The following is a 57,021-nucleotide window of genomic DNA, read 5'->3' on the forward strand; positions in this document are numbered from 1 at the left end:
ATGGAGCCTGCTCGAGGCCGCCCTGCTCACGCCCTATCGCGATGAGAGCACGCTCAGCGCGCGTGGCCTGGCACTGCGCTATCACCAGGGCAAGGTCGAAGTGCAATCGCCTGCCGACTGGTTGCGCAGTCAACCGAACGATCTCCATCAGCGCGCCCACGATGTCGCCGGTGCGGTATTCGAACTGCGCCAATACGCCGCACTGCTCGATGCGCATCACGTGCCGCTGGTGTTTGCTGATGGCGAGCCCGGCTCGGGCTACTTGCTCGAAACCTTCGGCAACGCTGATGCCGGTTACGACGCGCCGGCGCTGTATGCGCACGAAGCACCTGGCCTGGGCGTGGTGGCGGTGACGCTTGCGCAGCGTGGCGACGGCGGCCGTGCCCGCGTGCTCGCGCATGGCTATCCGCTGCATCCCAAGGCCCTGGGTCCGCTGGTGACCGAGCTGGCGCAACGCCATGGTGTGCCTGCCGATTTACATGCGCTGGGCTGCATCCTGCTCGATGCCGATGGCCAGCTTGGTGCGCCCGCCCAGGCCTTGCACTGAATGCTTGCTCGTTGGAGTTGAGCAAGGACCCTGCACAGCCGGCTTCAGTTGGCGCATGATGCGCTGACAAGGCGCGGGGGGTGCGCCAGCGGGCCGAACCGAAGATGCGCGAAACCGATCACGAGTTCGTCCCAGCAGGAGGCGAGGCGCATTGGCCCGCCCACGTGCTGGACGGCGCGCCCGCCTTGATCACCTATGTGGATCGCGACCGGCGTTTTCGCTTCGTCAACGCCACCCATCGCACCTGGCTGGGCATCGACCCCGCACGCATGATGGGTCGCACGGTCGACGAAGTCATCGGCATGTGGAATCTGGAACGCGCCGGCGCCTGCCTTGAGCAAGCCCTGGCCGGCGAGCCCGCCGTCTACGAAGGCGAACTGTTTGCCGGCGCCGCGCGCTGCTATGTGCACGGCAATTTCCAGCCGGACGTGGATGACGACGGCCAGGTGCGCGGCGTGTTCACCGTGTTTACCGACATCACCGCGCGCCATGCGCTGGAATTGCAGCTGCGCGAAAGCGAGCAGCGTTTCTTCGGCGCGTTCCAGCATGCGCCGATCGGCATGGCGCTGGTCACCACCGAAGGCCAGATGCTCCGCGTCAACGCAGCACTGTGCGACATGCTGGGCTATAGCGAACAGGAACTGCTGACGCGCGCCCTGCCCGATCTCACCCACGTCGACGACCTGCCCGCCTCGCGCGAGCTGTCGCGCTCACTACGGGAGGGCCGGCGCGAGACGTATCAATTGGAGAAGCGCTACATCCACCGCGATGGTCATGTGGTGTACGTGCTGCTCAGCGTTTCGCTGGTGCGTGCAATCAATGGCGAGCCGTATCACGCCGTCGCGCAAATCCTCGACATCAGCCAGCGCAAGTCTTATGAGGAAGCCCTGTTCCGCGAACGCGAGCTGGCCGAAGTGACCTTGCGCTCGATCGGGGACGCGGTGATCACCACGGATCTGCGGCATTGCGTGACCTCGCTCAACCCGATCGCCGAGGCGATGACCGGATGGAGCCAGGCCGAAGCGGTCGGCAAGCCGATGAGCGAGGTGTTCCGCCTGATCGACAGCCGCACGCGCGAACCGTTGCACAGCCCGCTGCTCGATGCCATCACGCGCGATGCCATCGTGGAACTGAAAGGCAATGCGGTGCTGCTGCATCGCAACGGTTTCGAAACGCCGATCGAAGATTCCGCCGCATCGATCCACGACCATGCCGGCAGCGTCATCGGCGGCGTGCTGGTGTTCCACGACGTGAGCGAGACGCGCGCGCTGGCGCTGAAGATGGCGCACCTGGCGCAGCACGACACGCTCACCGGCCTGCCCAACCGCAGCCTGCTGCAGTCGCGCCTGGAGCAGGTGCTGGCCGCCGCGGTGCGCCGTCACGACGAAGCCGCGCTGCTGCACATCGACATCGATCACTTCAAGCTGATCAACGACGCGTTGGGCCACAGCGCCGGCGACGATCTGCTGCGTGAGTTTGCGGCACACCTTCGCCATCACCTGCGCAACGAAGACACCGTCAGCCGCATCGGCGGCGACGAATTCGTGGTGCTGCTTTCGCACGTTGACGGGCGTTCGGGTGCCAGCCAGCTGTGCGAGAAACTGATGCGGCTGTGGCAGGCCTCGCCGGYCAGCAAGATGGGCGAGTTCAACATCACCTATAGCGTGGGCATCAGCGTTTATCCCGACGATGCCCTCGATGCCGAAGCGATGCTGCGCAACGCCGACATCGCCATGTACGAAGTGAAGATGAAGGGTCGCAACGACTACCGCTTCTTCACCTCGCAGATGAGCGAACTGCCGGCGGCGCGCCTGCGCATCGAGCAGGATCTGCGCAAGGCGCTCAAACGTGGCGACCTGCATCTGCACTACCAGCCCAAGGTCGATGCGCGCACCGGCGTCATCGTCGGCGCCGAAGCGCTTTTGCGCTGGCAGGTGGAAGGCCGCGACGTCTACATGCCGGACCAGTTCATTCCGGTGGCCGAAGAAAGCGGCCTGATCGTACCCATCGGCGAGTGGGTCATCCGCCAGGCTTGTCGACAGGCCGGTGCGTGGTATCGCGCCGGCAGGCCCATCGTGGTGGCGGTGAACGTGGCTGCGCCGCAGTTCCAGCACCCGGGTTTCCATGCCACGCTCAAGAGTGCGCTGGAAGAAGCGCAGCTGCCGCCATCGCTGATCGAGCTGGAACTCACCGAGCGCATGGTGATGTCCGCGGGCGACCAGAGCCGGGCGCTGATGCAAGGCATCAAGGACCTGGGCGTCAGCCTCGCGCTGGACGATTTCGGCACCGGCTATTGCAGCCTGTCCTACCTGAAGTATTTCCCGATCGACGCGCTGAAGATCGACCGCACCTTCGTGCGCGATATCGCCACCGATGCGGACAACGCTGCCATCACCGACGCCATCATCACCATGGCTCGCGGCCTGGACATGAGCGTGGTGGCCGAAGGCGTGGAGACTGCGGCGCAAGCGGAACACCTTCGCCGCGCCGGCTGCTCACTGCTGCAGGGCTTCCTGTTCGGCACCGCGATACCGCCCGAACAGTTCAGTCAGCAGCTGCTGCCCGCCTGAGCCATACCGCGCCCCTTGTAGGAGCGCACCCTGTGCGCGACCAACGCCTCAGAATTCCGCTTCGTACATGAAGTAATGACACCGCTCCATGCCGAGCCCAGCATACGTGCGCTGCGCCCGCTCATTCTCCGTCTCCACATACAAACGCAAGCCAACGGCTCCAGCCTGACCCGCGCGCTGCTTCGCATCGTCGTACAGGCTGCGAAACACGCCTTCCCGACGCGCCGACTCCACCACGTAGACGCTCTGGATCCACCAGAAGTCTCCCGCACGCCAGTCGCTCCATTCGTAGGTCACCAGCAGGCATCCCACCGGCTCGCCCGCACGTTCGGCCACCAGATAGAAGCCGCGTCGCGGTTCGTCGAACACCGCCGTCACGCCACGCTCGATCACCTCGGGCGCCAGTGACTTCTGCTCGGTTTCCCACGCCATGGCGGTGTTCCATTGCGCAATATGCGCAATATCGTCGCGGTGGGCGATGCGTATCTCGATGCTCATGCGGGATCTCTCAAGGCTTGGCAGGCCCGCGCGTTCGTGACGCGCCGAGCTTGCGGGTCAAGGTGTTGCGGCCAACGCCCAGCGCGGCGGCCGCATGCTGGCGATGGCCTTCGTGCGCTTCGAGCGCGACTTGCAGCAGGGTCTGGTCGAGCGCTGCCCGGGCACGTGTGTGGATGTCGAGCTCGCCATCGGCCAGGGCCTGCGTCACCCATTCGCGCAAGGCGTCGGTCCAGCCGCCAGCCGGACTGTTCGCGGCACCCGCGCCCAGGTCCGCGGGAAGAATCTCGTTGCCCGGCGCAATCACCGCCAGTCGACGGCACAGGTTTTCCAGCTCGCGCACATTGCCCGAGAAGTCGCGCTGCCCCACGACCTTGAGTGCCGCCTTGGAAAACCGCTTGGGCGCGAGATGCAGTTCCTGCGCGGCACTGGCAAGGAAGTGCCGTGCCAGCAGCGGGATATCCGAGCGTCGCTGGCGCAGCGGCGGCAGTTCGATGCGCACCACATCGAGGCGATGCTTGAGATCGGCACGGAACTGGCCGGCGGCGACGCGCGCATCCAGGTCCTGGTGGGTGGCGGCGATGATGCGCACATTGCCGCGGATCAGTTCACGACCGCCCACGCGATAGAACTCGCCGCCCGCCAGCACGCGCAGCAGGCGCGTCTGCAAGGCCAGCGGCATATCGCCGATCTCATCGAGAAACAGCGTGCCGCCTTCGGCCTGTTCGAAGCGTCCGGCATGGCGGCGCGTGGCCCCGGTGAAGGCACCCGCCTCGTGGCCGAACAATTCGCTTTCCAGCAGTTCGCTGGGAATCGCCGCCGTGTTGAGCGCCACGAAGGGTTTGCCGCGGCGCGCGCTTTCGTCATGCAGGGCACGCGCCACCAGCTCCTTGCCGGTACCGGTTTCGCCGGTGATCAGCACGTTGAGATCGCTTGCCGCCACGCGACCGATCAGGCGAAACACTTCGCGCATGGCCGGGCTATCGCCCAGCAAGGCGTGGGTTGGCGCAGGGGCCGCTTCAGGCGTCGTCGTCGCAGTCGGCAGATCGGCCAGCGCGCGCTGCACGGCGGCCACCGCCTGATCGAGATCGAACGGCTTGGCGAGATAGTCCACCGCGCCGGCGCGATAAGCCGCCGCCGTGGTCGCCACATCGGTAAAAGCGCTCATCACGATCACCGGGCCCAGGCCTTGTGCCTTCAGCGCGGCGATGAGGGCAAGTCCACCCTCGCCCGGCATGCGTACGTCAGTGAGCAACAAGGCGGGCGACGAGGAGCGCAGTGCGTCGCGTACCGCCTCGGCGTCGCCGAACTCGCGCACGTCGAGGCCGGCGTCGCGCAGCGCTTCGGCGAGCACGAAGCGCACGCCGCGATCATCGTCGGCAATCCAGATCTCGTGGGCTGATTCAGTCATGCGCGTGCCCCATGGGCAGATAAAGGGAGAACGTGGTTTCGCCTGCGCGATCCACATGGCGCAGCTCGCCACCGTGCTCGCGCGCAATCTCCCGCGCCAGCGCCAGTCCCAGTCCACTGCCATCGGCGCGACCGGATACCAGCGGTTCGAACAAGGTATCGCGCAGATGTTCGGGTACGCCCGGGCCGTCATCGACCACGTCCACGCGCAGCGCCATGCGCGCCATGCGTTCGCCCAGCCGTACCGATGGTTCGGCACGGGTGCGGAACACCAGGGTTTTCGCGCCTGCTTCGACGGCGTTGCGCGCCAGGTTGAGCAGCAGCTGCAGCAGACGGTCGGCGTCGCCGTAGATGTCAGGCAGGCTCGGGTCGTAGTCGTGGCGTACGGTCGGTGGCGCGGGTTCGGCCATCAGCAGGTCGCCGAGTCGCTCCAGTTGCACGTGGATGTTGACGTCACCCAATTGCGCTGCGGCGCCGTCATGGTGCAACAGGCGATTGGCCAGGGCGGCCAGCCGATCGGCTTCGGCAATCACCAGGCCGGCAAGGCTGCGCAGCTGGTCGTCCTCGACGCGCCGCTGCAGCAACTGCGCCGCACCGCGCAAACCGGCCAGGGGATTCTTCACCTCATGGGCGAACCCGCGCAACGTAGCCGAAAGCGGCGTGCCCGAGGGAGCCGGCGGCGCCAGCGCATGCACTTCGAGCAACAGCTCGCCACTGGCAAGCCGCTGCATCGACACATCGACCCGCGCCATCTCGCCGCGCGCCGACGGTATGTCGATGCCACGCAATTGGTGCGGCGATGGCTCCTGCAGGGCGCGCTCGGCCAGCGCCATCCACTCCGGTCGATGCAACAACACCACCAGCGACTGCCCCACGGCACTGCGCGGACCGATATCGAGCAATTCCGCCAAGGCCGGATTCACCCACAACAGGCGCAGCCGCTCGTCCGCCAGCGCCATCCCGGTCGCCAACGGCTCCGCCCACCCTCGCGCTGCTGTATCGTTCATTGCACCATCATGGACAATGCGCCGGCTTGGTGCAACGCCGCATGGGGCGGGGGCCGATCTATGGGGTTGTCGAAGCCGGTCGCCCAGGCGCGCTTCTGTCAGCGCCCGATGCTCGTCGCGGTCGGCTCCACTCCTCGCCAACCTATTTGAACAGGGCCATGAGTGCCTTCGCGCCGGCCGTCGAAGAGGCAGGGTTCTGACCGGTGACGAGGCGACCGTCGGTGACGGCGAACACTTCCCAGTTGGCCTTCTTCTCGAAAGTGGCGCCGAGCTTCAACAGCTCGTCTTCGACCAGGAAGGGAACGACGTGGGTGAGCTGGACTTCTTCTTCTTCGCCGTTGGTGAAGCCAGTGACGTGCTTGCCCTTCACCAGTGGCTCGCCCTTGTGTTTGACGTGCCTCAACACGCCGGGAGCGTGGCATACAAAGGCAATGGGTTTGCCGCTGTCGTAAAACGATTCGATCAACTTGATCGAGACCGGATCTTCGGCGAGATCCCACATGGGACCGTGGCCACCCGGATAGAACACGGTGTCGAAGTCCTTCGAAGACACGGAGTCGAGGCGTGCGGTGTTGGACAAGACCTTCTGTGCCACCTTGTCTTCCTTGAAACGGGTCTGCGCAGGAGTCTGATTGCTCGGGTCATCGCTCTTGGGATCGATGGGTGGCTGCCCGCCCTTGGGTGATACGACCGTCACCGATACGCCGGCATCGGTAAAAACGTAATACGGCGCCGCAAATTCTTCGAGCCAGAAGCCGGTCTTCCTTCCCGTGTTTCCGAGTATGTCGTGTGAGGTGAGTACCATCAGTATCTTCATGCCGTAACCCCTCGTTAGATGCGACCAGGACCTGTCATCTCGCCCGATGGAATGCCTCCCGCTTCAGGCGACCACGCTCGATGGATCGATGGTTCGGTTCTCTGTCCGCGAAGATTGCCCCGGCTTTGCAAAGGGGTCTATCAAGCTTTGGTATCAGTTTTCCGCCACCGGACTTCTCAACCCTTGCATCGCAAGATCTGACATGCGTGCCACGTGCGCACGCCCAAGCGTCCTGATGGATGGATCGACGTGATGGCAAGAACGTCGCCAGCAGGTGCATGAGACTCAGCGCTGAAAACACGATGCTGTCGCCGTGTACCCTATCGACGCTTTCGCACCTTTCCCCATCCCCGCCTGAAGCACTGTTACCTATGAGCAAACCTTCCGCCCCCCTCGATTCCGAGCACGGCGCAGCCGTCTACTCAGATCGCGTATTGAAGATTTATGACCGCTGGGTCCTGGGCTTCTCGAACAACTATGCGTGGAAGTGTCCAACGGACGCCGTGCTGTTGCCTTTTTTCCAGCAACACCTGAGCTCCAACCATCTCGATGTGGGCGTCGGTTCGGGCTACTACCTGGCGCATAGCGCGGACAAGCCCGGGCAGAAAGTCACCTTGCTGGATCTCAATGACAACAGCTTGAAGGCTGCAGCGTCGCGCATCGCGAACTTGCAGCCAACGCTGGTGCGCGATGACGTATTGCAGCCCAGCGGTGCGCTCGGCGACAGGACGTTCGATTCGATTTCCCTGTTCTATCTCCTGCATTGCCTGCCGGGCACGATGACCGACAAGGCGCGCAAGGTGTTTTCCACGCTTGGTACTCACCTGACCCCGGGCGGCGAGCTGTATGGCGCGACCATCCTCGGCGATGAGGCCAACCACAACTGGCTGGGGCGCCGCCTCATGGGGCTTTACAACCGCAAGGGCATCTTTGGAAACCGCCACGACACGCTGGCAAGTTTGCAGTCGGCACTCAGCGAATATTTCGCCAAGGTCACTGTATGGCAGGTTGGAAAGGTGGCGCTGTTCAGGGCTGAGATGCCGCTGACTTAAAAGGGGAGCACGCCAATCCGTGCTCCGGCAGGGCCCCATGGGCTAGCGCGAGACCGCTTCCACGGCGGCGCGTACCCAACGGCGGCGCAAGTCGGTGACTCGCGACAACCAGCTCTTGCGCATCACATGCAGCTCTTCGATCGATGGCGCGTGTCGATACGCGCCTCGTCGAAAAGGTCGGAAGAAATATCCGAATCGCGTGACGGCGCCGAGGATCATCGTCCGGCGCCGCGTTTGAGCCGGCGCGCCGCTTCCATCGCTGCGGCAAGCTGCTGCCGCTGCGACAGCACCGGTGAGAGCTGCCTGTAGGGTTCACCAAACACGTGATCGAACAGATCACCGACGGACTGGATGAGCTTAGCTAGCCGAGTGGGTCGGGAGGTAAAGCGAAAATGGCCAGCCATGATAGTCACCTTGAGTTTTGACGCTGCGCCCCGGTGGACGCGAATCCCTGTCGATGGGTCGACAGGTGTTGTGGCGGGGCGCTGCCCCACCACAACCCGTACTGGTTAGTGCTTGGTGGGCACGTTCACGGTATCAATCGCGTGGATGATGCCATTGCTCGAGGTGATGTCTGCCTTGGTGATGGTGGCTGCGCCAATGCGGAGCTTGTCGCCATCCTTGGTGACCGTCGCGGTCTGACCCTGCATCATCTTCGGTGTGGTGAGCTTCTCGACGTCCGCGGCCGAAGCGCGGCCCGGCAGCACGTGATACTTCAGCACCGAGATCAATTCGGCCTTGTTTTCCGGCTTGAGCCAATTGGACAGCACATCCTTGGGCAGCTTCTCGAATGCCTCATCCGTCGGCGCAAAGACCGTGTACGGGCCGGTGCCCTTCAACACGTTGGTGAGTTCTGCCGCTTCAAGCGCCTTGCCAAGGGTATGGAAGCTGCCGTTGGCAGCCGCTGTTTCGACGAGGTTCTTGCTGCTAACGCGAGACACGTTGGAATCGTTGGTGGACATGAGTATTTGCCTTTAGTGAAGATCCGAAATGCGGATCCAGAGCGGACGTAGCCGCAACTCCGATACAGATCGGAGAAATACTCAGATGGCGTTAGGGAGAGGACCGCGAGGCTGAGACGCCTGCCAAGGAGGAGACTTTCTATCCTGGCGCCCATGCAGCATGCACGTGTGGTTGTTACGTAAGGGTGATGTGGCAACTGTTCGTCGTCATGCCACGTGGGCGGTTCACTTGACGTTGGTCAACGGGATCGTTGCAGCCACTCGAGCGCACGTCGCAGCCATGCGTTCGCCTGGTTCGGATTCCACACCAGGGTCGCCACGCTTTGCGGCGGCATGGTGTAGTCGAAACGGGTCTGGCCTTCCGCCACGGAGACGTTGCGTGGGTCCACGCTGCTGTTCACCATCACCAGTACGATCGAGCCATCGCTGGGATTGAGGAAGGCCACGTTGTCCAGACCCTTCTCGGTAGCGGTGGAGTTGATCCGCAGCGCACCGGGCAGCACGAATCGACTGAAGTGCGCCAACGCGTAGTATTCATCGTTGCGGCTCACCTCACCCGTGGCCGAGTCGATCGTCACCACGCCCTTGCAGGCGTCGCAGCCGCCAAAGTGCGGGCCATGTTTCTCATCGAGAACCAGGTTCCAATAGATGACGCCGCGCGCCCACTGCCGGATGCCTGCAATCAACAGGTCGCGCGAGAACCACAGCAATTCGCCCTTGACGCTGGAGGCCCAGTCGCCACCGGAACACTCGGTGATATAGGCGTCCTTGTCGGGGAAGGCACGATGCACGCGGCCCTGCGCATAAGGGCTGCCTTCGTAGCAATGCCAGGCAACGCCGTCGATGTAGCGTGCCGCCTCGGCGTCGCCCAGGACGGCCAGGGGCTGCTCGGGCGCATTCCAGTTGTGGTCCCATTCCAGGATGCGCGTGTTGGATTTGCGGCTTGCCAGCTTGGGACCCAGGTACTGCGCGACGATGCGTGCCCGCGTGGCCGCCGGCATCTGCATGCCCGGATAAGTGATCGGTATGAAGCCGGGCTCGTTCTGCACGGTCAGGGCGAAAATGGGGATGCCGTAACCGCTATAGGTATCGAGGTACTTGAGCAGATAGTCCGCGTATGTCTCCTCGTACTGCTCCAGCAACTCGCCACCAATCAGGTTCTCGCTGGTCTTCATCCAGGCCGGTGCGCTCCATGGCGTGGCCACGATCTGCAAGTCCGGATGGATGGAAAGCACTTCGAGCACGCTCGGAATCACGTCGCGCAAATTGCTCGTGATATTGAAATGCTCCAATGTCGGATCGGTCTGCCCGAACGGCACATCGTCCAGCGTGTAAGGCTTGAGCGAGAAATCCGACGCGCCGATGGTCAGGCGCATCATGTTGAAGTTGAGGTTGGGCGGCGGACCGTACAGCTCGTGCAACAGCGCACTGCGCTGCGTATCGCTGAGATCGTTCTGCAGCAGCCACGCCGACGAGTCGGTCATCGCGGCGCCGAAGCCGACCATGCTTTGGTAGGTGGTCTGCACGTCGATCACCACATCGGCAGGCGCCGAGCCGCGGGCGCGCATCGCAAGGTCGGGTTGTCGGGCCAGCTTCAGGCGACGGTCGGCCGTGCTCAACCATAGCTCGACCGCGGGCAGCAGCGACGGCGTCGCAGGTGCAATGTGGGCGCCGACCACCGGACGCTCCAAGCGCGGCGCATAAAGGGCGGTCAGGGTCAGCAGGGCAATCAAGCCGACCGGGACAAGCGTGGCCCACCTGGATTCGGATCGATGCTCATCCATGGCGCACACAAAACCCTACGCTCGCGCTGCAGTTCAGTTGGATCACGAAACTCCCGGGTCTGCGCATCAACACAAGATCCTGGCCGATCACGGCGACAGGATCGGATTCATTGCGCCAAAACCCCGGCATGAACCCGATGCCATGCGCGCAGCATAGCGAACCTGCGCCGTCTTGACTGTGGCCGAGCGCATTGAATGGCCGCATCGGCCTGCGCGGATGGATCAGCTGGCAAAGCCAGCAAGCTCGTGCGAAGCATCTTCGCGGGATGCCCGTCGCGTCTTTTATCCATAGCCTCTCAACGCATCGCCACGCTCTGTTGGCACGCGTTCATCGCCGCGCTCCGCTACGACGCTCAGGGCCGTGCGCGGCCTTTTTTTTCTTGAATCGCGGGTAAGTGTCACGGACGGTTTCACGCAGCCTTTGACTGGGACATGCGCGCGCCGGCGGCACGATGCGCCGCCAACAGCAAAGGAGTTCATCATGATCAAGCGCATGCTTCCCTTAGTGATTGGACTGGCTGTTTCCAGTATGGCGTCCGCGCAGACCATGCCCGCCGCGGCGCAGTCCACTACCAGTGCCACCACCCAGACGACCCAGACCACCACCGTCACGACCTGGAGCAACCAGCCTCCGACCGGTGCGTTGACCGAAGAGGCGATCAAGTCCTCCATCGCCAACGCTGGCTACAAGGAGGTCAAGGGCCTGGAGTTCAAGGACGGCGTGTGGCGCAGCGAGGCCCGCGGCGGCGACAAGAAGTGGGTCAAGCTCTCCGTCGGTCCCGTCAATGGCAAGGTCTACCCGGCCGATGCGCCGTCCAAGCTCAACGAAAACGAAGTCAATGCACAGCTGGCGACGGCAGGCTTCCAGAACGTCAAGCACGTGAAGTTCGCCGAAGGGCTGTGGAGCGCCGACGCCAAGAGCAAGCGGGGCACCGACGTGAATCTCCTGGTCGATCCCACCGATGGCAGCGTGGTGGCCCGCTCGCGCGATTGATGCGTCGTCACCCGTGCGGTAAACAATGGAACCCGGCGCCGCCATCGCGACGCCGGGTTCTGACATGCTCAGTGGGGGATTACGCCGATCGTCCGCAACCAGACCTGCACGAGTTTCGGCCACTCGTTGATCGGGAACTCCGGATGCTGCATGCCGAACGCATGCCCACCGTGCGCATAGATATGCATTTCAACAGGCACGTCGGCGTCCTTGAGCGCGGCGAAGTAAACGAGCGATTGCTCCACGCCATCCACCTGATCGTCTTCCGCCTGCGCCAGGAAGGTCGGCGGCGTGTCGTGAGAGACCGGCACACGGGGATTCAAGGTGTTGTGCTCGGTGGCTAGATGGCCTGGGTAAATCGCCACCGCAAAATCGGGGCGGCTGCTTTCCTTGTCGGCATCATCAACCGGCTTATACAGCTGGCGCTTGAAGTTGGTGCTCGCCTCGGCGACCAGATACCCACCTGCAGAAAAACCGAGCACGCCGATCTTGTGCGGATCGATCTGCCATTGGGCGGCATGCGAGCGCACCAGCCTCAAGGTTCGCTGGGTGTCCTGCAGCGATGGCACGGACAATTGAAAGTTGTGCGGGCGGCTGTCGGTCTGCCAGACGTAGGGAATGCTGGGCACGCGATACTTCAGCAACACGCAGGTGATGCCTTGCGAGGTGAGCCAGTCGCAGACGTCGGTACCTTCGAGTTGGATGGCCAGAATCTGGAAGCCACCGCCCGGAATCACCACGACCGCTACGCCGGTGTTGACGCCTTTGGGGGCGTACACCGTCATTGTCGGACGGGTCACGTTGGTCACCGCACCTTTCGTTTCCTTCTCGGGCCCTGGCACCGGTTGCAGGTCAGGCGCAGCGCCCGGCCAGATCGGTATTTGCGTATGTCCCGCTGACGGCTGCCATACCGACGGTTCGGCATTGGCGCTTGCGCTCGCAGCCAGCAAACACGCGGCGATCATCCACCACTTCATTGCGCTCCTCCCTGTTGGCGCTCGGCCAGTGTTGTGCGGTCGAGAGAAATCCATGGGGATTTCCCACCTTCGCGATCCTGACTGACGCATCGGCCCGGCTGCTGCTGCGCTGATGGAATTTTTCGGGCAAGCAGTTGGCCAGCGCCTGCGCGCAACGCGGCGCATGTGCTCCGTCAGCAGGATTGGGCCGCAACGACCGCATCGCCACGACGATCCATCGCCACGGAAACGGACCACAGCAACAAGCCGCCCAGCGCCAGTCCGCTGCCGACCCAGCCAGGCGAGGTCCAGCCATAGCCGTGTGCGATGGCCAGCCCGCCCAGGAAGGGGCCGAGCGCATTGGCGGCATTGAAGGCGGAATGATTGAGCGATGCGGCGAGGCCTTGGGCGTCGCCGGCCACGTCCATCAACCGGGTCTGCAGCACCGTGCCAAGCGCACCGCCGATGCCGATCAGGAAAACCGTGGCACCGAGCGCCCACACATGGCCCGCGGCGAACGGGAAACAGGCGAGGATCAGCGCACTCCACAGCAGCAGGCCGCCGGCGGTGCGCATCAACGCGCGATCGGCAAAGGCCGGCACGATCATATTGCCCAGCGTCATGCCGATGCCGAATACGCCCATCACCCAGGGCACGCTTTCGAGCGGCATATGGGTCACGTGCAGCAGGATGTCGGCCAGATAGGTGTACACGGCAAACATGCCGCCAAAACCGATCGCACCGATGCCCAGCGTCAGCCACACCTGCGAGCGCCTGAGCGCGCCCAGTTCACGCAACGGGCTGGCGTTGGCGTCGGCCGGCGTGTTCGGTGCGAAGGCCAACACGGCGCTCATGGTCGCCACGCCCAACAGGGCTACCAGCGCAAAACTCCAGCGCCATCCCACGGCCTCGCCAAGCCAGCTGGCCAGCGGCACGCCCACCACGGTGGCGCAGGTGAGGCCCAGAAACATCTGCCCCACGGCGCGCGTGCGTCGATTGGCAGGCACCAGCGAGCTGGCCACCAGCGCGCCCACGCCAAAGTAAGCGCCGTGCGGCAGGCCGCTGAGAAAACGGAACAGCAGCATCCAGTGATAACTGGGCGAGAGTCCGGTCAAACCGTTGAACACGGTGAACATTGCCATCAGCATCACCAGCAGACGGCGACGCGGCATGCGCGCACCCAGCACGGTGATCACCGGCGCACCGACCACCACGCCCAAGGCATAGGCGCTGATCGCGTGGCCCGCTGTCGGCGCATCGATGCCCAGCCCCTGCGCGAACAACGGCAGCATGCTCATCGTGGCGAATTCGGTGGTGCCGATGGCAAAGCCACCGACCGCAAGCGCAAGGATGACCAGTCCAACGTGGGGAACGCGAACAGGCGGCGCGCCCGGAGCCAGGGCGGGGGAAGAGGCGGACATGGGGACAACTCGGGCCGTGGGGCAGCGCAGTGGTGCGCTGCAGCACGAAAGAGTAGCGGCTATGCCTCCGGGTTGCCAGCCTGGAAGGTTGGGAGTTTCGACATGCCGCTGCTGAACGCCGCTGGTCGCCGTTCTATGCTTCGGCCACGGCCAAACGGGGGAGAGGCATGGGGATGCTGCGGTTGTGCTGCATGGGGATCGGCATGTTGCTCGCAGGCCAGGCCTGGGCTGACGACTGCCATTTGAGCGACTACGGCAGCCTGCCAGTAGCCATGGTCGGCAGTCGTGCCACCACCATGGTGAAGATCAATGGCACCGATACGCGCTTCATGCTCGACACCGGGGCATTCTTCAACTTCATGTCGACTGCCAACGCCGCATCGCTGGGGCTCAAGCTGGAACCCGCACCTTTTGGCTATCGCATGGGTGGCGTAGGAGGCCAGACGAGTATCCAGCAGGCCCACGTCAAGGAGTTCGGCATCCTTGGCACCACGCTCAAGAACGTGGACTTCATCGTGGGCGGGACCGACATAGGCGATGGATTGCTCGGCGCCAACCTGCTCGATTTCGCCGATCTGGAGATCGATCTCGCCCACGGCAAGGTGACGCTGTTCAAGGCGGAGCACTGCGAGAAGAGCTCGCTCGCGTACTGGGTGAAGGACGGCAACTACAACGTCGTGGATCTGGAGCCAGCTGACCGGGAGTACGACCGGCGCACTTTTGTCACGGTCATCATCAATGGCAGAAAGGTGCGGGCGGTGCTCGATTCAGGCGCCGCAGCCACCGTGCTGAGTCGCGATGCGGCCAAGCGCGCGGGCATCGATGTGAAAGCCCTGGGCCTCCAGGCCGGCACCAGCACCTTCGGCATCGGCGCCAAACCGGTCAGGACATGGACCGCGAACATCGATACGTTTTCGGTGGGGTCCGAAACGATCCAGCACAGCCAGATGATGGTGCTCGACGGGAATTTTGGCGACCAGACGGAGATGCTGCTGGGCGTGGATTTCCTGCTCGCCCATCACATGTTCATTGCCAACAGCAAGAAGAAGGCCTATTTCACCTATAACGGTGGGCGCGTCTTCAGCTTCGCAACCGCGGCGGACGACGAAACCAAACCCGCTGGCACGATGACCCAAGACAATGGCACGGCATCCCAGAGCGCCAGCGACCATGCCCTGCTGGGCCAGGCGCACCTGTCCCGCGGCGAAGCGAAGGCTGCCGTGGCCGAGCTGGATCAAGCAATCCGCATGGCGCCCGATCAATCGGCTTACTACACCGCCCGTGCGCGAGCCCATATGGCGGACAAGCAGCCTGGGGCAGCGCTCGCTGACCTGGACAAGGCGCTGAGCCTGGATCCAAAAAATCTCGATGCCTTGCAGATGCGCGCCGAACATCGCTACGCCAACAACGACCTGGCTGGAGCTGCCACTGATGCAGCGGCGGCTGGCGCGCTGGCGCCGGCTGGATCTGCCCGGGCACGTTCCATTGCCGCCTTGTACATCAGGCTCGACCAGCCCGCCGCGGCCTTGCCCTTGCTCGACGATTGGATCCGTCTGCATGACAACGACGCCATGCTGGGCTCCGTACTCAACGAGCGCTGTTGGGCGCGCGCGCTCAGCAATCAGGTGCTGGACGATGCCTTGAAGGATTGCCGCAAAGCCATCAAGCGCGACGGCGCCGATCCGGCTTATCTCGACAGTCTGGGCCTGGTCCAACTGCGCCTGGGACATTATCCCGAGTCCATCAAGGCTTATGAGCAAGCCGTTGCATTGGGCCCGGGTTCCGCGTGGTCGCGCTACGGACTTGGCCTGGCGAAAGTCCGCAGTGGTCAACCGGATGCAGGCAACGCCGACCTGGTTGCCGCGCGCGCGCTTGATCCGCAAATCGAACGACATGCCAGCAAGTTCGGTTTGACCGTACCGCAACCGTAGGAACGCGCACGTGACCAACGCCCTTCCCACCTGGATCCGCATCGCCCGCACGCGTGCGTCGGTGTTGATCCAACCGCTGGTGGAAGCGGTGGTGACCATGTTTGCCGTATTGGCCACGTTACTGTGCACACTGGGTATCGCACCCGGCAGCGGGCCGGCCGTGCTCGCGGTGGTGTTGAGCCTGTCGTTGTCGCGCAGTCATCTGGATCGCGACCTGCGCGGTCGGCTGGAAGCAGCAGTGGTCCTGCCGCTGGTGGGCCTGGTGGCGATCGGCGTGGGCATGCTGCTGCGGCAGACGCCATGGGTGGGTGCGCTGACCTTTGTCGCCGGCATGTTCCTGTCGATCTGGTTGCGCAACTTCGGCCCGATGGCACGCCGCGCGGGGCACTTGATCGCCCTGCCGTTTGTCACCTTGCTGACCGTGCCCCATGTGCACGCTGCCCATAGCGGCGCGCTCCCTGTCCTGCTGGTGCCGATCGTGGTGGCCTTGTTGGCGCTCTTCTGGGTCACGCTGTTCCATCTGCTGGGGCGTCGGTTGGGCCTGCTGCCGCCGATCACGGCACCGTCGCATGCGCACGCGACGCCGACGCAGGAACGCGGGCTGCGTCCCACCGCCAGCACGCGTATGGCCATCCAGATGGCAGTGGCCCTGACGCTTTCGTTTGTGGTCGGCTACCTGTGCTTTGCCGAACGCTGGGCTTGGATCGTACTCACGGCGTTCATCGTTCATAGCGGCAATCGCGGGCGGCTGGATGTGGCTTACAAGAGCGGCCTGCGCGTCCTGGGCGCGGCCGCAGGCACCGTGCTCGCGATGTCGCTGAGCTTTCATGCACAGGCGAACCCGGGCACCACCGGCGTGTGGATCCTGGCGGCGTTGTTCTTCGGTGTATGGCTGCGTCCGCTCGGTTATGCGTGGTGGGCGTTGTTCGTCACGCTGGCATTGGCGCTGCTGCRGGGCTTCGAGCCCCAGCCGCCGGGCATGCTGTTGTGGCAGCGACTTGAGGAGATCGTCATCGGCGCCGTGATCGGCCTGGCTTCGGCGTGGCTTGTGTTGCCGGTGCGTTCTACCGATGTATTGCGCCGCCGACTGGCGGACGCGCTTGCGGCGATGGCCGAGGCCACCGATCCGGCGACGCCCGAACGCAGCCCCGCACGCGTGGCCAAGGCGCTGGATGAACTGGCCGACATGGCCGCACCATTTCGCGCCGCGCGGCGATTCACCCAAGGCTTTCATGGCATCCAGCCTGCCGATTGGGTGGATACGCTGCTGGCCTGCCGCGCACCGGCCATCGAGGTGATTGCGCGAGGCGAAACCCCGGGCCGGCTGCGTCAGGCCATCGGCGCCGCACGCAAGTCGTTGCGCGAACCCGACACGCTGTTGCCGGCGCTGCAGCAGTTGCGCCAGACGCTGGCGGGCTGATCAATCGCCCGCAGGCAGGTTCTGTACGCGCGACAGCACGGATACACCGTGCTCATCGAACGCTTCCACCGCCACCACGTAGTTCACGCCCTTGTTCAACGAATGCAGCACAAGTCGGGTGGGCTGGTCGGCGAAGCGCTGATAGGTCGAATGCAGGCGATCGGCCGCCAGCCCCCAGCGGACGTTGTAGCCCACGGCGCCAGGCACGGGCGCCCAGACGATCTGGGCATCGCGCGTGTCGCTCGAGCGCCTGGCCGATAGCAGCGTGGGTGCCGCGGGCAGCGCGCCAGTGGCGTTGCCGAATACGCGTAGATCGGCAATGGCCAGCGTGTGTGCGCCGACATGTCGGTGGTTATAGCGAACATAGCGAACAAGAGCCGCCTGATCGAGTTCGATATACGCGTTGGCGCGATCGCGCGTTTCATGGGAGAGATCGGCCAGCGTGCTCCAATGCGTGCCGTCGCGCGATCCCTCCAGCACGAACTGCGTGACGATGTCGGGCGCATCGCCGTAGCGACCTGATTGGTAGTCGGCAAAATTCACCTGCACGGCGCGTACCGTGCGCTCGCCACCCAGATCCACCGTCAGCGTCTGGCCCGCCGTGTTGCTCGCGGCAAGCCAGAACGTGCGTGGATTCTCATCCGTCGCTGCCGAGGCAGGATGCCCGGGCTGGGACGACGATGCAGTGGCCTTCTTGCGATAGGACAGCAGCATCCATCCGGTGAAGGTGTCTTCGCCGTCCTGCAGGGCATGGTCAGGCATGCGATGCGGAAAATCACCGAAGCGCGTATCGATCCACATTTGGCCGTCTGTATGAAAACCGGCCGGGTACAGGCCGATGCGTCGCTCGAAGGTCCAGTTGGACCCTATCCACGACGTGCCGCTATTCCACACATTGCCGTGGGCATCCTCGAAGGTTGAGCCGTGGCCCACGCCGGTGACGAAACCGCCGGGCTTCTCGCCGACGGGGTTGTAAGGCGCATAACGGAACGGGCCGAGCGGCGCATCGCTCACCACCACGCCCGTGCCGTAGACATTGAACTCGGTACCCGGCGCTGCGTATTGCAGGTAGTAGCGGTCACCGTGTCGATTCATCCAGGCGCCCTCGAGAAACGGCTTGGTCGTTTCGTCGGTGTGGTCCTGGCCGAACCGTTCCCAGCCGTGCTGGGCCGGGTCCAGTTGAAGCAGCGGCTGCGGTCGGGTGACGAAGGCAAGCCGCTTGCCCTCGCCCTGGTCGATGTCGGCAAATCGGAGGTCGAGCCGGGCGCCGTAGAGCGGGTGGACGTTGGACGAATCCCAGTACAGATAGACCTTGCCGTCGCGGTCCTGGAACAGCGCCGGATCCCAGGGACCAGGCGGCAGCTCGTCCGGTTTCATGGTCGCTTCGCCCACGCTGGAGACTGCGCCTGGCACAGGCGGCAGCAGCCGGGTCCAGAAGGTCCAATGGCCATGCGCGGGGTCGGTGGATACGAGCAGCGGTCGCGGTTCAGTGGCGGACTGCATGAGGAACAGGCGGCCATCGGCGACCAGGGTCGCCGGCGCCACCTCGCTGTCGAACGGCCAGTGATCGGGCTTCACGAAATCCCAGTGCAGCAGATCGGTGGAGTGCCAGTAGCCGTCGGCGAGCGTCATGAACAGGTAGTAGGCGTCGCCGTAGCGCACCATCGCCGGGTCGGCGCCGGTGCGATAGGAAATACCCTCGTTCATCTGCTCGAAGTTGTAGCGGTAGTCGATGTCGATGGGGTTGGCCCAGGTCTGCGGGGCCGCCGGTGCAGCGGAAGCGGCGGTGGCGACCAGCCATGCCATGCAGCAAAGCATGACTCGCCGCAGAGGGGCAAAAGCCTTTGATATAGGGTCTGACATCGGATGCATGCTCATGCTGCAGCGCAGCGGCGCCGGATTCTGTGAACTTCCCTTATTGATCAGGTGACCCGGTCTGTAAGAGACTCCGTCACCATCGCCGTAAACGTTTACATCGTAGCCGCCCGATCACGGCCGGCCAACCCACTCCCCGTTGATCGAAGGACTCGTCATGACTACCCCGTCGCCGCTCCGCCGCCTTGCCCTGCGCACTTGCGCCGCGGCCTGCCTCGCCCTGCTTGGCTCAGTGCATGCGGCGCCCGCCGGTAGCGACGCCGTGCAACTGCAGGTCGACGCGACGGCCAAGGGCACGCCGCTGCCCCACTTCTGGGAAAACATGTTCGGCTCCGGCCGCGCCGTGCTCGCGCTGCGCGATGACTACCGCAAGGATCTGGAAGCGGTGAAGGGCGCCACCGGCTTCAGCTATATCCGCTTCCACGGCATCTTCGACCGCGACATGGGCGTGGCCTATCGCGATCCGCAGGGCAAGCTGCAATTCAATTTCAGCTACGTGGACCAGGTCTATGACGGCCTGCTCGCGCGCGGCGTGAAGCCGTTCGTGGAGCTGGGCTTCATGCCGCCGGAAATGAGCACCGATCCGGCCAGCCATCACGACTTCTGGTATCACCCCAACGTGATGCCGCCGAAGGATCCGGCCGAGTGGGACGCGCTGGTGCGCGCCTTCCTGCAGCACGAGATCGCGCGCTACGGCATCGAGGAAGTCTCCAGCTGGTACTTCGAGGTGTGGAACGAGCCGAACCTCGCGTTCTGGGGCGGCAAGCCCGAACAATCCACCTATTACGACCTGTATGACCGTTCGGCCCGCGTGGTGAAGTCGGTCGACAAGCGCTTGCGTGTGGGCGGCCCTGCCACCGCACAGGCCGCATGGCTGCCGGACTTCCTCAAGCATGTGAAGCAGAGCGGCGCGCCGATCGATTTCGTCAGCACACATGTGTACGGCGATGACACCGCCGACAACGTGTTCAAGACCAAGGAAAACATTCCGCGTCGCGACATGGTGTGCCGTGCGGTGGACAAGTCGCACCAGGAAATCGTCGCCTCGCCGTTCCCGAAGCTGCCGCTGATCTACAGCGAATACAACGCCTCGTACGCCAACCTGCCCAACGTCACCGACACGGTCTACATGGGCCCGTGGATGGCCAACACCATTCGCGAATGCGCGGGCAAGGTGGAGCTGATGAGCTACTGGTCGTTCTCGGACGTGTTTGACGAACAGGGCGTGGTGAAGACCCCGTTCTACGGCGGCTTCGGCCTGATCGCCGCCGACCGCATCGAGAAGCCGGCGTTCAACGCGTTCGCCATGCTGCACAAGCTGGGCGATACCCAGCTGCCGCTGAAGACCGACAGCGCGCTGGCCACGCGCCGCGCCGACGGCACCGTGGTGCTGGCGCTGTGGAACTACACCAAGCCGCTGGGCGACACCGCCGACTACACGCCGGGCGTGCCGACTGGTGCAGCCAAGCACTTTGATGTGGACCTGAAGCATCTGGGCAGCGCCAGGCAGGCCACGGTGTGGCGCCTGGACCAGGATCACGGAAACGCGGTGGCCGCGTTCGACAAAATGGGCCGCCCGGCAACCCCGAGCCGCGATGAGATCACTCAGCTACGTGAGGCGGGCAAACTCGCCGCTCCGGAACAGGCCACCCTGCAGAACGGCCGCCTGAGCATCGATATCCCGCCGCAGGGTCTGGTGGTGGTGGAACTGCACTGACCACCAACAAGCGTGTGACGCCGCCATCCCCTCGTGGTGGCGTCACACGCTGCTTTACCTCGCTGCAGCGGGCGCAGTGACCTCTGGCATTGGCGCCCCACTCTGTACGGATCAAAGCTCGCGCTGCTATCCACCACGGATGACGGCTATGCGTTTCTGGCGCGAGTGCCTGCTCGCTATGCTCATGTTGCTCGCGGCACCCGCCGTCATCGCGCAACGTGCACCGCTGCATCAGTCATTCGACCTACGCGTGCCATGGATGCCGCAGCCGGTGGCGGTCGCCGGCAAGGTCTCGCTGGTATACGAACTGCATCTCACCAACGAGGCGCAGGAGACGTTGACCATCCAGCGCATCGACGTCCTCGACGACCAGCAACACCTCCGTGCCGAACTGACTGGCAGCGAACTCCATGCAGCCATCGGCAGGGCCGACCGGGCAAAAGGCGACGAGCGCCTGCGTGTGGCGCCGGGCATGTCGGCGGTGGCATATCTTTCCGTTCCGCTGGCCGACACCGCCGCCGTGCATCTGCGTCACCGTGTGGTTTACGTCGATCAGGCCCATCAGAACCTCACCACCGAAGGCGGCGACGTCGCGTCAGTCAGTAACGCACCACGGCAACTGGGTCCGCCATTGCGTGGCGGCCCATGGGTGGCGATCTACGATGCGCGCTGGGAGCGAGGCCATCGCCGTGTGCTTTACGCCACCGACGGCAGCGTGAAAGTGCCGGGCCGCTTCGCCATCGACTGGATCCGCGTCGGGCCGCACGGCGGTTATGCGCAGGGCAAGGGTGAGTCGCCCAAGCAGTGGTTTGGCTATGGCGCCGATGTGCTCGCCGTGACCGATGCGACCGTGGCATCGACCGGTGAAGGCGTGTCCGAGCCACCCACGCTGGCCGACGGCGCCGCGCACAAGGTGTCGCTGGAGGATGCCGCCGGCAACTACGTGGCGCTGGATCTGGGTGATGGACGCTACGCGTTCTACGAACATCTCAAGCCCGGCAGCATCCGTGTGAAAGCCGGGCAACGCGTGCGCCGTGGGGACGTCATCGGGCAACTGGGCTTCACCGGCGAGTCCACCGGTCCGCATCTGCATTTCCATGTGAGCGATGCCAATGCGCCGCTTGCCGCCGAAGGTTTGCCATACGTGCTGACATCATTCCGTGTCCTTGGCGCCTATGCCTCCATCGAGGAGTTCGCACAAGGCCGAGCATGGACGGCGGCCACGTCGCCCGCGGCCGGCAACGGATTTCCTGCGCCGCTTTCCGTAGTCGACTTCGACGTTGGTCGTTGACGCTGCACCATGCAGACATGCGGGGAACGCAGCAGGAGCGACCAAACGCGAACCTGACGAATGCCGGCGCCAAGGCCCGAAGACCGTTTAGGGCAAAAAGTGACCCGCTCTCTCGCTGGCATGCGCTCATTACGTCGCCCCCTTTCCTGGCCTTTCGTCCAGCACCGCGCTTTGCAGGCGAAACATCGTCACTGCTGCCGTTGCATTTACTGGTCCAGACCTGGTGCGAACAGGTTGGCACGCTCTGTGCTCTGGCAGTTCTCAGTCGAACTGCCAGATAGATCGCACAATGCAAAAGCTTGTTCTTTTCCTGGACACTGATCTTCGCACGCTCGAAGTGGTGCGCTGGCTCGCCGACCGTGTCAAATCGCTACCTTCCAAGTGCGCAGCACTGCCTTGGGTGCGGGCCATCCATGCCGTATTTCGCCTGGCCAAACCCATCGCCATCACGGTGGTGGCGCTGGACATCATCCTTTTGACGACCGCTTGGCTCACGCCCCGACCCGAGCATTTCAGGATTGATCCAGGCCAGCACGGCATCGCCCCGTCGGCTTACTCGCCCTGGTACAAATTCACCGATCGCGTTCAACATCGCTCGTACGCCATGCTGACGTTCGACGATGGCCCGGCCGGTGGCGGACTCGACGAGAAGTTTCTCGAAGTCTTGAACCGCCACCACGCGCACGCGATATTTTTCCTGGTCTGCAAAAACATCAACGAGCGCACGCTGCCCGTGCTGGGAGAGATGGAGCGCAGCGGGAACGTGATCGGCAACCATAGCCTCGACCATCTGCACGTCCCCAGCTTGTCCTACGCGGATGCCTGGCATCAGGTCGATGCATGCAGTTCGCGCATCGCCGACATCACCGGGCATCGGCCGAAATATTTTCGGCCGCCCTTTGGTCATTCGTCAGCCTACGCTGACCAGGCTGTCCAGGCGGCCGGCATGAAGTCGGTGTTCTGGAACGTCAATTCCAAGGACTACATGTACCACGACCCGAATAAGATCTACGAATTGAGCACGCAGAGTCCCGGCGATATGTCGATCTTTCTCATGCACGAGCGTGCCGGCACCGCCGAAGCCCTCGACAAGATCCTTACCGACCTGGAGCACCGCGGGTTCACCTTTGTACTTCCGGATGATCAGAACGCAACCGGTGTTTGAGGTTTAGCGGCAGTCAGATCACCTTGACGTAGCTTGTCGCGCTCAAAGTCCGGGCGCGAGCGGCCACGTTGTAAGCCATGGGTCGTCCGCCCGGTTGTCCCGCAGCCCCATGGCGAGCGCTTTGCCGTCGGCCGTGACGGCCACGTGGCGATCATCGGCAAAATGCATCCACGCCGGACGCGCGGCCATGCGTTGCTGCAAGGTTTCGTGGCGATCCCGGGTCTCTCGCAACCAAAGCATCAGAGCGCCCATGCGAAGACTGGCCGCCACGTCCTGTTGGCGTGCAAGGTAAAGATCAAACTCAGGGCCCGGCATGCGAGACAGCATCGTGCCTCCGCTATTGGCCACCAGGTCGAAGATGTCGAAACGTGGGCTCGCGCCCGGCATGGCAAGGTGTTCGTCTGCCAGCAGCTTTTGCGGCAGGGTGGCATCGCATACGGCGCTGTAGCGTGGCGCCAACAGGCGCTGCGTGCCTTTCACGTCCAAGCTGAGGTTGTCGTACCAGTGTTCCTGTTTTCCAAAGAGGTCCGGCGACGCCAGCAGCGAAAATTCCGACCGGATGCTGGGGCACAGATCGACATCCGCGTCGGTGACTGGCGCGAATGCCGCGGCACACGACTCAGGCATGGGTTCATCGATCGGCGATGCCGCCAGCAATTGCGCAAACAGTTGTATGGCGCCGCGCAAACGAGCGGCGAAGATCATGCTGCTGATCAGGGTATCGCTGTGCGCATGCAGGCGACGCATCGTGGCCACCTGCGTGCAGGCCGCATCCATCGCTTGCGCCTGGTGTCCGTCGAGGAAGCTTGCTGCGATCGCGGTTTGCCATAGCCCCATGGACGCGCCGAAGGACGGTGTCGATGTCACAGGACTGATGGGCTTGTCCGTCCAGACGTAGTCAAAACCGCTAAGCGCTTCGTCACGCACAAGCCGTTGCTGATGGCGGGCCAGCACCTCGCTGACGGCATCGCGATGCGCCCGCACCTTGCCCAGGCAATCGGCTTCGCGCGATTTGCACAGCACGTCGCGATCGGCTTTGGATATCCTGGGAATCGAGGGGAAATCGGACTTGGGATCGGGTAGGGGGTCGGTGCTGCCGGTTCCAGGCTTGAAATGCGACTCCCACGCGAGCACGCGCTGGCGATCCTTGGCGAAAGCCGCGTCGAGCTGGTCGGCCGGCACATCGAAGTCCACGAACCAAAGCCATGGATATGCATTGCGACCCTGCGTCGGCTTGCTATCCGCCTGCAGCGCGGCCAGCGCCTCTTTTTGCTCCGGCGTCGGCGGACGCAGCCGCCCCCATGCAAACACCGCCACCACGGCGACGACCAGTCCAGCGACCGCCCACAGCAATCCCTTCAGCGCGCGATGCATGCGTGTTCCCCTTGTGTCCCTGCACGCATTCTAGCCACAGAAAAAACGAGGGGCGCCTAAGCACCCCTCGTCTCTCAGTGATCGCGGAAACTTGCGATCAGAGCGCGTAATACATCTGGAACTCCAGCGGATGCGTGCTGGCGCGGTAACGGGTCACTTCCTGCATCTTCAGCGCGATGTACGCATCGATGAAGTCGTCGGTGAACACGCCGCCGGCCTTGAGGAAGTCGCGGTCCTTGTCGAGCGCGTTGAGCGCTTCGTCGAGGCTGGCGCAGACCTGCGGGATGTTCTTCTCTTCTTCCGGCGGCAGGTCGTACAGATCCTTGTCGGCCGGTGCGCCCGGGTCGATCTTGTTGATGATGCCGTCCAGGCCGGCCATCATCAGCGCGGTGAACACCAGGTAGCCGGAGTTCATCGGATCGGGGAAGCGCACTTCGATGCGGCGGCCCTTCGGGCTGGACACGTACGGAATGCGGCAGCTGGCCGAACGATTGCGAGCCGAGTAGGCCAGCATCACCGGCGCTTCGAAGCCCGGCACCAGGCGCTTGTAGCTGTTGGTGGTGKAGTTGGCGAACGCGTTGATGGCCTTGGCGTGCTTGAAGATGCCGCCGATGTACCACAGCGCCGTCTGCGACAGGCCGCCGTACAGGTCGCCCGCGAACATGTTGTTGCCATCCTTCGCCAGCGACTGGTGCACATGCATGCCGCTGCCGTTGTCGCCGACGATCGGCTTGGGCATGAAGGTGACGGTCTTGCCGTTCTGGTGGGCGACGTTCTTGATGACGTACTTCATCGTCATCAGTTCGTCGGCCTTCTTCACCAGCGTGTTGAACTTCACGCCGATCTCGCACTGGCCGGCATTGGCCACTTCGTGGTGATGCACTTCAACCACCTGGCCCAGCGACTCGAGCACCTTGCACATGTCGGCGCGCAGGTCGCCCAGCGAGTCGACCGGGCTGACCGGGAAGTAGCCGCCCTTCACGCCCGGACGGTGGCCGGTGTTGTTGTCTTCGTACTTGTAGCGCGAGCTCCACGCGGCTTCTTCGGAGCCGATTTCGTAGAACACGCGGCCCATGTCGTTCTGCCAGCGCACGGAATCAAAGATGAAGAATTCCGGCTCCGGACCAAAGAACGCCGTGTCGGCGATGCCGGTCGACTTGAGGAACGCCTCGCCGCGCTTGGCGATGGAACGCGGATCGCGGCCATAGGCCTGCATGGTGGACGGCTCGAGCACGTCGCAGTGCAGAACCATCTGCGTGTGGGCGCTGAACGGGTCGAGGTAGGCGGTGTYCGGATCSGGCATCAGCASCATGTCCGAWKCSTYGATRCCCTTCCAGCCGGCGATCGACGARCCGTCGAACATCTTGCCGTCTTCGAACGTGCCCTCGTCGATGGCATGGGCCGGGAACGTCACGTGGTGGTGCTTGCCGAGCATGTCGGCGAAGCGGAAGTCGACGAATTCGACCTCGTGTTCCTGGATCAGATCGAGCACTTTCTGGACGGGGGACGACATGGACAACCTCGACGGGCGAAAAGGTGAGTAATCGACAGGCGTCTGAGCAAGCCGCGTGCCAAGGGGAATGATCTTTTTATATCAATGGTTTAATTACTGCAAATCGATGATGACGCCGCTTGATTGCACGATGATGAAACATCACAAAGCACCATATTGGTGCAATGACGGCGGGTCGGGCGTTCCTGCTTTTGTGGGATTTGCCGTGCGGCGAAATCAGCCACATCGGATGCAACGTGCCCCAAAAACGCCACGCCAGTCCCTTAAGCTATGCCGCTTTGCGCCGGTATGGAACCGGTGCTGACCTCACTGCCGGAGTCTGTGTGAGCGACATCATCAACGTCATCCTGCTTGGCATCATCGAAGGCATCACCGAGTTTCTGCCCATTTCCAGCACGGGTCACCTGCTGATCGCCGAAAAATTCGGCCTGGGCCAGCGCTCGGACTTGTTCAACGTGGGCATTCAGGCGGGTGCGATCCTGGCGGTGACCTTCATCTATTGGAGCCGCATCTGGCAGTTGTTCACGCAGTGGCGTGACCCGGCCAACCGCGATTACCTGGCCAAGCTGTTCGTGGCCTTCATGATCACGGCGGTGCTCGGCTTTATCGCGGTGAAGCTCGGCTTCAAGCTGCCCGAAGCGGTGACGCCGGTGGCGTGGGCGCTGGTGATTGGCGGCATCTGGATGATTGCAGCGGAACGTCTCGCTGCCCGCCAGCCCGATCGCACGCAGGTGACGTGGCGCGTGGCCATCCTGGTCGGCATCGCGCAGATGATCGCGGGCATCTTCCCGGGCACTTCGCGCTCGGCGGCCACGATCTTCACGGCGATGCTGTTTGGTACCAGCAATCGGGCGGCGGCGACGGAGTTCGCCTTCCTGGTCGGCATTCCCACCATGTATGCCGCGACCGGCTACGAGCTGTTGAAAGTGTTGAAGGATGGCGGGGCGCACCACGAAGACTGGACGGCCTTCGGCATTGGTTTCGTGGTCTCGGCCATCGTCGCCTTCGTGGCAGTGAAGTGGCTGCTCGGCTATATCCGCAGCCATCGTTTCACGCCGTTCGCGATCTATCGCATCGTGCTGGGCATCGCCCTGCTGTTGTTGATCCCTGCAGGCGCCTGAGCAAACCATGCGAGGATGATGTCGGCACACTGACCTCCTCACCGCATGAGCGCCACGCGTTACCGACTGCTGGATCTTTCCATCGACGCGATGCGCCAGCGCGTGACGCGCGATGGCGCGACGCTCGATGTCCAGGGACTCTCGTTTCAGTTGCTCGCGTGCCTGCTGCAGCACGGCGTGGACGTGGTGGATTTCGACACGCTGATCGCCGAAGTCTGGGCGCCCGCCGTGGTCAACGAGGAAACCGTCACGCAGCGCGTGAAATTGCTGCGCCAGGCGCTGGGCGATGACGGCCGCGCACCGCGCTACATCCGCTCCGTGCGAGGGCGCGGCTACCAGTTGTGCGATATGCCGGTGGTCGAGGAAACAGATGCACCGGCAGCGACTCGCGTGCCACGGCGATGGATCGCGCTCGCCATTGGCGTGCTCCTGCTCGCGGCGGCTGGCATCGCCTGGTGGCTCATGCCCCAGCGCATCCACAAACCCTCCGCCACGCAGGAGGTGGTGCAGCGCGCGAGCTATTACGCCGGCATCGGCCAGCGCGACAACAACGAACGCGCCATCGCGCTCTATCAGCAAGCGCTCGCCTCGACGCCCCAGAATGCCGATGCGCGGATCGGCCTGAGCCGCGCGTACAGTGCGCGCGTCTGCCTCTACAATTTTCCCTACCAGTGGGCGCAGCAAGCGCAGACGCTGGCCGACGACGCCGTTGCTGGCGAACCTTCCCGCGCTTCCGCCTGGTCGGCACTGGGCTATGCACGCGACTGCCTGGGCGACATCGATGCCGCCATCGCGGCCTACGAAAAGGCCCTGGCACTGGACGCGGGTGATGACGCCACGCGCGCCTCCGTCGCCTACCTCTATCAGGAGCGCGGACGCATCGACGAGGCGCTCCATGCCAACCTGGACATGCGCGGCGACGCTACGCGCGTGCGCTTCCGCGAAGTGCAGATTGCCCGTGAGATGGCCTTGCTTGGTTTCGACGACGCTGCCGAAGCACGTCTCGCGCGCAGCTTCCAGCTTTATCCCGACAATGTGTTTTCCAACATCGCCTGGCCGCGTCACCTGTTTCTGCACGGTCGCCTGGTGGAGGCGCAGCAGGCACTGGACGAAGCGCTGACGCGCAACACACCGCATGTGGAGCTGTACGTGCTGCAGGGTGAACTCGCGCTGCTGCGCAACGATCGCGATGCGGCGCTTGCCGCCTTCGTGCACGCCCGGCAACTTCGCCCGCAAATGGGTTTGCCGGGTACGCTTGAAGGGCTTTATGGCAAGGACGCGCCCAGCGCCAGCTGGCTTGCCGCGCGCGTCGATGCGGTGCGTGACGAAGCTTCACGCCATACGCTGTATCCCGGCGAATGGCTCGAACTGGCGATGCTGCTGCAGGCGCAAGACCAGCGCGATGCCGCCATCGATGCCGTGCAGACCGCCGTGAGGCAGGGCTATAGCGATGCGGCTTATCTGCAGCTGTCGCCGCTGCTCAAGTCGTTGTCGTCCGATCCGCGCTACGCGGCGGCAATCGCCGTGATCAACCGCCGCGTGGCCGAACAGCGCCAGCGCGTGCTGGCAGCGACATGGTGTCCGCCCGAATTGAAAGGCGCGTCGCGCTAGGGCAACGCCTTCAACACATAGTCGCGAAAGATCTGCTGCGACTGCTGATGCGCGTTGCGCTGGTTATAAGCGGTGCTGGTGATCACGGCGACCAGTTGCTGGGACGGCATCACCAACACATAGTTGCCGCCGTTGCCGGACATGGCCCATGCCACCTGCTCCGTGCCGTGCACGGGGAAACGGAAGCACCACCACAGGTAACCGTAGTCGGCGTCCTCGCGCGCCTGCGCATGGGGGGTGAGCATCTGCTTGATCCAGGCTGCAGAGATCACCTGGCGCCCGCCCCAGCGTCCACCGTCGAGCGCCAGTTCGCCGAGCTTGGCCAGGTCGCGGCTGCGATAGCGCGTGCCACCGCCACCCATGCCGATGCCTAGCGGTGACTGGTTCCACTGCACCGCGGTGATGCCCAGCGGTTTTTCCAGCGTGTCCGCGGCGAACGCGGCGAGGCCTCGATGCGCGGCGCGCTCCACCACCGCCCCGGCCGTAAATGCGCCGGCCGTGCAGTAAGAGAACGAGCGCCCGTACGGACTGTCCTTCGGTTTCGGCATCCACGGCGCAAAGCCCTTGATGGGCAGGTCGAGCGCAAACTGCAGCCAGTCCTCGGTGACGTACATCCGCTCCTCGTTGCCGCTTGAGAACTCGTTGTCGTCATTGCACTCCCACAAGGAACTCATGGTGAGCAGGTCTTCGAGCGTGATGGCCGACTTGCGCGTGTCCGGATGCTGCAGCGGCTGCTTGTCGGGGAAGAAGTCGTACACGCGCGCCTGCACGTTGGCGATCAGGCCGCGATCGATGGCTGCACCAACCAGCAGGGCCGTCACGCTCTTGCTGGCGGAACGCACGTCGTTGAGCCGCGCGGCATCGCTGCCGTTGAAATAACCCTCGTAGACCAGCTTGCCGTGCTGGGCGACGACGACGCTGGTGATGCCCTTGACGCTGCCGTCGTTGAGCTTCGCTTCCATCGCAGCCAGGGACGCCAAGTCCCAATGGGCAGTGCGGGCATCGCCAACTGCCCAGCCATCACCGCGGGCGACGGGCGGCTGATAGTCGGCGCAGGCGAGAGAAGGCACCGCCAGCATCAGCGCCAGCAGCCATCGGTGAGAACGATTGGACATGGGTGAGCTCCGTGGGAAAACAGAGCCCAGCCCAACAGGTCACCGAATGAAGCGCCTGAAATGCGTATGAAGAATTCTGAAAGCGCACAGCCGTGCGCTTTTCCGCCGTTGTGCGGTCAGGCGCTGAGCCGCTCCGGCACCGCCGCCATCACCGGCTTCTTGTGCTTGCCCGGCTCGCTGGTCTGCTCGAACACCTCGCGCACCCATTCGATAAAGGCCTGCACGCGAGCGGACAGGTGTTTCTTCTGCGGGTAGACGATCCACACGGGTTTGCCGGTGGAGGTGGTGTCGGTCATCACCAGCTCGAGCTTGCCGAAGTCGAGCATGCAGGCGGCGATGACATGCGGCGCCTGGGTGATGCCCAGCCCCGCGACTACCGCCTGGATCACCGACTCGGCATCGTTGATCAGCAGGTGCGCGTCGATGTCCACGGCGACCTGGCCGCTGGGCGTCTCGAACTGCCACTGGCGCGGGCGGCCGTTGGGCAGGATGTAGTTGATGCAGCGGTGATCCTTCAGATCCTCGATGCTCTGCGGCGCGCCATGCTTCACCAGGTAGTCCGGCGAGGCGATCATCACATTGCGCAGATAGCCGATCTTGCGGGCGATCAGGCTGGAATCTTCCAGCGGCCCGACCCGGACAGCGCAATCGATGCCTTCCTCATTGAGGTCGTAGGGGTAATCGCACATCGACAGCTCAAGACGGATGTCCGGATAGCGCTGTTCGAATTCCGCCAGCCTGGGGATGATCACGGTGCGGCCCACGGCGGCCGGCACGCCGATGCGCAGCTTGCCGGTCGGCTTGCGCTGGGCATAGCCCAGGGCCTCGGTGGCCTCGGTCAGATCGGCCAGGATCTCCTTGCAACGTGCATGGAACGAGGCCCCATCGTCGGTCAAACGCAGCGAACGCGTGGACCGGAACAACAGCCGGGCACCCAGCTGTTCTTCCAGTCGCGACACCGCACGGCTGACGCCGGAGGGGGTCATGCCCAGTTGGGCGGCGGCCGCGGCAAAGCTCTTGGCTTCGACGACGCGGACAAAGGCAGAGATTGCGGCAAAGTCTTCCATAGGCTGGATTTTCACCCCATTCGTGACTGGGAGTCACTATTGCATTGCATCAAAAACCATTTATTGAACCAGATAGTACACCTAATCTTCCGCTCCTGATCGTCGGGGTACCCCCACGTCGACGAGTTCATTCCGGGAGCGCAACATGAAAAACCGATGGATCCTCGCCATTCTTGCCCTCGCCGTGGTGGGCGGCAGCTGGGCCCTGCTGGGCCATAGCGCCGACAGCCACGCCCAGGCCGGCCCGCCGCCCGCACCCGCCGTCACCGTGTCCCAGGTTCTGGTCCGCCCGGTGGACGATGCCGACGAATTCACCGGCCGGCTGCAGGCGGTCGACACCATCCAGCTGCGGCCCCGCGTCAGCGGATATGTGGACTCGGTGCACTTCAGGGAAGGGGCGATCGTGCGAAAAGGCGATCTTCTTTTCCGCATCGATCCGCGTCCCTATCAGGCTGAAGTGGACCGCCTGAGCGCCAACCTCGGCCAGGCCAAGGCTGAGCAGGTGCTGGCCCAGTCCAATGGCGAGCGTGCCCAGCGCCTGCTCGACCAGCATGCGATCTCCAAGGAAGAGGCCGACCGCCAGCAGACCACGGCACAGAGCGCCAAGGCCCAGGTGGCCTCCACCACCGCTGCACTGGACGCCGCCAAGCTCAACCTCAGCTTCACCGAAGTGCGCGCGCCGATCGACGGTCGCGTCAGCAATGCCCTGGTGACGCCCGGCAACCTGGTGACCAGCAACGACGTGCTGACCAGCGTGGTGAGCGTCAATCCGATCTATGYGTACTTTGACGTCGACGAGCACAGCTATCTGAAATTCGATCGCCAGCGTCGCGAACATGGCGCCGCGCCGCAGATCTCGATGGCGCTCGCCGATGAAAAAGGGTTTCCCCACACGGGCCGCGTGGACTTTGTCGACAACCAGCTACGCGCCGGCAGCGGCACCATCCGCCTGCGCGCCGTGTTCGACAATGCCGACGCGGGCTACACGCCCGGCCTCTACGTCCGCATCCAGCTCCGCAGCGACAGCCGCCAGCCGCGTGCGCTGGTCGATGACCGCGCCGTCGGCGCCGACCTTGGCAACAAGTACGTGTACGTGGTCGACAAGGACCGCAAAGTCGAATACCGCCGCGTCGTCACCGGCCCGCTACTGGACGGCCTGCGCGTGGTTACCGAAGGTCTGGACGCCAAGGACACCGTGATCGTCTCGGGCATCCAGCATGTGCGTCCGGGCGTGGAAGTGAACCCGACCAAGGTGGCCATGGAGACGCGCAGTCTGGATCCGAGCAAGCAGATTGCGATGGCCGGCAGCGCTTCTGGCAAGAACGCGGCGCAACAGAAGTAACGCTCTATAGCTCGTCATTCCTGCGAGGCGCTTCTCAACAGCCGAAGGCTGGTCAAGCAGGGATGACGGGTCAGGACACCCGTAAGCAAGAAACGAACGCCCTCGCTCTCTTGAGCCGAGGGCCAGGGACGCTTTGTCTTCGCATCACGCAGGCAAAGCGCCGGAAGTCCCCGCCTCGCGCGGGCATTGGTGCCAGCGAGCAACCAGGACGAATGCAATGAAAATCGCACAATTCTTCGTGGACAGGCCGATTCTGGCCGGCGTCCTCTCCGTGCTGATCCTCATCGCGGGCAGCATTTCGCTGTTCAAGCTGCCGATCAGCGAATACCCCGAAGTCGTACCGCCTACCGTGGTGGTGCGTGCTTCCTATCCCGGCGCCAACCCCAAGGTGATCGCCGAAACCGTCGCCACGCCGCTGGAAGAACAGATCAATGGCGTGGAAGGCATGCTGTACACCAGCTCGCAGTCCACCAGCGACGGCGCGATGACGCTGACCGTCACCTTTGCGCTGGGCACGGACCTGGACAACGCCCAGGTGCAGGTGCAGAACCGCGTCGCGCAGGCGCAGCCGCGTCTGCCTGAGGAAGTGCAGCGTCTTGGCGTGACCACGCAGAAGAGCTCGCCCGACCTGACCATGGTGGTGCATCTGATCTCGCCCGATCAGCGCTACGACATGCTGTATCTGTCGAACTATGCGCGCCTGCACATCAAGGATCAGCTCGCCCGCCTCGATGGCGTCGGCGACGTGCAGATCTTCGGTGCCGGCGAATACAGCATGCGTGTGTGGCTCGACCCGCAGCGACTGGCCTCGCGCCAGCTCACCACGGGCGACGTGGTGCATGCGATCCAGGAGCAGAACATCACCGTGGCCGCTGGCGCGCTGAATGCACCGCCGGGCCCGACCAACTCTGCCTTCCAGCTCAACATCAACACGCAGGGCCGACTGATCACCGAGGAAGACTTCCTCAACATCATCGTGCGCAAAGATGCCGATGGCTCGTTCACGCATCTGCGCGACGTGGCCCGCGTGGAGCTGGGTTCAAACAACTACGCGCTGCGCAGCCTGCTCAACAACCAGCCGGCCGTGGCGTTGCCGATCTTCCAGCGCCCGGGTTCCAACGCCATCCAGATCTCCGATGAAGTCCGCGGCCTGATGGCGGATCTGAAGAAGGATTTCCCGCAGGGCGTGGATTACCAGATCGTCTACGACCCGACCGTGTTCGTGCGTGGTTCGATCGAAGCGGTGGTGCATACGCTGTTCGAAGCTATCGCGCTCGTCGTGCTGGTGGTRATCCTGTTCCTGCAGACGTGGCGTGCTTCGATCATCCCGCTGGTCGCCGTGCCGGTGTCGTTGATTGGTACGTTTGCGGTGATGTTGATGGCGGGCTTCTCGCTCAACGCGCTGTCGCTGTTCGGCCTGGTGCTGGCGATCGGCATCGTGGTGGATGACGCCATCGTGGTGGTGGAGAACGTCGAACGACATATCGAGCACGGCCTGTCGCCAAAGGAAGCGACGCGCAAGGCGATGAACGAAGTAACCGGACCCATCGTGGCCACGGCGCTGGTGCTGTGCGCGGTGTTCGTGCCGGCAGCCTTCATCAGTGGCCTGACCGGTCAGTTCTATCGCCAGTTCGCGCTGACCATTGCGATTTCGACCGTCATCTCCGCCTTCAATTCGCTCACCCTCAGCCCGGCGCTTGCTGCCTTGCTGCTGAAGGATCGCGATGCGCCGAAGGACAAGCTGAGCCTGCTGATCGATCGCGCCTTCGGCTGGCTGTTCCGTCCGTTCAACCGCTTGTTCATCAGCAGTGCGAACCGTTACGTGGGTGGCGTCAAGCGCATCCTGCGTTCGGGTTCGATTGCGCTGATCATCTACGGTGGCCTGGTGTTGCTCGGCCTGTTTGGCTTCGCCCACGTGCCGACGGGTTTCGTGCCGCCGCAGGACAAGCAGTACCTGGTGTCGTTCGCGCAGTTGCCGGATGCCGCCTCGCTCGACCGTTCGGAAGACGTGATCCGTCGCATGAGCGACATCGCGCTCAAGCAACCGGGCGTGGAAAGCGCCGTGGCGTTCCCGGGCCTGTCGATCAACGGTTTCACCAACAGCACCAACTCCGGCATCGTGTTCGTGACGCTCAAGCCGTTCGAGGAACGTCGCGATGCATCGCTGTCGGCCGGTGCGATCACCGCTGCCCTGCAGCAGAAGTATGCGGGCATCCAGGACGCTTACATCGCGATCTTCCCGCCGCCGCCGGTGAACGGCCTGGGCACGATCGGTGGTTTCCGCCTGCAGGTGGAAGATCGTTCCGATGCGGGCTTTGAGGAGTTGTACAAGCAGACGCAGAACCTGATCCAGGCAAGCACCAAGGTGCCGACGCTGGCAGGCCTGTTCTCAAGCTATCAAGTGAGCGTGCCGCAGATCGACGCGGACGTGGACCGCGAGAAGGCCAAGGCCGAAGGCGTGGATCTGGCTGATGTGTACCAGACCATGCAGGCTTACCTCGGCTCGCTCTACGTCAACGACTTCAACCGCTTCGGTCGCACCTATCAAGTGAACGTGTCCGCCGAGCCGGGCTTCCGTCACGAGCCGCAGGACATCCTGGGCCTGAAGACGCGCAGTTCGACTGGCGAGATGATCCCGCTGGGTTCGTTCCTTACGGTGAATCAGACCGTGGGCCCGGATCGCGTGCAGCACTACAACGGTTATCCGACGGCCGAGATCAACGGTGGTCCGGCGCCGGGCTTCAGCAGCGGTCAGGCCCAGGCGGCGATTGAAAAGCTGGCCAAGGACAACCTGCCCAACGGCATGACGTTCGAGTGGACCGAGCTGACTTATCAGCAGATCCTCGCCGGCAATACCGCCGTACTCGTGTTCCCCTTGTGCGTGCTGCTGGTGTTCCTGGTGCTGGCCTCGCTGTACGAAAGCCTGTTGCTGCCGCTGGCGGTGATCCTGATCGTGCCGATGGTGCTGCTGTCTGCGATCTCCGGTGTGTGGATGACCGGTGGCGACAACAACATCTTCACCCAGATCGGCTTGATCGTGCTGGTGGGCCTGGCGTGCAAGAACGCGATCCTGATCGTGGAGTTTGCCCGCGAAGCGCAGATCCTCGAAGGCATGGACCGCACGCAGGCGGTGTTGGAGGCAGCTCGCCTGCGACTGCGCCCGATCCTGATGACCTCGTTCGCTTTCATCATGGGCGTGGTGCCGCTGGTGACCTCGCACGGTGCGGGTGCGGAGATGCGTCATGCGATGGGCGTGGCGGTATTCGCCGGCATGCTTGGCGTCACCTTCTTCGGCCTGATCTTTACGCCGCTGTTCTATGTGCTGGTGCGCGGCTGGGGCGAACGCAACAGCGAACGCCGCCGCGCTCGCAAGGCCGCGCGCCTTGCGCAGTCCGGCAACCTTATCGAGGAGCGTTGATATGTCCTTCTTCAAGAACCTCAAAGCCTCACTGCTCCCTCTCCCCACGCGGGAGAGGGGCCAGCGGAGCGACACGCTAGAGTCGGGCGTCGGCCACATGGATTTCGCACTGGTCGATGACTGCGCCTGCGAACCCGTATCGCGCCGCAACACCGCCAAGAAAGTCACCGCCATCGCCGCCGCCATCATGCTGTCCGGCTGCGTGAGTGTTGGCCCCGACTACCATGCGCCCCAGGAAAAGCCGGTGGCCCTGCAAGGCGTCAATGCGCAGGAATCCACCCAGACCTTCCAGGCCCAATGGTGGAAGCAGTTCAACGACCCCACGCTGGAAGCACTGATCCAGCGCGCGGCGGCGAACAGCCCCGACCTGAAGATCGCCTATGCGCGCCTGCGTGAATCGCGCGCCTTGCTCGGCGTGGCGAAGTCGCAGCAGATTCCCGACGTGGAAACCGTCGCCAACTATTCGCGAGCCCGCGAACAGCAGCCGGGTTTCACCGACCAGCGCACCACCATCACCAGCTACCAGGCCGGCTTCGATGCCAGCTGGGAGATCGACTTGTTCGGTGGCGTGCGTCGCTCGGTGGAAGCCGCGCGTGCCGACGCCGGCGCAAGCGAAGCATCGTTGCAGGATGCGCAGGTGACGTTGTTCGCGGAAGTCGCGCGCTACTACTTCGATCTGCGTGGCGTGCAACTGCGCATCGACGTGGCCAATCGCGACATCGAGAACCAGCGCGAATCGCTGCGCCTGATCCATGCCCGTTCCGATATCGGCACGGGTTCGGAGCAGGATGTGGCGAGCGCCACCGCGCGACTGAACTTCGTCGAAGCGCAGCTGCCCACCCTGCAGACCCTGGCCCAGAACGACACCTCGCGTCTTGCCGTGCTGCTGGGCGAGCGTCCGGGCGAGCTGGATATCGATGTCTCGCCGAAGGGCTTCAAGCCGATCGACGTGGCACTGGATATCGGCAACGCGGGTGACGTGCTGCAACGCCGTCCGGACATCCGCATCGCCGAGCGCGAACTGGCCGCCGCCAATGCGCGCATCGGCGTGGCCAAGGCGGATTACTACCCGCATATCCAGCTGGGCGGTTTCCTCGGCTTTCTTGCTGGCCGCAGCAACGACTTCGGCGGGGCGCAATCACGCGCCTGGTCGATCGCGCCGAGCATCACCTGGTCGGGCCTCAATGTGCAGCGCGTGCGTTCCAACGTGAAGGCCAGCGAGGCGCGTTCCGATGCCGCGCTGGCGAGCTATCAGCGCACCGTGCTGCAGGCGGTGGAAGATGTGGACAACGCCATCGTCGGTTACAACCTGCAGCGCGAGCGCGTGCTCAAGCTGCAGGATCAGGTGACCAATAGCCGCCACGCGGCCGACCTCGCGCGCATCCGCTACAACGAAGGTGCTGCCGACTTCCTGCTGTTGCTCGATGCCGAGCGCACTCAGCTGGAAGCGGAGGACTCGCTGGCCGATGCGCAGGCCGCCATCAATCTGCGCGCCGTGTCGGTGTACAAGGCGCTTGGCGGTGGCTGGCAGGCCTGCGCCAGCGAGCGTTGCGACCAGCTGGCCGCGACGCCATGAACGCGGTGGCGTTTCCGGGGAGGCCTTCACGACGTCGCGCGGCGACGGCCGACCCGGAGCCGTCACAGCGCGTGGCGCTGATCAGCGGCGCCAATCGCGGGCTGGGTTTTGAGATCTCGCGCCAGCTCGCCGCCGAAGGCGTCACCGTGTTGCTGGGTGCACGCCGTCCACTGGCTGGCGAAAAGGCAGCACGACAATTGCGGCGCGAAGGCGGCACGGTGGTATCCGTGCCGCTGGATGTCACCTCGCTGGAGTGCGTGCGCGAACTGGCCGCGCGCATCGAGGGCGAATATGGCCGGCTGGATATCCTGATCAACAACGCCGGCGCGTATTTCGATGTGGACAATCAGGCATCGTCGGTCGACCTCAGCCTGGTCCGGCAGGCGTTGGAAACCAACCTGATCGGCGCCTGGCAATTGACCGAGGCCATGCTTCCGCTGATGCAGCGGCATGGCTACGGGCGCATCGTGAACGTCTCCAGCGGCTGCGGCGCCAACGACAGCGACGGCGCGAGTTGTCCCGCCTATCGCGTGTCCAAGGCCGCGCTCAACAGCCACACGCGCATGCTCGCCGCGGAACTCGCCGGCAGCGGCATCCTGGTGAACGCCGTATGCCCCGGCTGGGTCGCCACCGATATGGGCGGCCACGGTGGACGCCCCGTCGCCGATGGCGCCGCGGGGATCGTCTGGGCCGCCATGCTGCCCTCGCGCCCGGCCGTCAACGGCGGCTTCTTTCGCGACAGACAGCGCATCGACTGGTAGCGCATCCCACCGGTAGTCCATGGCGAGAGACCGCTCGTGGCTCCCACCACGCCGGTCGTCACAAATGCGGCGACGCCATGCCGTGATCGCTCTAGTTTGTGCGTGCTGAAGGGCTCCGGTTGGCCCGGGAGTTCGCACCATGTGGCAACAGATGATATGCGTCGTGCTGTTGGCGATCTGGCCGTTGCTGCCATCTTCATCGATCGAGCCATCGGCGGCCGCGCCGACTGTGTTTGTTCCCGGCGGCGACCTGCATGCCTCCGATGACGCCTCACCGGCCTTCACACCGGACGGCAACACGGTCTATTTCATGCGCGGAACCGACCATGGCGCCACGGTGATGGCGTCGCACCGCGTCGACGGACACTGGTCGACGCCAGCGGTCGCTTCCTTTTCCGGCCAATGGCGCGACGGTGACCCGGCGATAGCGCCGGACGGTTCGTTTTTGTTGTTCGCCTCCAACCGGCCCGCCACGAAGGACGGGCAAGCCCTCGACGCCATCCGCAAAGGCCAGCGTCTGGTCGGCCAGGGCATGAACCTGTGGCGCGTCGATCGCAAAGGCGACGGCTGGAGCGAACCCGTGCGCTTGCCCGACGCCGTCAATACCTGCACCAGCACGTTCGCGCCCAGCATCGCGGCGGACAACAGCGTCTATTACATCGGCTGTGCACCCGATGGTGTGCTGCGTCCGCTGCGCGCGGCGTACGAGCACGGTCAGTACCAGGCATCTTATGTGGTGGCGGTGGGCGACAAGGACGCGCAGATCCGCGATGTCGCCATTGCCCCCGATCGTTCGTTCATGGTCTTCAGCATCAAGCACGAACCCTCGCAGCCGTATCGGCTGGCGATTGCCTTTCACACCGACGACAACTGGAGCACGCCGCAGGACCTGGGCGACGCGGTGAACGGCGGCACGCACAATATGGGCTCTCAGCTGGGCTGCGACCATCGCACGCTGTATTTCTCCAGCGATCGCGCCCTGCCCGCCTCGCTTTCAGGGAAAACGTCGAGCGCCAACGCGGACCATATCTGGCGCGTCTCGCTCGCTCCCTGGCTGGCCAGACTGGGCGATCGCCTGGTGGCGGCCGCTGCAGCCTGCATGGCAAGTTGAGCGAGGCCGCACTAACGATGTCTTCAGGCACTGTTGCCGTACATTACGGGCGTCCAGACTGGGGGAGTTCACTGCAGCGGCTCGTGCCTGCGAGGTTCCGGTGTCCGACCTGATGACTGCGCCACGCTGGAAGATCTGGGCGCTCGTGTTCGTCTTCTGGACCCTGCTGGGCCTGTCCTACACGGCCAGCTCGGTGATCTCCATGATCAGCGAGGGCGAGGTGTTCACCTGGACCCGCCCATTCACCTGGAACCTCACCAACGCCTATCTGTGGATGTTGCTCACGCCCGTCGTGGCGTGGCTGGGCAGCATCGGCGGCCACGGTGGCTGGCGTCGCTTCTGGGCAGTGCACCTGCCCGCCAGCATCCTGCTCGCGGCGCTGCAGGTGATGCTGGTGCTGGCCATCTACTGGACGCTGTGCGGGCCGCCCCTCTCGCGACCGAACATCAGCTTCAGTGCGTTCTCGCGCATGCAGTTCGCCTATAACTTCCATCTCAGCTGGCTTACTTACGGCGTGATCCTGGTGGTGTTGCGCGCCATCGATTCACAGCGCCGGCTGCGCGACGAACGCCTGCGCAACTCGCAGCTTGAAACGCAGCTGGTGCAATCGCAGCTGCAGACCTTGCGCGTGCAACTGCAGCCGCACTTCCTGTTCAACACGCTCAACGCCATTTCGGCGCTGGCATTGGCCAACCCGGTGCAGGCGCGGCAGATGATCGCGCGACTGAGTGATTTTCTTCGCCTCACCCTGGAAGAGCGGCACGCGCAACAGGTACCGCTATCGCGTGAAGTGGAATTCCTCACCTGTTATCTCGGCATCCAGCAGGTGCGCTTCCAGGATCGTCTGAGCACCCACATCGATGTTTCCGCCGACACGCTGCGAGCGCTGGTGCCCAACATGATCCTGCAGCCGCTGGTGGAGAATGCGCTGCGCCACGGGCTGCTGGAGAAGACGGAGCGCGGCACGCTGCATATTTCCACGCGACGCGATGGCGACAATCTCCTGCTGCGCGTGGACGACGACGGCATCGGCCTGCCGCCCGACGGTCCCAAGGACGGGCTGGGCCTGGGCAATACGCGCACCCGGTTGGACATGCTGTTCGGCCAGGACGCCACCTTGGAACTGCAACGCAAGCCCGAAGGCGGCACACGGGTGGAACTGCGCTTTCCGTTCCGGGAGGCCGCATGACTACGCCGCCTATCCGCACCTTGATCGTCGACGACGAGGTCCTGGCACGGCTGGCCATCCGGCAGGCGCTGGCATCGCATGCGGATGTGACGATCGTGGGCGAGTGCGGCAACGCGAGCGAAGCGCGACAGGCGATCGAAGCGCTGGAACCGGACCTGATGTTCCTCGACATCCGCATGCCGGGCATGGATGGCTTCCGTCTGTTGCATGGACTCAAGCGCGACGGTCTGCCGATGGTGGTGTTTGCCACCGCGTACGGCCAGCACGCGCTGCGCGCCTTCGACGCCAATGCGATCGACTACGTGCTCAAGCCGATCGACCAGGAGCGTTTTGACCAGGCGATGATTCGCGTGCGGCGCCATTGGCAGGGCTTGCACGCTCTGCCCGTCCCGGTCGCGACTTCAGKTGCAGCGCAGGTGCCCGCATCGCCCTATCTGCAGCGGCTCAGTGTCCAGCATGGCGAGCATATCCGCGTGATTGCCGCCAGCGATATCGACTGGATCCGCGCCGACGGCAACTACGTGCATATCCATGCCGGCAGCGCGACCTATCTCCACCGCGAGTCGCTGCGCCACCTGCTTGCCGTGCTCGATCCGGCCTGCTTCCTGCGCATACACCGCGGCATCGTGGTGAACGTGGAACGCATACGCGAAGTGCATCCCCTGTTCCAGGGCAGCGCGGAAGTGGTGTTGCAGGACGGCACGCGGCTTAGCCTCAGCCGCCGCTTCCGCCTGCACGCACGTCGCGCCCTGGGTATGGCCTGACCGCCGACGCGCCTGCGTCGACCGCTCATCACGCCGCTCTGGCCGCCAGTCACAAACCTGCTGCAGCTCGCACACCTGTGCTCCATGGTGTGGCGGACCCACCGTCCCCTCTGCTGGAGCATCGTGCATGCCGTCGCAACTGTTCATCCCGGCCGGCCTGTTGGCCCTCGCCCTGATAGCCGCCAATGCCGGTGCGGGCGAGTTGGTCGGGCCAGGCGTGATCTCCACCGGCTTGCAGGAGACCTCGGCGGCCGTGAGTCCCGATGGCAAGACGCTGTATTTCATGCGCTCGGATTTTGCCGAGAAGGACGACACCATTCTTGTCACGCATCGGCGCGGCCAGGACTGGACCACACCCGAGGTCGTGTCGTTTTCCGGCCAATGGCACGATTCCGAGCCGGCGCTGTCACCGGATGGCAAGCGCCTTTACTTCGTCTCCAATCGGCCTGTGCATGATGGCGACGTGCCGGTGATGGCCGAAATGGGTGGCCAGACGTTTGCCGGCACCAACCTGTGGTACGTCGAACAACAGTCGGACGGCCGTTGGGGCAAGCCCGTCCATGTCGATGGCGCACTCAATGATGGCGCGATGATTTACAACCCTTCGGTCGCGTCCAATGGCGACATCTATTTTTCGGCTCATCGCGACGATTCGGGCAAGGCGTATCAAGTCTATGTGGCGCGACACACCGCCAACGGCTACGCGAAACCTGAGCGCGTGGCGTTGGGCGACCTGGAACACAATCGCATGGATCCTTGCGTCGATCCGGACCAGCGCTTCCTCATCTACGCTGGCAACGAAGGCGATTCGCTAGGCAGCGCGGACTTGTACATTGCCTTTCGCGAGCCCGATGGCCGCTGGGGCAAGCCGCTGCATCTGGCTGGCGACGTCAACAGCACCGCGCTGGAAAATGCGCCCTCGCTGGGCCGTCAATTCGGCGAGCTGTATGTTTCGAGCAGCCGCCAGAGCACGGTGAATTTTCCCAAGCCCAAGGACGATATCGCGTCGCTGCAGCAACGCCTGGGTGAACCGCTCAATGGTTCGCGCAACGTGTGGCTGTTCGACATCAGCGATGTGCTGAAGGCGCATGGCATCGATCAATGAGTCGTCGTCGATGCGGCTGGGATATCCGAGAACCATGCGCCGACGGCCTTGCGCACCAGCGCCAGCGACGCAGGATCGGCGGCCCATTGATGGGACATGCCGGCCAGCAGGCGACACTGCAGCCGCGATACCTGATCGCCATACAACGGCTTTAGCCCGGCGCACAGCGCCGACACCGCTTTCCCATCGAGCACCGCGTCGTTCGCACCTTGCAGGAACAGCAACGCGGGACGATGTCGTGCGATATCGGCGGTGTGCGCGGCCGCGTCGGTCTGGTGGGCCAGTTCGCGCGACGCGGGTGACCAGGTGTAGGTCTGCCTCGTCGCTTTCTCATAGGCCTGCACCGAATCGGTCAGACCCGTTGACGGGTTGAGCAGCACCGCGCCTTCGATCTTCACCCTGCCCTGCGACAACGCGTAGAGCGCTGCTGCGCCGCCGGCGGAGAAGCCGACCAGGCCAACCGCGCTGCCAGCCTTCATGCAGCCATGCTCGACCAAGGCCGCGACCACGTTCGACAGCTCATCCGCGGCGCCAGCGACCACGGGCTTGAACACTTCCAGGCCAAGATCCTCGCCCTGCCGCCGCGCGAGTTCCTTCATGCCACCAGACGGTGCTCGCGCGCCGAACAGAGGGAGGCCGAGGTAGATCTTCACCGCACCGACCTCGTCGAGCGGCAGCGCCTCCATCATGGCGCTCTCGCTGGCCGGTGGGCCGAAGCCGTGCCACAGGATGATCGGCGCTTTGTCGATATGCGTGGGGATGCGCACGATGGCGGGCACGCCATTGAGCGTCGTTTGCGCAACCGTCGGCGTGGCACGGCCTTGCGCCTCGCAACGATGAAGCCCGTCCGTCGACGTCGTCGCTGCCATCGCGGAACAGCTGCCCGCAAGTAGTAGCGCCATGGCGCCGAGTCGGACCGCGAACGAAACGTGCATGGCGCTTACCCGCGTCGGTGAGTCTACGGCGACGCTACAACGGCTTGCGGTAGACAATAAACCCTGACTTCTCGGCTAGCTGGTCGTAGAGCTGCATCGCGTTGGTATTGGTTTCATGGGTTTGCCAGTACACGCGCGATGCACCGGCCTGGCGTGCGTTGGCATACACCGCTTCGATCAACGCGCGTCCGACACCCATGCCGCGTGCCGCCGGTATGGTGAACAGATCCTGCAGATAGCAGCTGTTCGCGCGGCTGATGGTGCTGCGATGGAACAGGTAGTGCGCCAGTCCCAGCAGCTGGCCATCGCCTTCGGCCACCAGCGCGTGCATCGGTTCGTCTGCCGCGAGAAAGCGCGACCACGTCTCGCGCGTGATCTCTTGCGCCAGCGCGGTGTCGCCGCTGCGGCCGTAGAACGCGTTGTAGCCGTCCCATAATGGCTTCCACGCATCGAAGTCCTGCGCGCCAACCGCGCGGATCGCGAAGCGAGCCGTCAACGCTGCACCATGCGTGCAAACCAGCGCCAGCCGCGCACGCGTTCGGCCACCAGCTTGGCGCTGGTGAGCATCGGCACCGCCAGTAGCGCACCCGGGATGCCCCACAACCAGCCCCAGAAGAGCAGCCACAGCAGGATCGCGATCGGGCTCAGGCGCATGCGATGCCCCTGGATCAGCGGCGTCACCAGGTTGCCTTCGACCGCCGTGATGCCGGCGAACGTGAGAGCCGGCAGCAGGGCCGCACCCGGCTCGTTGAAGTTGAGCAGGCCCACCACCGCAAGCACGGTCGTGGTGCTGATCGCGCCCACGTAGGGAATGAAGTTGGCCAGCATCGCCACCGTGCCCCACAGCAAGGGATCGGGCATGTGATACAGCCACAGCATGCCGGCGGTGACGGCGCCAAGGCCGAAGTTGATCAGCGTCGCCGTGAGGATGTAACGCGACACCTCGTACTGGATGCCGCGCACCACGTGGACGGCGTGTCGCTTGTAGCCGAAGTTGGGCGATGCCTCCACCAGTCGTCGCAGCATCAGGTCGCCGTAGACGAGGAAGAAGAACACCAATAAGACCACGGTGAGCACGCCGGCCAGGACCTTCGGCGTGGTCGCCACGATGTCCCACACGGTGATGGAGAGCGGCGACTGCGCCGAAGCCTGTACCTTCGTGGGCCCCGTGAGGCCTTGGGTGGCGCGGTTGGCCGCCTCAAGCGGCTGGGTGAAGTTGCGCAGCTTCGGGATAAAGCTGCGGATCGCCGTCGGCGCTTCGTGCACCCAGCCCAGGGCGGGCTGGGTGAGCGCACCCACGCCGAATCCGATGGCCGTCATCAGGCCGATCATCAGCACGCTGGCCGCCAGCCAGCGCGGAATCCCGATGCTCGAGCAACGCGCCACGATGGGATTGAGCGCAAGGCCGATGAACGAGGCGAGCACCAGCGGTATCAGCAGCTGCTTGGTGATGGTCACCGTATACATCAGCGCCAACGCCAGGAAGATATTGAGCACGACGCGGATACCGCGCAGGTGCCGGCGTGCACTCTGCGTGCGCTGCACCCGCATCAGGTTCATCCGCGGCTCGCGGCTGGGCACCATCGCGTCGACGGGTACCTCCGGTTGCGCCGCGTCACCTTCAGCGACGGGCGGCAGCGATGACATCGGCGTGTTCATGTGAAGTCGCCGGTGTCCTGCGTGACGTCGCCGGCGTTCTGCGTGAACTCGGCCACCAGTCGCATGGCCTGGCCCACGACTTCGGCTGCGGTGCCGCTCAGCAGCGCGCCCAGGCCCGGCACGCGTAGCGGATGCACATTGAGCTTGCCGAGCACGAAACCCGCGCCCGCGGCCAAGCCTACGGTCGTGAGCGGATGGCGTTGTCCACGCGCCAACAAGGCCTGGGCGGGTACCGCCAGCTCCTCGCGGGCATCCCGTGCACGGTTCTCCGCCGTACGTACCGCATGCAATTGCTTGAAGAGGCTCACGGCACGTCCTCCGGGTTGCTGCCCTGCGGACCGGGACGACGCAGGGTGTCACGCATCATCGCACTCCACTCGTTCCGCGTCGCGGGCAGCGTCATCCAGTGCATGCAGCGGCGGAACAACAGCATCGCGCCGGCGAGAAACAGCAGCTCCACCAGCGATAGCGCGGCCAACGCCCAGGCCCACGAGCCGAGCCACTGCGCCAGCAGCCAGCCGATCAGGCCCAGCAGGGTCAGCCCCATGCCTACGGCCGCCACGGTGGCGACCAGACCGGCGATGAGCAGCCAGTGGACGGCGCTGCGCGCCAGCCCCAATTCGGCGGACAACAGCTTCAGTTGTGCCCCAAAGAGCTTTTGAAAAGCCCGACCGAGACGGCCGATATCGTCCAGCAGGCCCGGTGGCGCAGGAGGTGGCGTCTCGTCAGGCGCGGCGGGCGCGTCTTCGCGTCCGGTCTGGTCCATCCCCTGTCCTCAGTCGTCTATCAGCGACGGAGTATGCGGCCAAGCAGCCAGCCGGCGCCAAGGGCGATGGCTACGGACTGCACGGGCTTCTCGCGCACATAGTCGCGTGCACGGTCCAGCCATTCGTCGGCGCGGTCGACGGCCTCGTCGTACACCTCACGTCCACGCTGGCGATATTCGTCGGCTTTCTCAGAGGCGCGGGTGGCGGTATCGGCGGCCTTGTCGGTGGCGCGATGCAGGCTGTCCTCGACCTTGTCGGCCGCGCGATCCACCGCTTCCTTGGTGCTGCTCACGGCGCTGGTGGTCGCCTGCTTGATGCGCTCGGCGCGTTCCTCGATGCGCTCGGCAGCGGTGTTTTCCTCGTGCGCCTGGACTTGCTTGTTCATGACGTTCTCCGTTGAAGCGGACATGCAATGGTCTTGAATCGGTGCCGCGAAGCGCATCGGGATTCAGCCCGATGCGCCGTTCGCTCAGCTCGCGCGCCTGAAAAAGGCGATCACAGCCAGGATCAGGAAGACGACGAACAGGATCTTCGCGATACTGGCAGCGGTACCGGCAATGCCGGTGAAACCGAACAAGGCAGCAATGATGGCGATGACCAGGAATACCAGGGCGTAGTGCAGCATGGGGCGATCCTCTCAGCGGACATGACATCGTCCTGCCGACCATTCACCCACAGCCCATGCCTTGCGAGCGTGAAAATGATCTCAGCCCACGCCGCCCTTTGGTCGCCGTTCACGCTGGCGACAAGGTCGTCTAAACGGCTGCGGGATTGATCGTATAGCTGCCCATCAGCTCGGCCTCGGCCAGCACATGGCCGTCCATCGCCGCGCGCAATGCGCTGACGGTGAAACCATCGGCCAGCTTGAGGCTTTCCACATCCAGCGCGTACAGGCGGAAATGGTAGTGATGCACGATGGAGTCGTTCCACGGCGGGCACGGGCCGTCGTAGCCGAGATATTCGCCGCGCATGTCGGCATCGCCGGCAAACCAGCCGGTGTAGTCGTTCACGCCCTGCACGCTGCCCGGCGGGCCGTACGGCGCGCGCTTGCCGCGCGGCACGATGCCGTCGCTGCAGGCGCCTTCGGCCAGTTCGCCGCATTCCACCGGAATATTGGCCATCAGCCAGTGCACGAATTCCACGCGCGGCAAATCGGCCGGCACGGTGCGTCCTTCCTGGTTCACGTCGTCCGGCTTGCTGGGCACGTCGAAGTCAAACACCGCCAGCACGAAGGAACGCGTGGCATGCGGTGCATCCTTCCACGCCAGGTGCGGGCTGAGGTTGTCGGACAAGGCGAAGGGTTCGCCGCGTTTGCCGAAAGCCAGTCGGGCCGGCATCGCCTGACCGTGTTCGAAACTGTCGCTACGCAATTGCAAGGTCGTTCTCCGGGATCAAAGCGAGTGGGTGAAGCGTCGCGCAAGCCGCGGCGCGTCAGGGGTTTTGGTACGTCACGCGGTAGAGCGCGCCGGCCAGGTCGTCGCTCACCAGCACGCTGCCGTCGGGGAGCGGCTGCACGTCGACCGGCCGGCCCCAGGTTTGTTCGTTCTGCTCGAATCCGTCCAGCAAAGGCTCATAGGCGGTGACCTTGTCGCCGCTCAGATGAGCGACCATCACGCGATAGCCGGACTTCCTGGTGCGATTCCACGAGCCATGCTCCGCCACGATGATCGCGCCCTTGTAGTTGGCGGGGAACTGCGAACCCTCGTAAAAGCGCATGCCCAGCGCCGCCACGTGCGCACCGAGCTTGTAGATCGGCGCACTGTAATCCTTGCAGTTCTTGCCCTGGCCGAACTCCGCATCGAGTGTGTCGCCCTGGTGGCAATAGGGATAACCGAAGTGCTCGCCCACGTGCGACAGGCGATTCAACTCGTCGCTGGGCATGTCATCGCCCATCAGGTCCCCTCCGTTGTCGGTGAACCACAGCTGCCTGGTCTTGGGCTGCCAGTCGAATCCCACGGTATTGCGGATACCTGAGGCGACATCTTCCAGGCCGCTGCCATCGGCGTTCATGCGCGTGAGCTTGGCGTAGTCCTTGTCCTTGTCGCAGATATTGCACGGCGCACCCACCGGCACGTAGAGCTTGCCGTCGGGACCGAACGCGATGAACTTCCAGCCGTGATGCGTCTCGGTGGGAAACTTGTCGAAGACCACGTCGGGCTTGGGCGGATCGTCGAGATGATTCTCGATGTCGCGCAGCACCAGGATCTTGCTCACCGCCGAGATGTACAGATCGCCATTCCTGAAGGCCACGCCCACCGGCAACTTCAGGCCGCTGGCGATCACGCGCACCTTGTCCGCGTGGCCGTCGTGCCTGCTGTCGGTAAGCGCATAGACCTTGCCCGCGCTATTGGAGCCGACGAACACCGTGCCCTTGGCGCCCAGCGCGATCTCGCGCGCATTGGGCACCTGGTCCGAGTACACGGCGACATGGAACCCCTTGGGCAAGGTGAGCTTTTCCAGTTGGGGCGCCGCCATGGCTGTGCAGGCCACCAGACATCCGAACAAACCCAGCATCAACTTGAGCATGGACGGCACTCCATCGCGGGAGTGTCGAAGCGTAGCGCCATCGCGGCGACGGGGAAACGTTTCACGCCAGGCTGTAGTGGAGGTCGTAGGAATGCACGCCGTTGGCGACGGTGATGGTGAGCGCGCCTTCGATGCCCGCCAGTTCGTCAGTGCCCGAATCGGGCACGATGGTTACCGACAGCTGCGGCGACCCGCGATGCATGCTGCCGCTGTGTTGCAGTGCGAAACGACCATGACGCCCGTGCAGGCTGCCTTCGACCCACTCCATCGCCACGTAGCCTGCCGAACCGTCGATCGGCGTGCCGACGGCGAGCATCGTTCCCTTGCTATGGCCCTGCAGATCGCCCTGGAAGACCTTGTCGATCACCAGACGGCCAACACCGGGATCGTCAATGCCTGCCTGCGGAGGCTGCGGCGTGATCTTCACTTCGAACGTGCCCTTGGCATGCATGGCCGGGTCTCCAGGCAGAACGGTGGTGAGACGGATGATGGAATGCCGTTGTGACAGCCACAAGGCCGCGCAGTGCTATCGCTGCGCCACCACGGCATTGAAACGTGCGGCGATGTACTCGTCAGTGAAGCTGGTCATGTCCCAGCCGCGGATATAGCCGCAATGGCCGCCGTAGTCGGAGATATCCAGCTCCACATTCGCCGGCAGATCGAGTCGTTCGAATGCCGCCACGGGGATGACCGGATCGTCGCGCGCGGTAAGAATGGTGCACGGCACGTGCATGCCTTCCAGCGCGCGACCGGCCACGGAATAGCCGTCCAGATAGGCTTCGAGCGAACCGAAATCGGTGTGCCGCGAGACCAGCGACGCGGTCAGTCCGCGCAGACTCTGCTTGAGCTCGGCCAGTTCGAAATACTGCACGTGCGGGAAGGCCGCCTGCTTGGCCTGCAGCGAACGCCGCCACTTGTGCATGAAGTACGCCTGGTAGAACCACGGCGCCTGCCCTTCCAGCGAGAACAGGCCTTCACCCGGATCGATGATCGGGCACACCGCCAGCGCATAGCTCAATGGCAGGCCTGCCGCCGGCGCGTGCATGGCCGCGCGCAAGGCGAAGTTGCCGCCGAGCGAAAAACCCGCCAGCGCAAGCGGTCGCGACGGGAAGCGTTGCGCAATGTCGTTCAGCGCATGCAGCACTTCGTCGATGCGGCAGGAATGGAACAAGGCCTCGTTGAGGTGATGGCTGTCGCCGTGATCGCGGAAATTCAGGCGGAACACGTCCCAGCCATCGGCCAGCAGCCGGCTTCCCGTCTGCAGCACATACGTGGAATCAACGCTGCCTTCCCAACCATGGAACAAGACGGCCAGACCGCGCGATTCCGATTGCGTCCTCTGCCTGGTGTAGGCACCGGTGAGGCGCACGCCATCACCGCCATTCACCACCACCTGCTGGGAATCCTGCAGCACCGTTTGCGCCGCCTTGGGCAGCATCAGGCGCCGCACGCCGCTGGAGGACAGCATGGTCTGGATGTGGCCACTGCGTAGCGGCCACGGTGGCTGAAAATCCTTACCCCGGGGCAGCGTCATGCGTGTTTTTCGTGTTCCGGCTTGTCTTCCAGCGCCATCGCAATGCGCTCGCGCGAGGTTTCCGCCATGCGACGGCGCGCGTCCGGCGCAGCCGGCACGGGTTCAAGGAAATGCACTTCGGCGTCGAGCGGGGCTTCGCCCAGCAGCCGCAGGAAGTTCTGCATGAAGTTCTCGTGCTCGCGGAAACCGGCATCCAGGACGCGACGGCCGTCGCGCGCAAAGCGCAGCGCCACCGGCTGCACCGGCACCTCGGCATCGAGCGCCGCCTGGAAGATGCGCGCATGGAAGACGCGCAACACGCCGTTGTGTCCGGTACCGCCCTCCGGGAAGACCGCCACGGAACGCCCCCCGCGCAGCCGATCCACCATCACCTGCATCACCGCTGCCAGCGAGTGATTGCTGCCGCGGCGATGGAAAATGGTGCCGCCCGCCGACGCCAGCCAGCCCACCAGCGGCCAGCTGGCAATTTCCGCCTTGGCCACGAAGCACGCCGCGCGCTGGCTGTGCAGCAGCTCGATATCGATCCAGGAGGTGTGGTTGGCGACGAACAGCACAGGATCGGCCAGCGGCTGGCCAACGCGCACAGAGCGCAGACCGAAGATGCGGAGCAGGGCTGTCGACCACCAGCGGATGGTGCGATGCGCAAACGGCTCGCGGCCATCTTTCATCACCGCGTCACGGCGCCAGGTAAGCACCAGGGCACACAGCAGCACGCCCAATACGATGTGCAGCAGCAGCAGCGGCACGCGCCAGAAGTAGCGCAGGGGCCGAATGACGTCTCGGCGGGCTGGGGCGGAGAGGGATTGGCTATTCATCAGTCCGGTTAGTTTAGCGTTAGTCGACCCCTGCGTCCCCGCGTCGCAGCATCAATGTTCCAGCTGCGACAGGGGCAAGGCCGAGGACCGTTTCACGGTCCGCAGCACGAAGCTGGAATTGACATCGGCCACCCCCGACGCGTTCAGCAGGCGATCCAGCAGGAAGCGCGAAAAATCCTGCAGGTCAGCCACATAGACATGCAACAGGTAGTCCATGTCGCCGGTCAGCGCATAACAGGACACCACCTCCGGCCAACCGTTCACCAGCTCCACGAAGCGCTCGACCACGGCGCTCTCATGCTTGCCCAGCTGCACGCGGACAAAAGCCTGCAGGCCCAGCCCTACGGCCTGGGGATCCACCTGGGCGGTATAGCCGGTCAATACGCCGTCGGCCTCCAGGCGCTGGAGGCGGCGCAGACAGGCCGAAGGCGACAGGCTGACCTTCTCGGCCAGGTCGGCATTGGTGATGCGGCCGTCGGACTGCAGGACGGCCAGAATCCGCAGATCGGTGCGGTCCAAGGTAGCCATGGCAATAAATCTCCATAGATACGGATGAGGGAACACGATTATTGCTTAGCTGAACTGAATCAATGCAATAAAACAATCATCGTGCGCGGCAATCGCCCTATGCTGGCTTATCCAAGCAGGTCGGCCTTGTTTCCAGGAGCACGCCATGAACACCCCTCCCCGCCGCGTCGAACATCAGCAGACCGATCGCGGCTATGTCCCGGTGTATGCCACCGGCGTGGTGGAGCAGCCTTGGGCGGATTACTCCGCTACCGACCATGAAGTGTGGGACACGCTCTACCAGCGCCAGAGCGACCTCCTGCCTGGCCGCGCCTGTCAGGAATTCCTTGATGGCGTGGCACGTTTCGGCATGGGCGCCGGYGGCATCCCCAAGTTCTCCGAGCTCAACAAGGTGCTGGGCGCTGCGACCGGCTGGGAAGTGGTCGCGGTGGAAGGCCTGCTGCCGGACGAGGTGTTCTTCGACCATCTCGCGCATCGCCGCTTTCCGGTGAGCTGGTGGATCCGCAAGCCGGACCAGCTCGATTACCTCAGCGAACCGGACCTGTTCCACGACCTGTTCGGCCACGTGCCGTTGTTGCTCAACCCGGTGTTCGCCGACTACATGCAGGCCTACGGCCGCGGCGGTATGAAGGCCTTCGCGATCGGCCCCGAAGCGCTGATGAACCTCACGCGCCTGTACTGGTACACGGTGGAGTTCGGCCTGATCAACACCAAGGACGGTATGCGCATCTACGGCGCCGGCATCGTGAGCTCCAAGGGCGAGTCGATCTACTCGCTGGATTCGGCCTCGCCCAACCGCATCGGCTTCGGCCTGGAGCGCGTGATGAGCACGCGTTACCGCATCGACACGTTCCAGCAGACGTATTTCGTCATCGACAGCTTTGAACAGCTGTTCGAGGCGACGCGTCCGGACTTCACGCCGATCTACGCCAGCCTGCGCGAGCAGCCGGCGTATGCGGCAGGCGACGTGCTGGAGAGCGACCGCGTGTTCACGCGCGGCAACCGCGAAGGCTGGGCGACGAACGCCGACACCTGATCGTMAGCTCTACCGCAAAGACACAGAAGGCCCGCCTCGCGCGGGCCTTTTCGTGCGTGCGCGCCTGCGTCCGAATGCCCTACGAGCACATGACCTGGATCAACAGCGAGCAACGACTTCCTAACGACCATGACGTTGTCCCCCAACGAAAACATGATGGAACAACGCCATGAAAGTCCTGCTTCCCCTCGTCATTGCCGCGGCTCTTGGCACGCTCGCCGCTCCCACGGCCCACGCTGAAGGCACCGATTCGTGGGTGCTGCGCGTCGGCGGCGCCGTGGTCGCCCCCAAGGACAACAACGGCACCCTGGCCGGCGCACGTGCGAACGTGAGCAGCAGCACGCGACCGACCATCGACCTCGAATACATGTTCACCCCGAACTGGGGCGTGGACGCGCTGGGTGCGTGGCCGTTCCTGCATGACGTCAAGCTCGCCGGCCTGGGCACAGTGGCGCGCACCAAGCAATTGCCGCCGACCTTCGGCGTCAACTATCACTTCATGCCTGATGCGGCCTGGTCGCCGTTCCTGGGCGTGGGCGTCAACTACACCAACTTCTTCGGCACGCATGGCACCGGCGCGCTCTACGGCAACAGCGTGAGCATCGCCAACAGCTGGGGTGGCGCCGTGCGCGCGGGTTTCGACCTGAGGATTTCCGAGAAGTGGCTGGCCACGGTGGACGTGCGCTGGGCCAATATCGAGAGCGACGTGAAGGTCAACAACACCAAGGTAGGCACCGCCAAGATCGATCCGGTGGTGTTCGGCGCCAGCGTCGGCTACCGCTTCTAAGGGGAGACCAGTCGGCACGGAAGCTGCGCGGGGCCCTTCGCAAGAAGGGCCCCGTTTTTTTCGCAGGCGCTCAGCCGCGCTTCCACTCATCCACGGTGAGCACCTGGCCGATGCGCTTGCCGTCCCAGCGGTACATCAGGTGCTGCGCCTGCACGCAGGGCGCCACGCGGTCGGGATAGAACACGGCGACGCATTCGCCCCCGGCATGCCGCACGCTGTCGTAGACCAGCCCGTCGGAACCTTGCTCACGCAGCTTGCGCGCCAGCGCAACGCCTGCCGCGTAGTTGTCCGGATCGTGCTCGGGTTTCCAACCGCCACGCAGGTCGTGCAACTTGGCCTGGATGCTGGTGCTGTAACAGCGCATCTCGATATCGCACGGCGGCTCGGCCGTTGCCGCCAGAAACAGCTCGCGGTGATAGACCGTCTCTTCGACCGCCGTGGCCACACTATGCGCGGCGTAGAACACGCCCCAGCTGCCATCCGAAAAACGGCTGCCTTCGGGATTGAGATGGGTGAACGCGGCCATCACCGGCGTGCTGCCGGGGCCACTGATGCGCCGATCCGGCGGGACCAGATGCAGGTCGCCGATATCGTTGCGCAGACGCGGATTGGTCATCGCCTCGATGGCGTACAGCGCTTCAAGGTCGCCCGGATCAGCGATACGGTCGAACACGCCGATGGGCGGAAAACGGCTGGGCACGATGCGGTAAGCGTGACCCCAGCGGACGCGTTTGAGCGGTGGAATGTCGGCCATGACGTGAAGCTCTCGCGCGGTCTGCCAGAGGGGAGAAGTATGGCCTGAGGGCGTATCGGGGGTTGCGACGTGGAGCGCAGGGTTTTGTCTGGGGTGGATGTCTGAGGAAAGCCGCAAGTCTGCGGTCGCGCACAAGTGCGCTCCTACAAAAGGCGTCGGGGTCAGCCGCGTTGGGCGTCGAGGTACTGGCGCACCACATAAAGGTCGGCGACGTTGCCCGAGAGCATGCGTTCCAGTGCCGATTGGCCGCCGAACAAGCTGGAGCGGTTGGCGCGATGGACCCAGCCGTCCGCCTGGTCCGCATCGGGAAACAGGATCTGCAGGTCCTTGAAGATGCCCAGCAGGTAGCTGATGCGCTCGAGCGTGTCGCGCCCCAGGGTGCCGCTCTGCAGCCGCTTCCACTTGTAGAAAGTGGATTCCGGCGGATCGCCCAACAGGCGGCGCTGGTCGGCAATGCGCAGGTTCCAGCGCTCGGCGATATTGAAGAAAGCGCGCAAGGCGGGGCCGCCGAGATCGGCGATGGGATGGGTTTCAGGCTGGAGATGAGCCGCCATGGTTCAACTCTCCCAGTGAAGTTAGGAGCCAATTTACTCCACTGATGCATTTTTCGCCAGTGGTCCGGTCATCCGCCGTTCGGCCAGTACAGCGCGCGCACGGGTCGCCGCATACTCGGCCCGCCCGGTGACGCCCACGTGGCATCGATCAGAGGGAAACCCATGCGTATTCAAGTCATTGCCGCCGCCACGCTGCTGTCGTTCCATGCCCTCGCCGTCCACGCCGAGGTGAAGGAAGCCGCGCCCGATCACCTGCTGATCCAGGACGCCCGCACCGTCCACGCACCGCCCGAGAAGCTCTATGCGGCGCTGATCGACGTAGCCAAGTGGTGGAACAGCGAACACACCTACTCTGGCGACGCCTCGCACGTGAGCCTCAAGGCCGAGGCCGGCGGCTGCTTCTGCGAACGCTGGAATGACCAGAGCGTGCAGCACGGCCGGGTGATCTGGGCCGCGCCGGGCCATCTGCTGCGCATGGATGCCGCGCTGGGTCCGTTTCAAGCCATGGCCGTGCAAGGCGTGCTGACCTTCACGCTCAAGCCCGCGCCGGAAGGCACCGCGTTGGCGCTGGAATACCGCGTCAACGGTTCCAGCGCCAGCGGGCTCGACAGGATTGCGCCGGTCGCCAACGGCATGCTGATGGAACAGCTGCAGCGACTGCAGCGTTATGCGGAAACCGGCAAGAGCACACCGGCCAAACCCTGAGTTTTCGCGAATGCCACGCCCCCAGCCAAGCCGGGGTCGTGGTGGGGCGACTTACTTCTTCGCGTCCTTGTCCTTTGCGCAATCGCAGCCGAAATCCGGTGCCGGTCCACCGTCGGCAATGAAACGATCGATGCGCTGCTCCAGCACCGGCAGCGGCACCGAGCCGATCTGCAGCACGGTGTCATGGAAGTGGCGGATGTCGAACTTCGAACCCAGCGCCTGCTCGGCCTTCTGGCGCAGCGCCAGGATCTTCAGGTAGCCCAGTTCATACGACAGCGCCTGGCCCGGCCAGCTGATGTAGCGATCCACTTCGTTGGCGATCTCGCGATCGGACAAGGCGGTGTTCTGCGTCATGAAGTCGATCGCCTGCTGGCGCGTCCAGCCCAGGTGATGGATGCCGGTGTCGACCACCAGTCGGCAGGCGCGCCACATCTGGTAGGTGAGGTAACCGAAGCGATCGTAGGGCGTCTTATAGATGCCCATCTCATTGCCCAGGTACTCCGAGTACAGGCCCCAACCCTCGCCGTAGGCCGAGATATAACCCTCGCGACGGAAGTCCGGCTGGCCGCGCTGCTCGGACGCCAGCGCCAGCTGCAGTGAATGGCCGGGCGCCGATTCGTGCAACGTCAGCGCCGGCATGTTGTACAGCGGACGCGACGGCAGGTCATAGGTGTTGACCAGATACGTGCTGGCGCCGCCGCGGCCCGAGGTGTAATACGGCGCGATATCGGCCGGCACCGGCACGATGGCGAAGCGCTGGCGCGGCAGGCGGCCGAATTCCTTGCCGAGCTGCGCGTCTACCTGCTTGGCCACCCACGCGGTGCGCATCAGCAGTTCGTCGGGCGTCTTGGCGTAGAACTGCGGATCGGTACGCAGGAAGTGCAGGAAATCGGCGAAGCTTCCCTTGAAGCCCGACTCCTGCATGGTCTTGACCATCTCGGCATGGATCTTGTCCACCTGCTCCTGGCCGATCTTGTGGATGGTGTCCGGATCCAGATCGAGCGTGGTGTATTCGATGATCTGCTGGCGATAGAACGCCTTGCCGTCGGGCATGGCTTCGGCGGCGAGCGTGGTGCGTGCCTTGGGCACGTAGTCGTTGCGATAGAAGCTGAGCAGGTTGGCGTAGGCCGGGATTACCTTGTTGCTGATTGCCTTCTTGGCGGCATCGCGCAGCTTGATCGCGTCGGCGGCCGGCACGGTCGAGGGCATCTTCTCGAACGGCTTGTAGAAAGTGCTCTGGGTCGGGTCCTTCAACTCCGATACCGAGCTGATGGACGCGTCGCGTCCCTTGAGCACTTCGCGCGGCACGGTGAAGCCACGCGCCAGACCGTCGCGCATATTGTCGATCTGCTGCTGGAAGTACGCAGGCACCTGGTTGAGGCGATCGATGTAGCGCTGATAATCCTGCGTGGTGCGCAGCCGGTCGCCTTCGAGCACATAGCCCAGGTCGCTCCAGAACGCCGAGTCGCTGTTGAACGGCATCTGCCACTGCTTGAACTTCTGCGAGGCGAGCAGGTTCTGGATCTGCGCCCGGTATACGGCGTAGTTCACCTGGTCTTCCGGCGACAGTTGCTTGACGTCGATGCCATCGAGGTCGTTGGATACCTTCTGCCAATAGTCCTGGCGCTTCTGCTGGTTGGCCGCGTCCACATTGTCCAGGCGCGAGCCATTGGGTTGTGCTTCACCCGAGCTGGCAATGCCGGACTGGCCGTTGCGCCACGTCCACTCCTGCTCGTAGATCTGCTTGAAGCGTGCATCGGCGCTGGTATCGGCCCAGGCCGGCGCGGCCAGTGCGAGCGTGGTGGCCGCGGCCAGCCAGGTGGTGCGTAGAGCTTTCTTCACTGCGGGTTTCCCTTTGCCAAAGAGGTCGTGAGCGGCGATGCCGACACGGCATCCTCCACGCTCCAGTCATCCAGCGCCTGTGGCGGAAGCTGGGGTAG

At 64.2% G+C, this 57,021-nt stretch carries 52 protein-coding genes and 1 pseudogene (1 of these 53 only partly in view); 22 read left to right on the plus strand and 31 right to left on the minus strand.

The annotated features are described in order from the left end of the window. Nucleotides 1-547 (plus strand): annotated as a pseudogene (locus AC1DMG_RS02585) (hypothetical protein); the annotation flags it as partial. Nucleotides 548-651: 104 nt separating this feature from the next. After that, nucleotides 652-3,117, plus strand: coding sequence for a sensor domain-containing protein (locus AC1DMG_RS02590; RefSeq protein WP_477180156.1), 2,466 nt, complete (start codon nt 652-654; stop codon nt 3,115-3,117). Nucleotides 3,118-3,165: 48 nt separating this feature from the next. Here AC1DMG_RS02590 and AC1DMG_RS02595 read toward each other — a convergent pair whose 3' ends face one another. The 4 genes from AC1DMG_RS02595 to AC1DMG_RS02610 form a co-directional block, all read right to left on the minus strand. Next, nucleotides 3,166-3,615, minus strand: a complete 450-nt coding sequence (locus AC1DMG_RS02595; protein WP_441601712.1) for a GNAT family N-acetyltransferase — start codon at nt 3,613-3,615, stop codon at nt 3,166-3,168. 10 nt (nt 3,616-3,625) lie between these two features. Continuing rightward, nucleotides 3,626-5,023, minus strand: coding sequence for a nitrogen regulation protein NR(I) (ntrC, locus tag AC1DMG_RS02600; protein ID WP_441601713.1), 1,398 nt, complete (start codon nt 5,021-5,023; stop codon nt 3,626-3,628). Continuing rightward, entirely contained in the window at nt 5,016-6,029 is a 1,014-nt protein-coding gene (locus tag AC1DMG_RS02605) for a two-component system sensor histidine kinase NtrB (RefSeq protein ID WP_441601714.1), read from the minus strand. Before AC1DMG_RS02605 ends, ntrC begins: the two co-directional genes overlap by 8 nt. 142 nt (nt 6,030-6,171) lie before the next feature. Continuing rightward, a complete protein-coding gene (locus AC1DMG_RS02610; protein WP_441601745.1) occupies nt 6,172-6,846 on the minus strand; it encodes a type 1 glutamine amidotransferase domain-containing protein in 675 nt (224 codons plus the stop codon). Nucleotides 6,847-7,124: 278 nt separating this feature from the next. Between AC1DMG_RS02610 and AC1DMG_RS02615 the strand changes: the two genes are divergently transcribed. Continuing rightward, nucleotides 7,125-7,898 carry a class I SAM-dependent methyltransferase gene (locus AC1DMG_RS02615; protein WP_477178520.1) on the plus strand — a complete coding sequence of 258 codons (774 nt, stop codon included), beginning with the start codon at nt 7,125-7,127 and terminating at the stop codon, nt 7,896-7,898. A 215-nt stretch (nt 7,899-8,113) separates the two neighbouring features. On the opposite strand, the gene AC1DMG_RS02620 is transcribed toward AC1DMG_RS02615, so the two are convergent. From AC1DMG_RS02620 to AC1DMG_RS02630, 3 genes are all read right to left on the minus strand, one after another. Then, the gene (locus tag AC1DMG_RS02620; protein ID WP_441601747.1) at nt 8,114-8,302 is read right to left on the minus strand and encodes a hypothetical protein; all 189 of its coding nucleotides are present in this window, start codon (nt 8,300-8,302) and stop codon (nt 8,114-8,116) included. Nucleotides 8,303-8,407: 105 nt separating this feature from the next. Beyond that, a complete protein-coding gene (locus AC1DMG_RS02625) occupies nt 8,408-8,860 on the minus strand; it encodes a fasciclin domain-containing protein (RefSeq protein WP_441601748.1) in 453 nt (150 codons plus the stop codon). Between the two features lie 239 nt (nt 8,861-9,099). Beyond that, a complete protein-coding gene (locus AC1DMG_RS02630; RefSeq protein ID WP_441601749.1) occupies nt 9,100-10,644 on the minus strand; it encodes a glycoside hydrolase family 30 protein in 1,545 nt (514 codons plus the stop codon). A gap of 481 nt (nt 10,645-11,125) precedes the next feature. Between AC1DMG_RS02630 and AC1DMG_RS02635 the strand changes: the two genes are divergently transcribed. Continuing rightward, nucleotides 11,126-11,638: a PepSY domain-containing protein gene (locus AC1DMG_RS02635; RefSeq protein WP_441601750.1), complete on the plus strand. Its 513-nt coding sequence runs from the start codon at nt 11,126-11,128 to the stop codon at nt 11,636-11,638. Nucleotides 11,639-11,706: 68 nt separating this feature from the next. On the opposite strand, the gene AC1DMG_RS02640 is transcribed toward AC1DMG_RS02635, so the two are convergent. Next, a complete protein-coding gene (locus tag AC1DMG_RS02640; RefSeq protein WP_441601751.1) occupies nt 11,707-12,615 on the minus strand; it encodes an alpha/beta hydrolase in 909 nt (302 codons plus the stop codon). A gap of 173 nt (nt 12,616-12,788) precedes the next feature. Beyond that, complete coding sequence (locus tag AC1DMG_RS02645) at nt 12,789-14,015, minus strand: MFS transporter (protein ID WP_441601752.1); 1,227 nt, start codon at nt 14,013-14,015, stop codon at nt 12,789-12,791. Nucleotides 14,016-14,218: 203 nt separating this feature from the next. Between AC1DMG_RS02645 and AC1DMG_RS02650 the strand changes: the two genes are divergently transcribed. After that, nucleotides 14,219-15,946 carry an aspartyl protease family protein gene (locus AC1DMG_RS02650; protein WP_441601753.1) on the plus strand — a complete coding sequence of 576 codons (1,728 nt, stop codon included), beginning with the start codon at nt 14,219-14,221 and terminating at the stop codon, nt 15,944-15,946. Nucleotides 15,947-15,956: 10 nt separating this feature from the next. Next, entirely contained in the window at nt 15,957-17,366 is a 1,410-nt protein-coding gene (locus AC1DMG_RS02655) for an FUSC family protein (RefSeq protein ID WP_477180157.1), read from the plus strand. Here the strand turns inward: AC1DMG_RS02655 and AC1DMG_RS02660 are convergent, their stop codons facing one another. Continuing rightward, a complete protein-coding gene (locus AC1DMG_RS02660) occupies nt 17,367-19,172 on the minus strand; it encodes a family 43 glycosylhydrolase (protein ID WP_441601755.1) in 1,806 nt (601 codons plus the stop codon). It abuts the gene before it with no gap. Between the two features lie 226 nt (nt 19,173-19,398). On the opposite strand from AC1DMG_RS02660, the gene AC1DMG_RS02665 reads away from it, so the two are divergent. The 3 genes from AC1DMG_RS02665 (at nt 19,399) to AC1DMG_RS02675 (ending at nt 23,414) form a co-directional block, all read left to right on the plus strand. Beyond that, a complete protein-coding gene (locus AC1DMG_RS02665) occupies nt 19,399-20,958 on the plus strand; it encodes a GH39 family glycosyl hydrolase (RefSeq protein ID WP_441601756.1) in 1,560 nt (519 codons plus the stop codon). Between the two features lie 148 nt (nt 20,959-21,106). After that, entirely contained in the window at nt 21,107-22,249 is a 1,143-nt protein-coding gene (locus tag AC1DMG_RS02670) for a M23 family metallopeptidase (protein WP_441601757.1), read from the plus strand. A 340-nt stretch (nt 22,250-22,589) separates the two neighbouring features. Beyond that, nucleotides 22,590-23,414: a polysaccharide deacetylase family protein gene (locus tag AC1DMG_RS02675; RefSeq protein ID WP_477180158.1), complete on the plus strand. Its 825-nt coding sequence runs from the start codon at nt 22,590-22,592 to the stop codon at nt 23,412-23,414. A 42-nt stretch (nt 23,415-23,456) separates the two neighbouring features. Here AC1DMG_RS02675 and AC1DMG_RS02680 read toward each other — a convergent pair whose 3' ends face one another. Both AC1DMG_RS02680 and glnA read right to left on the minus strand, forming a co-directional pair. Continuing rightward, the gene (locus tag AC1DMG_RS02680) at nt 23,457-24,788 is read right to left on the minus strand and encodes a hypothetical protein (RefSeq protein WP_441601759.1); all 1,332 of its coding nucleotides are present in this window, start codon (nt 24,786-24,788) and stop codon (nt 23,457-23,459) included. Between the two features lie 97 nt (nt 24,789-24,885). After that, nucleotides 24,886-26,301: a type I glutamate--ammonia ligase gene (glnA, locus tag AC1DMG_RS02685; RefSeq protein ID WP_477180159.1), complete on the minus strand. Its 1,416-nt coding sequence runs from the start codon at nt 26,299-26,301 to the stop codon at nt 24,886-24,888. 323 nt (nt 26,302-26,624) lie between these two features. On the opposite strand from glnA, the gene AC1DMG_RS02690 reads away from it, so the two are divergent. Further along, the gene (locus AC1DMG_RS02690; RefSeq protein WP_441601761.1) at nt 26,625-27,422 is read left to right on the plus strand and encodes an undecaprenyl-diphosphate phosphatase; all 798 of its coding nucleotides are present in this window, start codon (nt 26,625-26,627) and stop codon (nt 27,420-27,422) included. 45 nt (nt 27,423-27,467) lie between these two features. Then, the gene (locus AC1DMG_RS02695) at nt 27,468-29,033 is read left to right on the plus strand and encodes a winged helix-turn-helix domain-containing protein (RefSeq protein WP_441611142.1); all 1,566 of its coding nucleotides are present in this window, start codon (nt 27,468-27,470) and stop codon (nt 29,031-29,033) included. On the opposite strand, the gene AC1DMG_RS02700 is transcribed toward AC1DMG_RS02695, so the two are convergent. After that, entirely contained in the window at nt 29,030-30,148 is a 1,119-nt protein-coding gene (locus tag AC1DMG_RS02700; RefSeq protein WP_441601763.1) for a serine hydrolase domain-containing protein, read from the minus strand. The two genes, AC1DMG_RS02695 and AC1DMG_RS02700, sit on opposite strands and share 4 nt — an antisense overlap. A 116-nt stretch (nt 30,149-30,264) precedes the next feature. Continuing rightward, nucleotides 30,265-31,215 (minus strand): LysR family transcriptional regulator, encoded by a 951-nt coding sequence (locus AC1DMG_RS02705; RefSeq protein WP_204634934.1) that lies wholly within the window; start codon nt 31,213-31,215, stop codon nt 30,265-30,267. Between the two features lie 145 nt (nt 31,216-31,360). Between AC1DMG_RS02705 and AC1DMG_RS02710 the strand changes: the two genes are divergently transcribed. From AC1DMG_RS02710 to AC1DMG_RS02745, 8 genes are all read left to right on the plus strand, one after another. Continuing rightward, nucleotides 31,361-32,557 carry an efflux RND transporter periplasmic adaptor subunit gene (locus AC1DMG_RS02710; RefSeq protein WP_477180160.1) on the plus strand — a complete coding sequence of 399 codons (1,197 nt, stop codon included), beginning with the start codon at nt 31,361-31,363 and terminating at the stop codon, nt 32,555-32,557. Between the two features lie 217 nt (nt 32,558-32,774). Continuing rightward, on the plus strand, nt 32,775-35,975 hold the full coding sequence (locus AC1DMG_RS02715; RefSeq protein ID WP_441601765.1) for an efflux RND transporter permease subunit: 3,201 nt from the start codon (nt 32,775-32,777) through the stop codon (nt 35,973-35,975). Between the two features lie 187 nt (nt 35,976-36,162). Further along, a complete protein-coding gene (locus AC1DMG_RS02720; RefSeq protein ID WP_477178526.1) occupies nt 36,163-37,551 on the plus strand; it encodes an efflux transporter outer membrane subunit in 1,389 nt (462 codons plus the stop codon). Beyond that, nucleotides 37,548-38,312: an SDR family oxidoreductase gene (locus AC1DMG_RS02725; protein ID WP_477180161.1), complete on the plus strand. Its 765-nt coding sequence runs from the start codon at nt 37,548-37,550 to the stop codon at nt 38,310-38,312. Before AC1DMG_RS02720 ends, AC1DMG_RS02725 begins: the two co-directional genes overlap by 4 nt. Nucleotides 38,313-38,451: 139 nt before the next feature. Beyond that, the gene (locus AC1DMG_RS02730) at nt 38,452-39,423 is read left to right on the plus strand and encodes a TolB family protein (protein ID WP_441601768.1); all 972 of its coding nucleotides are present in this window, start codon (nt 38,452-38,454) and stop codon (nt 39,421-39,423) included. A 112-nt stretch (nt 39,424-39,535) separates the two neighbouring features. Further along, nucleotides 39,536-40,612 (plus strand): sensor histidine kinase, encoded by a 1,077-nt coding sequence (locus AC1DMG_RS02735; protein WP_441601769.1) that lies wholly within the window; start codon nt 39,536-39,538, stop codon nt 40,610-40,612. Beyond that, complete coding sequence (locus AC1DMG_RS02740; protein ID WP_477180162.1) at nt 40,609-41,376, plus strand: LytR/AlgR family response regulator transcription factor; 768 nt, start codon at nt 40,609-40,611, stop codon at nt 41,374-41,376. Before AC1DMG_RS02735 ends, AC1DMG_RS02740 begins: the two co-directional genes overlap by 4 nt. A 127-nt stretch (nt 41,377-41,503) precedes the next feature. Further along, nucleotides 41,504-42,481, plus strand: coding sequence for a TolB-like translocation protein (locus AC1DMG_RS02745; protein ID WP_441601771.1), 978 nt, complete (start codon nt 41,504-41,506; stop codon nt 42,479-42,481). Here AC1DMG_RS02745 and AC1DMG_RS02750 read toward each other — a convergent pair. The 13 genes from AC1DMG_RS02750 to AC1DMG_RS02810 all read right to left on the minus strand — a co-directional run bounded on the left by AC1DMG_RS02750 (nt 42,475) and on the right by AC1DMG_RS02810 (nt 51,245). Then, entirely contained in the window at nt 42,475-43,383 is a 909-nt protein-coding gene (locus tag AC1DMG_RS02750) for a prolyl oligopeptidase family serine peptidase (protein ID WP_441601772.1), read from the minus strand. The genes AC1DMG_RS02745 and AC1DMG_RS02750 overlap by 7 nt on opposite strands. Nucleotides 43,384-43,450: 67 nt before the next feature. Then, nucleotides 43,451-43,912 (minus strand): GNAT family N-acetyltransferase, encoded by a 462-nt coding sequence (locus tag AC1DMG_RS02755; RefSeq protein ID WP_441601773.1) that lies wholly within the window; start codon nt 43,910-43,912, stop codon nt 43,451-43,453. After that, nucleotides 43,909-44,976, minus strand: a complete 1,068-nt coding sequence (locus AC1DMG_RS02760) for an AI-2E family transporter (protein WP_441602133.1) — start codon at nt 44,974-44,976, stop codon at nt 43,909-43,911. The genes AC1DMG_RS02755 and AC1DMG_RS02760 overlap by 4 nt, the downstream gene beginning before the upstream one ends. 95 nt (nt 44,977-45,071) lie before the next feature. Continuing rightward, complete coding sequence (locus AC1DMG_RS02765) at nt 45,072-45,383, minus strand: hypothetical protein (protein ID WP_441601774.1); 312 nt, start codon at nt 45,381-45,383, stop codon at nt 45,072-45,074. Continuing rightward, entirely contained in the window at nt 45,380-45,841 is a 462-nt protein-coding gene (locus AC1DMG_RS02770) for an ABC transporter ATP-binding protein (protein ID WP_441601775.1), read from the minus strand. Before AC1DMG_RS02770 ends, AC1DMG_RS02765 begins: the two co-directional genes overlap by 4 nt. Before the next feature lie 20 nt (nt 45,842-45,861). Beyond that, on the minus strand, nt 45,862-46,227 hold the full coding sequence (locus tag AC1DMG_RS02775) for an ElaB/YgaM/YqjD family protein (RefSeq protein ID WP_441601776.1): 366 nt from the start codon (nt 46,225-46,227) through the stop codon (nt 45,862-45,864). An 84-nt stretch (nt 46,228-46,311) separates the two neighbouring features. After that, nucleotides 46,312-46,467: a DUF1328 domain-containing protein gene (locus AC1DMG_RS02780; RefSeq protein ID WP_441601777.1), complete on the minus strand. Its 156-nt coding sequence runs from the start codon at nt 46,465-46,467 to the stop codon at nt 46,312-46,314. 130 nt (nt 46,468-46,597) lie between these two features. After that, nucleotides 46,598-47,218 (minus strand): YbhB/YbcL family Raf kinase inhibitor-like protein, encoded by a 621-nt coding sequence (locus AC1DMG_RS02785; RefSeq protein ID WP_441601778.1) that lies wholly within the window; start codon nt 47,216-47,218, stop codon nt 46,598-46,600. Between the two features lie 55 nt (nt 47,219-47,273). Then, nucleotides 47,274-48,368, minus strand: coding sequence for a PQQ-dependent sugar dehydrogenase (locus tag AC1DMG_RS02790; protein WP_441601779.1), 1,095 nt, complete (start codon nt 48,366-48,368; stop codon nt 47,274-47,276). A 61-nt stretch (nt 48,369-48,429) separates the two neighbouring features. Further along, nucleotides 48,430-48,819 (minus strand): DUF3224 domain-containing protein, encoded by a 390-nt coding sequence (locus AC1DMG_RS02795; protein WP_441601780.1) that lies wholly within the window; start codon nt 48,817-48,819, stop codon nt 48,430-48,432. A 75-nt stretch (nt 48,820-48,894) separates the two neighbouring features. Then, on the minus strand, nt 48,895-49,902 hold the full coding sequence (locus AC1DMG_RS02800; protein WP_441601781.1) for a YheT family hydrolase: 1,008 nt from the start codon (nt 49,900-49,902) through the stop codon (nt 48,895-48,897). After that, a complete protein-coding gene (locus tag AC1DMG_RS02805; protein WP_441601782.1) occupies nt 49,899-50,717 on the minus strand; it encodes a lysophospholipid acyltransferase family protein in 819 nt (272 codons plus the stop codon). Before AC1DMG_RS02805 ends, AC1DMG_RS02800 begins: the two co-directional genes overlap by 4 nt. Nucleotides 50,718-50,768: 51 nt before the next feature. Next, nucleotides 50,769-51,245 carry an Lrp/AsnC family transcriptional regulator gene (locus tag AC1DMG_RS02810; RefSeq protein ID WP_441601783.1) on the minus strand — a complete coding sequence of 159 codons (477 nt, stop codon included), beginning with the start codon at nt 51,243-51,245 and terminating at the stop codon, nt 50,769-50,771. 145 nt (nt 51,246-51,390) lie between these two features. Here AC1DMG_RS02810 and phhA point away from each other — a divergent pair, with 145 nt between their 5' ends. Further along, nucleotides 51,391-52,281, plus strand: coding sequence for a phenylalanine 4-monooxygenase (gene phhA / locus AC1DMG_RS02815; RefSeq protein ID WP_441601784.1), 891 nt, complete (start codon nt 51,391-51,393; stop codon nt 52,279-52,281). 169 nt (nt 52,282-52,450) lie between these two features. Then, nucleotides 52,451-53,068, plus strand: a complete 618-nt coding sequence (locus AC1DMG_RS02820) for an OmpW/AlkL family protein (RefSeq protein ID WP_441601785.1) — start codon at nt 52,451-52,453, stop codon at nt 53,066-53,068. Between the two features lie 70 nt (nt 53,069-53,138). Here the strand turns inward: AC1DMG_RS02820 and AC1DMG_RS02825 are convergent, their stop codons facing one another. Together AC1DMG_RS02825 and AC1DMG_RS02830 are read right to left on the minus strand one after the other, a co-directional pair. After that, entirely contained in the window at nt 53,139-53,822 is a 684-nt protein-coding gene (locus tag AC1DMG_RS02825) for an RES family NAD+ phosphorylase (RefSeq protein WP_441601786.1), read from the minus strand. 161 nt (nt 53,823-53,983) lie between these two features. Next, nucleotides 53,984-54,376, minus strand: a complete 393-nt coding sequence (locus AC1DMG_RS02830; protein WP_441601787.1) for an MbcA/ParS/Xre antitoxin family protein — start codon at nt 54,374-54,376, stop codon at nt 53,984-53,986. 162 nt (nt 54,377-54,538) lie between these two features. On the opposite strand from AC1DMG_RS02830, the gene AC1DMG_RS02835 reads away from it, so the two are divergent. Next, nucleotides 54,539-55,081 carry an SRPBCC family protein gene (locus AC1DMG_RS02835; RefSeq protein WP_441601788.1) on the plus strand — a complete coding sequence of 181 codons (543 nt, stop codon included), beginning with the start codon at nt 54,539-54,541 and terminating at the stop codon, nt 55,079-55,081. A gap of 51 nt (nt 55,082-55,132) precedes the next feature. Here the strand turns inward: AC1DMG_RS02835 and AC1DMG_RS02840 are convergent, their stop codons facing one another. Together AC1DMG_RS02840 and AC1DMG_RS02845 are read right to left on the minus strand one after the other, a co-directional pair. Next, a complete protein-coding gene (locus AC1DMG_RS02840; protein WP_441601789.1) occupies nt 55,133-56,923 on the minus strand; it encodes a DUF885 domain-containing protein in 1,791 nt (596 codons plus the stop codon). Further along, on the minus strand, nt 56,920-57,021 hold the 3' end of the coding sequence (locus tag AC1DMG_RS02845) for a SulP family inorganic anion transporter (protein WP_477180163.1). Its footprint extends 1,569 nt past the window's final position; 102 of the gene's 1,671 nt are visible here — the last part of the coding sequence; its start codon lies beyond the right edge, outside the window; it ends in the stop codon at nt 56,920-56,922. Before AC1DMG_RS02845 ends, AC1DMG_RS02840 begins: the two co-directional genes overlap by 4 nt.

This window comes from Dyella sp. 01N36, from assembly GCF_056399745.1.

Bases quoted from the DNA above. Each gene is read 5' to 3' on its own strand.
- AC1DMG_RS02595 (WP_441601712.1), bottom strand. From the start codon at position 3,615: ATGAGCATCGAGATACGCATCGCCCACCGCGACGATATTGCGCATATT.
- ntrC (WP_441601713.1), bottom strand. From the start codon at position 5,023: ATGACTGAATCAGCCCACGAGATCTGGATTGCCGACGATGATCGCGGC.
- AC1DMG_RS02605 (WP_441601714.1), bottom strand. From the start codon at position 6,029: ATGAACGATACAGCAGCGCGAGGGTGGGCGGAGCCGTTGGCGACCGGG.
- AC1DMG_RS02610 (WP_441601745.1), bottom strand. From the start codon at position 6,846: ATGAAGATACTGATGGTACTCACCTCACACGACATACTCGGAAACACG.
- AC1DMG_RS02615 (WP_477178520.1), top strand. From the start codon at position 7,125: ATGAGACTCAGCGCTGAAAACACGATGCTGTCGCCGTGTACCCTATCG.
- AC1DMG_RS02620 (WP_441601747.1), bottom strand. From the start codon at position 8,302: ATGGCTGGCCATTTTCGCTTTACCTCCCGACCCACTCGGCTAGCTAAG.
- AC1DMG_RS02625 (WP_441601748.1), bottom strand. From the start codon at position 8,860: ATGTCCACCAACGATTCCAACGTGTCTCGCGTTAGCAGCAAGAACCTC.
- AC1DMG_RS02630 (WP_441601749.1), bottom strand. From the start codon at position 10,644: ATGGATGAGCATCGATCCGAATCCAGGTGGGCCACGCTTGTCCCGGTC.
- AC1DMG_RS02635 (WP_441601750.1), top strand. From the start codon at position 11,126: ATGATCAAGCGCATGCTTCCCTTAGTGATTGGACTGGCTGTTTCCAGT.
- AC1DMG_RS02640 (WP_441601751.1), bottom strand. From the start codon at position 12,615: ATGAAGTGGTGGATGATCGCCGCGTGTTTGCTGGCTGCGAGCGCAAGC.
- AC1DMG_RS02645 (WP_441601752.1), bottom strand. From the start codon at position 14,015: ATGTCCGCCTCTTCCCCCGCCCTGGCTCCGGGCGCGCCGCCTGTTCGC.
- AC1DMG_RS02650 (WP_441601753.1), top strand. From the start codon at position 14,219: ATGTTGCTCGCAGGCCAGGCCTGGGCTGACGACTGCCATTTGAGCGAC.
- AC1DMG_RS02660 (WP_441601755.1), bottom strand. From the start codon at position 19,172: ATGGCATGGCTGGTCGCCACCGCCGCTTCCGCTGCACCGGCGGCCCCG.
- AC1DMG_RS02665 (WP_441601756.1), top strand. From the start codon at position 19,399: ATGACTACCCCGTCGCCGCTCCGCCGCCTTGCCCTGCGCACTTGCGCC.
- AC1DMG_RS02670 (WP_441601757.1), top strand. From the start codon at position 21,107: ATGCGTTTCTGGCGCGAGTGCCTGCTCGCTATGCTCATGTTGCTCGCG.
- AC1DMG_RS02680 (WP_441601759.1), bottom strand. From the start codon at position 24,788: ATGCATCGCGCGCTGAAGGGATTGCTGTGGGCGGTCGCTGGACTGGTC.
- AC1DMG_RS02695 (WP_441611142.1), top strand. From the start codon at position 27,468: ATGAGCGCCACGCGTTACCGACTGCTGGATCTTTCCATCGACGCGATG.
- AC1DMG_RS02700 (WP_441601763.1), bottom strand. From the start codon at position 30,148: ATGTCCAATCGTTCTCACCGATGGCTGCTGGCGCTGATGCTGGCGGTG.
- AC1DMG_RS02705 (WP_204634934.1), bottom strand. From the start codon at position 31,215: ATGGAAGACTTTGCCGCAATCTCTGCCTTTGTCCGCGTCGTCGAAGCC.
- AC1DMG_RS02720 (WP_477178526.1), top strand. From the start codon at position 36,163: ATGCTGTCCGGCTGCGTGAGTGTTGGCCCCGACTACCATGCGCCCCAG.
- AC1DMG_RS02725 (WP_477180161.1), top strand. From the start codon at position 37,548: ATGAACGCGGTGGCGTTTCCGGGGAGGCCTTCACGACGTCGCGCGGCG.
- AC1DMG_RS02730 (WP_441601768.1), top strand. From the start codon at position 38,452: ATGTGGCAACAGATGATATGCGTCGTGCTGTTGGCGATCTGGCCGTTG.
- AC1DMG_RS02735 (WP_441601769.1), top strand. From the start codon at position 39,536: ATGACTGCGCCACGCTGGAAGATCTGGGCGCTCGTGTTCGTCTTCTGG.
- AC1DMG_RS02745 (WP_441601771.1), top strand. From the start codon at position 41,504: ATGCCGTCGCAACTGTTCATCCCGGCCGGCCTGTTGGCCCTCGCCCTG.
- AC1DMG_RS02750 (WP_441601772.1), bottom strand. From the start codon at position 43,383: ATGGCGCTACTACTTGCGGGCAGCTGTTCCGCGATGGCAGCGACGACG.
- AC1DMG_RS02760 (WP_441602133.1), bottom strand. From the start codon at position 44,976: ATGAACCTGATGCGGGTGCAGCGCACGCAGAGTGCACGCCGGCACCTG.
- AC1DMG_RS02770 (WP_441601775.1), bottom strand. From the start codon at position 45,841: ATGGACCAGACCGGACGCGAAGACGCGCCCGCCGCGCCTGACGAGACG.
- AC1DMG_RS02775 (WP_441601776.1), bottom strand. From the start codon at position 46,227: ATGAACAAGCAAGTCCAGGCGCACGAGGAAAACACCGCTGCCGAGCGC.
- AC1DMG_RS02780 (WP_441601777.1), bottom strand. From the start codon at position 46,467: ATGCTGCACTACGCCCTGGTATTCCTGGTCATCGCCATCATTGCTGCC.
- AC1DMG_RS02790 (WP_441601779.1), bottom strand. From the start codon at position 48,368: ATGCTCAAGTTGATGCTGGGTTTGTTCGGATGTCTGGTGGCCTGCACA.
- AC1DMG_RS02795 (WP_441601780.1), bottom strand. From the start codon at position 48,819: ATGCATGCCAAGGGCACGTTCGAAGTGAAGATCACGCCGCAGCCTCCG.
- AC1DMG_RS02800 (WP_441601781.1), bottom strand. From the start codon at position 49,902: ATGACGCTGCCCCGGGGTAAGGATTTTCAGCCACCGTGGCCGCTACGC.
- AC1DMG_RS02805 (WP_441601782.1), bottom strand. From the start codon at position 50,717: ATGAATAGCCAATCCCTCTCCGCCCCAGCCCGCCGAGACGTCATTCGG.
- AC1DMG_RS02810 (WP_441601783.1), bottom strand. From the start codon at position 51,245: ATGGCTACCTTGGACCGCACCGATCTGCGGATTCTGGCCGTCCTGCAG.
- AC1DMG_RS02820 (WP_441601785.1), top strand. From the start codon at position 52,451: ATGAAAGTCCTGCTTCCCCTCGTCATTGCCGCGGCTCTTGGCACGCTC.
- AC1DMG_RS02825 (WP_441601786.1), bottom strand. From the start codon at position 53,822: ATGGCCGACATTCCACCGCTCAAACGCGTCCGCTGGGGTCACGCTTAC.
- AC1DMG_RS02830 (WP_441601787.1), bottom strand. From the start codon at position 54,376: ATGGCGGCTCATCTCCAGCCTGAAACCCATCCCATCGCCGATCTCGGC.
- AC1DMG_RS02835 (WP_441601788.1), top strand. From the start codon at position 54,539: ATGCGTATTCAAGTCATTGCCGCCGCCACGCTGCTGTCGTTCCATGCC.